At 41.5% G+C, this 56,141-nt stretch carries 60 protein-coding genes and 1 riboswitch (1 of these 61 cut by a window edge); of the genes, 25 read left to right on the forward strand and 35 right to left on the reverse strand.

Annotated features, from left to right (window positions below):
* From GSQ84_RS04155 to GSQ84_RS04165, 3 genes are all read right to left on the reverse strand, one after another.
* On the reverse strand, window positions 1–766 hold the 5' portion of the coding sequence (locus GSQ84_RS04155; protein WP_158795979.1) for an efflux RND transporter periplasmic adaptor subunit. It extends 287 nt beyond the left edge of the window; 766 of the gene's 1,053 nt are visible here — the first part of the coding sequence; its start codon is at window positions 764–766; its stop codon lies off the left edge, out of view.
* A 48-nt stretch (window positions 767–814) separates the two neighbouring features.
* Complete coding sequence (locus tag GSQ84_RS04160) at window positions 815–1,375, reverse strand: TetR/AcrR family transcriptional regulator (protein WP_216848860.1); 561 nt, start codon at window positions 1,373–1,375, stop codon at window positions 815–817.
* Window positions 1,376–1,513: 138 nt separating this feature from the next.
* Entirely contained in the window at window positions 1,514–1,729 is a 216-nt protein-coding gene (locus GSQ84_RS04165; protein ID WP_216848861.1) for a hypothetical protein, read from the reverse strand.
* Window positions 1,730–2,138: 409 nt separating this feature from the next.
* On the opposite strand from GSQ84_RS04165, the gene GSQ84_RS04170 reads away from it, so the two are divergent.
* Window positions 2,139–3,041 (forward strand): hypothetical protein, encoded by a 903-nt coding sequence (locus GSQ84_RS04170; protein WP_158795982.1) that lies wholly within the window; start codon window positions 2,139–2,141, stop codon window positions 3,039–3,041.
* A gap of 111 nt (window positions 3,042–3,152) precedes the next feature.
* Here GSQ84_RS04170 and GSQ84_RS04175 read toward each other — a convergent pair whose 3' ends face one another.
* Window positions 3,153–3,539, reverse strand: coding sequence for a (deoxy)nucleoside triphosphate pyrophosphohydrolase (locus GSQ84_RS04175; protein ID WP_158795983.1), 387 nt, complete (start codon window positions 3,537–3,539; stop codon window positions 3,153–3,155).
* A gap of 192 nt (window positions 3,540–3,731) precedes the next feature.
* Here GSQ84_RS04175 and GSQ84_RS04180 point away from each other — a divergent pair, with 192 nt between their 5' ends.
* Window positions 3,732–4,442, forward strand: a complete 711-nt coding sequence (locus GSQ84_RS04180; RefSeq protein ID WP_158795984.1) for a hypothetical protein — start codon at window positions 3,732–3,734, stop codon at window positions 4,440–4,442.
* A 117-nt stretch (window positions 4,443–4,559) separates the two neighbouring features.
* Window positions 4,560–5,345, forward strand: coding sequence for an SDR family oxidoreductase (locus tag GSQ84_RS04185; RefSeq protein WP_158795985.1), 786 nt, complete (start codon window positions 4,560–4,562; stop codon window positions 5,343–5,345).
* A 312-nt stretch (window positions 5,346–5,657) separates the two neighbouring features.
* Here GSQ84_RS04185 and GSQ84_RS04190 read toward each other — a convergent pair whose 3' ends face one another.
* Window positions 5,658–5,969: a hypothetical protein gene (locus tag GSQ84_RS04190; protein ID WP_158795986.1), complete on the reverse strand. Its 312-nt coding sequence runs from the start codon at window positions 5,967–5,969 to the stop codon at window positions 5,658–5,660.
* A 560-nt stretch (window positions 5,970–6,529) separates the two neighbouring features.
* On the opposite strand from GSQ84_RS04190, the gene GSQ84_RS04195 reads away from it, so the two are divergent.
* Window positions 6,530–7,165 carry a YceH family protein gene (locus tag GSQ84_RS04195; RefSeq protein WP_158795987.1) on the forward strand — a complete coding sequence of 212 codons (636 nt, stop codon included), beginning with the start codon at window positions 6,530–6,532 and terminating at the stop codon, window positions 7,163–7,165.
* Window positions 7,166–7,169: 4 nt separating this feature from the next.
* Here the strand turns inward: GSQ84_RS04195 and GSQ84_RS04200 are convergent, their stop codons facing one another.
* A complete protein-coding gene (locus GSQ84_RS04200; protein WP_158795988.1) occupies window positions 7,170–7,541 on the reverse strand; it encodes a DUF4440 domain-containing protein in 372 nt (123 codons plus the stop codon).
* A 135-nt stretch (window positions 7,542–7,676) separates the two neighbouring features.
* Here GSQ84_RS04200 and GSQ84_RS04205 point away from each other — a divergent pair, with 135 nt between their 5' ends.
* Window positions 7,677–8,936: a prephenate dehydrogenase gene (locus GSQ84_RS04205; protein WP_158795989.1), complete on the forward strand. Its 1,260-nt coding sequence runs from the start codon at window positions 7,677–7,679 to the stop codon at window positions 8,934–8,936.
* Between the two features lie 13 nt (window positions 8,937–8,949).
* Here the strand turns inward: GSQ84_RS04205 and GSQ84_RS04210 are convergent, their stop codons facing one another.
* Complete coding sequence (locus GSQ84_RS04210) at window positions 8,950–9,381, reverse strand: nuclear transport factor 2 family protein (RefSeq protein ID WP_158795990.1); 432 nt, start codon at window positions 9,379–9,381, stop codon at window positions 8,950–8,952.
* 176 nt (window positions 9,382–9,557) lie between these two features.
* On the opposite strand from GSQ84_RS04210, the gene GSQ84_RS04215 reads away from it, so the two are divergent.
* Window positions 9,558–10,763, forward strand: coding sequence for a GAF domain-containing sensor histidine kinase (locus tag GSQ84_RS04215; RefSeq protein ID WP_158795991.1), 1,206 nt, complete (start codon window positions 9,558–9,560; stop codon window positions 10,761–10,763).
* A gap of 8 nt (window positions 10,764–10,771) precedes the next feature.
* Here GSQ84_RS04215 and trxA read toward each other — a convergent pair whose 3' ends face one another.
* The 3 genes from trxA to GSQ84_RS04230 all read right to left on the reverse strand — a co-directional run bounded on the left by trxA (window position 10,772) and on the right by GSQ84_RS04230 (window position 12,976).
* On the reverse strand, window positions 10,772–11,068 hold the full coding sequence (trxA, locus tag GSQ84_RS04220; protein ID WP_158795992.1) for a thioredoxin: 297 nt from the start codon (window positions 11,066–11,068) through the stop codon (window positions 10,772–10,774).
* 199 nt (window positions 11,069–11,267) lie between these two features.
* The gene (locus GSQ84_RS04225) at window positions 11,268–12,365 is read right to left on the reverse strand and encodes an MFS transporter (RefSeq protein ID WP_254070775.1); all 1,098 of its coding nucleotides are present in this window, start codon (window positions 12,363–12,365) and stop codon (window positions 11,268–11,270) included.
* A 98-nt stretch (window positions 12,366–12,463) separates the two neighbouring features.
* On the reverse strand, window positions 12,464–12,976 hold the full coding sequence (locus GSQ84_RS04230; protein ID WP_158795994.1) for a DNA-deoxyinosine glycosylase: 513 nt from the start codon (window positions 12,974–12,976) through the stop codon (window positions 12,464–12,466).
* Window positions 12,977–13,093: 117 nt separating this feature from the next.
* Between GSQ84_RS04230 and GSQ84_RS04235 the strand changes: the two genes are divergently transcribed.
* Window positions 13,094–13,927 (forward strand): S1 RNA-binding domain-containing protein, encoded by an 834-nt coding sequence (locus tag GSQ84_RS04235; RefSeq protein ID WP_158795995.1) that lies wholly within the window; start codon window positions 13,094–13,096, stop codon window positions 13,925–13,927.
* 42 nt (window positions 13,928–13,969) lie between these two features.
* Here the strand turns inward: GSQ84_RS04235 and GSQ84_RS04240 are convergent, their stop codons facing one another.
* The 10 genes from GSQ84_RS04240 to GSQ84_RS04285 all read right to left on the reverse strand — a co-directional run bounded on the left by GSQ84_RS04240 (window position 13,970) and on the right by GSQ84_RS04285 (window position 23,828).
* Entirely contained in the window at window positions 13,970–14,467 is a 498-nt protein-coding gene (locus GSQ84_RS04240) for a GNAT family N-acetyltransferase (RefSeq protein ID WP_158795996.1), read from the reverse strand.
* Window positions 14,454–14,618: a hypothetical protein gene (locus tag GSQ84_RS04245; protein WP_158795997.1), complete on the reverse strand. Its 165-nt coding sequence runs from the start codon at window positions 14,616–14,618 to the stop codon at window positions 14,454–14,456. Before GSQ84_RS04245 ends, GSQ84_RS04240 begins: the two co-directional genes overlap by 14 nt.
* A gap of 161 nt (window positions 14,619–14,779) precedes the next feature.
* Window positions 14,780–15,565 (reverse strand): DUF3050 domain-containing protein, encoded by a 786-nt coding sequence (locus GSQ84_RS04250; protein ID WP_158795998.1) that lies wholly within the window; start codon window positions 15,563–15,565, stop codon window positions 14,780–14,782.
* Between the two features lie 165 nt (window positions 15,566–15,730).
* Window positions 15,731–16,489, reverse strand: coding sequence for an AcvB/VirJ family lysyl-phosphatidylglycerol hydrolase (locus tag GSQ84_RS04255; RefSeq protein ID WP_158795999.1), 759 nt, complete (start codon window positions 16,487–16,489; stop codon window positions 15,731–15,733).
* 135 nt (window positions 16,490–16,624) lie between these two features.
* Complete coding sequence (locus GSQ84_RS04260) at window positions 16,625–18,052, reverse strand: glycoside hydrolase family 30 protein (protein WP_158796000.1); 1,428 nt, start codon at window positions 18,050–18,052, stop codon at window positions 16,625–16,627.
* Between the two features lie 80 nt (window positions 18,053–18,132).
* Window positions 18,133–19,335 (reverse strand): DUF763 domain-containing protein, encoded by a 1,203-nt coding sequence (locus GSQ84_RS04265; RefSeq protein WP_158796001.1) that lies wholly within the window; start codon window positions 19,333–19,335, stop codon window positions 18,133–18,135.
* Window positions 19,336–19,390: 55 nt separating this feature from the next.
* Window positions 19,391–20,005, reverse strand: a complete 615-nt coding sequence (locus GSQ84_RS04270) for an HAD family phosphatase (protein WP_158796002.1) — start codon at window positions 20,003–20,005, stop codon at window positions 19,391–19,393.
* 104 nt (window positions 20,006–20,109) lie between these two features.
* Entirely contained in the window at window positions 20,110–21,129 is a 1,020-nt protein-coding gene (locus GSQ84_RS04275; RefSeq protein ID WP_158796003.1) for a cytochrome d ubiquinol oxidase subunit II, read from the reverse strand.
* Window positions 21,130–21,131: 2 nt separating this feature from the next.
* The gene (locus tag GSQ84_RS04280) at window positions 21,132–22,460 is read right to left on the reverse strand and encodes a cytochrome ubiquinol oxidase subunit I (protein WP_158796004.1); all 1,329 of its coding nucleotides are present in this window, start codon (window positions 22,458–22,460) and stop codon (window positions 21,132–21,134) included.
* A gap of 84 nt (window positions 22,461–22,544) precedes the next feature.
* The gene (locus GSQ84_RS04285; protein WP_158796005.1) at window positions 22,545–23,828 is read right to left on the reverse strand and encodes an NAD(P)/FAD-dependent oxidoreductase; all 1,284 of its coding nucleotides are present in this window, start codon (window positions 23,826–23,828) and stop codon (window positions 22,545–22,547) included.
* Window positions 23,829–23,985: 157 nt separating this feature from the next.
* On the opposite strand from GSQ84_RS04285, the gene GSQ84_RS04290 reads away from it, so the two are divergent.
* Entirely contained in the window at window positions 23,986–24,501 is a 516-nt protein-coding gene (locus tag GSQ84_RS04290) for a hypothetical protein (RefSeq protein WP_158796006.1), read from the forward strand.
* 2 nt (window positions 24,502–24,503) lie between these two features.
* On the opposite strand, the gene GSQ84_RS04295 is transcribed toward GSQ84_RS04290, so the two are convergent.
* From GSQ84_RS04295 to thiS, 8 genes are all read right to left on the reverse strand, one after another.
* Entirely contained in the window at window positions 24,504–27,194 is a 2,691-nt protein-coding gene (locus GSQ84_RS04295) for a trehalase family glycosidase (protein ID WP_158796007.1), read from the reverse strand.
* Window positions 27,195–27,265: 71 nt separating this feature from the next.
* Complete coding sequence (locus GSQ84_RS04300) at window positions 27,266–27,997, reverse strand: DUF481 domain-containing protein (RefSeq protein WP_158796008.1); 732 nt, start codon at window positions 27,995–27,997, stop codon at window positions 27,266–27,268.
* A 241-nt stretch (window positions 27,998–28,238) separates the two neighbouring features.
* Window positions 28,239–29,360 (reverse strand): 2-iminoacetate synthase ThiH, encoded by a 1,122-nt coding sequence (gene thiH, locus GSQ84_RS04305; protein ID WP_158796009.1) that lies wholly within the window; start codon window positions 29,358–29,360, stop codon window positions 28,239–28,241.
* On the reverse strand, window positions 29,353–30,117 hold the full coding sequence (locus GSQ84_RS04310) for a thiazole synthase (protein WP_158796010.1): 765 nt from the start codon (window positions 30,115–30,117) through the stop codon (window positions 29,353–29,355). The genes thiH and GSQ84_RS04310 overlap by 8 nt, the downstream gene beginning before the upstream one ends.
* Window positions 30,098–30,718 carry a thiamine phosphate synthase gene (locus GSQ84_RS04315; RefSeq protein WP_158796011.1) on the reverse strand — a complete coding sequence of 207 codons (621 nt, stop codon included), beginning with the start codon at window positions 30,716–30,718 and terminating at the stop codon, window positions 30,098–30,100. The genes GSQ84_RS04310 and GSQ84_RS04315 overlap by 20 nt, the downstream gene beginning before the upstream one ends.
* On the reverse strand, window positions 30,718–31,308 hold the full coding sequence (locus tag GSQ84_RS04320) for a thiamine phosphate synthase (protein ID WP_158796012.1): 591 nt from the start codon (window positions 31,306–31,308) through the stop codon (window positions 30,718–30,720). Before GSQ84_RS04320 ends, GSQ84_RS04315 begins: the two co-directional genes overlap by 1 nt.
* On the reverse strand, window positions 31,308–33,191 hold the full coding sequence (gene thiC, locus GSQ84_RS04325; protein ID WP_158796013.1) for a phosphomethylpyrimidine synthase ThiC: 1,884 nt from the start codon (window positions 33,189–33,191) through the stop codon (window positions 31,308–31,310). The genes GSQ84_RS04320 and thiC overlap by 1 nt, the downstream gene beginning before the upstream one ends.
* 44 nt (window positions 33,192–33,235) lie before the next feature.
* Window positions 33,236–33,439, reverse strand: coding sequence for a sulfur carrier protein ThiS (gene thiS, locus GSQ84_RS04330; protein WP_158796014.1), 204 nt, complete (start codon window positions 33,437–33,439; stop codon window positions 33,236–33,238).
* A gap of 57 nt (window positions 33,440–33,496) precedes the next feature.
* Window positions 33,497–33,584: riboswitch (TPP riboswitch) on the reverse strand.
* Between the two features lie 239 nt (window positions 33,585–33,823).
* Between thiS and GSQ84_RS04335 the strand changes: the two genes are divergently transcribed.
* The 3 genes from GSQ84_RS04335 to GSQ84_RS04345 are packed head-to-tail and all read left to right on the forward strand — an operon-like array spanning window position 33,824 to window position 35,706.
* The gene (locus GSQ84_RS04335; protein ID WP_158796015.1) at window positions 33,824–34,465 is read left to right on the forward strand and encodes a FadR/GntR family transcriptional regulator; all 642 of its coding nucleotides are present in this window, start codon (window positions 33,824–33,826) and stop codon (window positions 34,463–34,465) included.
* Window positions 34,466–34,471: 6 nt separating this feature from the next.
* Window positions 34,472–35,305 carry a sulfite exporter TauE/SafE family protein gene (locus GSQ84_RS04340; protein ID WP_158796016.1) on the forward strand — a complete coding sequence of 278 codons (834 nt, stop codon included), beginning with the start codon at window positions 34,472–34,474 and terminating at the stop codon, window positions 35,303–35,305.
* A 5-nt stretch (window positions 35,306–35,310) separates the two neighbouring features.
* Complete coding sequence (locus tag GSQ84_RS04345; RefSeq protein ID WP_158796017.1) at window positions 35,311–35,706, forward strand: DUF1634 domain-containing protein; 396 nt, start codon at window positions 35,311–35,313, stop codon at window positions 35,704–35,706.
* 2 nt (window positions 35,707–35,708) lie between these two features.
* On the opposite strand, the gene GSQ84_RS04350 is transcribed toward GSQ84_RS04345, so the two are convergent.
* Complete coding sequence (locus GSQ84_RS04350) at window positions 35,709–36,917, reverse strand: MFS transporter (RefSeq protein ID WP_158796018.1); 1,209 nt, start codon at window positions 36,915–36,917, stop codon at window positions 35,709–35,711.
* Between the two features lie 104 nt (window positions 36,918–37,021).
* On the opposite strand from GSQ84_RS04350, the gene GSQ84_RS04355 reads away from it, so the two are divergent.
* Window positions 37,022–37,894: a LysR substrate-binding domain-containing protein gene (locus GSQ84_RS04355; protein ID WP_158796019.1), complete on the forward strand. Its 873-nt coding sequence runs from the start codon at window positions 37,022–37,024 to the stop codon at window positions 37,892–37,894.
* On the opposite strand, the gene ribB is transcribed toward GSQ84_RS04355, so the two are convergent.
* Window positions 37,895–38,545, reverse strand: coding sequence for a 3,4-dihydroxy-2-butanone-4-phosphate synthase (gene ribB, locus GSQ84_RS04360; protein WP_158796020.1), 651 nt, complete (start codon window positions 38,543–38,545; stop codon window positions 37,895–37,897). It lies immediately after the preceding gene.
* 192 nt (window positions 38,546–38,737) lie between these two features.
* Between ribB and GSQ84_RS04365 the strand changes: the two genes are divergently transcribed.
* The 8 genes from GSQ84_RS04365 to GSQ84_RS04400 all read left to right on the forward strand — a co-directional run bounded on the left by GSQ84_RS04365 (window position 38,738) and on the right by GSQ84_RS04400 (window position 47,050).
* Window positions 38,738–41,128: a heavy metal translocating P-type ATPase metal-binding domain-containing protein gene (locus GSQ84_RS04365; protein WP_158796021.1), complete on the forward strand. Its 2,391-nt coding sequence runs from the start codon at window positions 38,738–38,740 to the stop codon at window positions 41,126–41,128.
* Window positions 41,125–41,340 (forward strand): cbb3-type cytochrome oxidase assembly protein CcoS, encoded by a 216-nt coding sequence (gene ccoS / locus GSQ84_RS04370; RefSeq protein WP_158796022.1) that lies wholly within the window; start codon window positions 41,125–41,127, stop codon window positions 41,338–41,340. Before GSQ84_RS04365 ends, ccoS begins: the two co-directional genes overlap by 4 nt.
* Before the next feature lie 69 nt (window positions 41,341–41,409).
* Entirely contained in the window at window positions 41,410–43,521 is a 2,112-nt protein-coding gene (ccoN, locus tag GSQ84_RS04375) for a cytochrome-c oxidase, cbb3-type subunit I (protein WP_158796023.1), read from the forward strand.
* A gap of 7 nt (window positions 43,522–43,528) precedes the next feature.
* Window positions 43,529–43,708 carry a hypothetical protein gene (locus GSQ84_RS04380; RefSeq protein ID WP_158796024.1) on the forward strand — a complete coding sequence of 60 codons (180 nt, stop codon included), beginning with the start codon at window positions 43,529–43,531 and terminating at the stop codon, window positions 43,706–43,708.
* Entirely contained in the window at window positions 43,692–44,531 is an 840-nt protein-coding gene (locus GSQ84_RS04385) for a cbb3-type cytochrome c oxidase N-terminal domain-containing protein (RefSeq protein ID WP_158796025.1), read from the forward strand. The genes GSQ84_RS04380 and GSQ84_RS04385 overlap by 17 nt, the downstream gene beginning before the upstream one ends.
* A gap of 1 nt (window position 44,532) precedes the next feature.
* Window positions 44,533–45,930 (forward strand): cytochrome c oxidase accessory protein CcoG, encoded by a 1,398-nt coding sequence (gene ccoG, locus GSQ84_RS04390; protein ID WP_158796026.1) that lies wholly within the window; start codon window positions 44,533–44,535, stop codon window positions 45,928–45,930.
* A 3-nt stretch (window positions 45,931–45,933) separates the two neighbouring features.
* Window positions 45,934–46,356, forward strand: a complete 423-nt coding sequence (locus GSQ84_RS04395; RefSeq protein ID WP_158796027.1) for a FixH family protein — start codon at window positions 45,934–45,936, stop codon at window positions 46,354–46,356.
* Window positions 46,357–46,366: 10 nt separating this feature from the next.
* A complete protein-coding gene (locus GSQ84_RS04400; RefSeq protein WP_158796028.1) occupies window positions 46,367–47,050 on the forward strand; it encodes a sulfite exporter TauE/SafE family protein in 684 nt (227 codons plus the stop codon).
* A gap of 12 nt (window positions 47,051–47,062) precedes the next feature.
* Here the strand turns inward: GSQ84_RS04400 and hemN are convergent, their stop codons facing one another.
* From hemN to GSQ84_RS04425, 5 genes are all read right to left on the reverse strand, one after another.
* A complete protein-coding gene (hemN, locus tag GSQ84_RS04405; protein WP_158796029.1) occupies window positions 47,063–48,427 on the reverse strand; it encodes an oxygen-independent coproporphyrinogen III oxidase in 1,365 nt (454 codons plus the stop codon).
* Window positions 48,420–48,875 carry a lactate dehydrogenase gene (locus GSQ84_RS04410; RefSeq protein WP_158796030.1) on the reverse strand — a complete coding sequence of 152 codons (456 nt, stop codon included), beginning with the start codon at window positions 48,873–48,875 and terminating at the stop codon, window positions 48,420–48,422. Before GSQ84_RS04410 ends, hemN begins: the two co-directional genes overlap by 8 nt.
* Window positions 48,876–48,955: 80 nt before the next feature.
* Window positions 48,956–50,014 (reverse strand): response regulator, encoded by a 1,059-nt coding sequence (locus tag GSQ84_RS04415; protein WP_158796031.1) that lies wholly within the window; start codon window positions 50,012–50,014, stop codon window positions 48,956–48,958.
* Between the two features lie 3 nt (window positions 50,015–50,017).
* A complete protein-coding gene (locus GSQ84_RS04420; RefSeq protein WP_158796032.1) occupies window positions 50,018–51,202 on the reverse strand; it encodes a PAS domain-containing sensor histidine kinase in 1,185 nt (394 codons plus the stop codon).
* Window positions 51,203–51,225: 23 nt separating this feature from the next.
* Window positions 51,226–51,564: a hypothetical protein gene (locus GSQ84_RS04425; RefSeq protein WP_158796033.1), complete on the reverse strand. Its 339-nt coding sequence runs from the start codon at window positions 51,562–51,564 to the stop codon at window positions 51,226–51,228.
* A 164-nt stretch (window positions 51,565–51,728) separates the two neighbouring features.
* Here GSQ84_RS04425 and GSQ84_RS04430 point away from each other — a divergent pair, with 164 nt between their 5' ends.
* The 5 genes from GSQ84_RS04430 to GSQ84_RS04450 all read left to right on the forward strand — a co-directional run bounded on the left by GSQ84_RS04430 (window position 51,729) and on the right by GSQ84_RS04450 (window position 55,914).
* Window positions 51,729–53,537 carry a hypothetical protein gene (locus tag GSQ84_RS04430; protein ID WP_158796034.1) on the forward strand — a complete coding sequence of 603 codons (1,809 nt, stop codon included), beginning with the start codon at window positions 51,729–51,731 and terminating at the stop codon, window positions 53,535–53,537.
* A 264-nt stretch (window positions 53,538–53,801) separates the two neighbouring features.
* Complete coding sequence (locus tag GSQ84_RS04435; RefSeq protein ID WP_158796035.1) at window positions 53,802–54,350, forward strand: hypothetical protein; 549 nt, start codon at window positions 53,802–53,804, stop codon at window positions 54,348–54,350.
* A 21-nt stretch (window positions 54,351–54,371) separates the two neighbouring features.
* Entirely contained in the window at window positions 54,372–54,896 is a 525-nt protein-coding gene (locus tag GSQ84_RS04440; RefSeq protein WP_158796036.1) for a hypothetical protein, read from the forward strand.
* Window positions 54,897–54,917: 21 nt separating this feature from the next.
* Window positions 54,918–55,436 carry a hypothetical protein gene (locus GSQ84_RS04445; protein ID WP_158796037.1) on the forward strand — a complete coding sequence of 173 codons (519 nt, stop codon included), beginning with the start codon at window positions 54,918–54,920 and terminating at the stop codon, window positions 55,434–55,436.
* A gap of 163 nt (window positions 55,437–55,599) precedes the next feature.
* Window positions 55,600–55,914 (forward strand): ORF6N domain-containing protein, encoded by a 315-nt coding sequence (locus GSQ84_RS04450; protein WP_158796038.1) that lies wholly within the window; start codon window positions 55,600–55,602, stop codon window positions 55,912–55,914.
* The last annotated feature ends 227 nt before the right edge of the window (window positions 55,915–56,141 follow it).

Below are 56,141 nucleotides of genomic sequence, written 5' to 3' on the forward strand. Positions count from 1 at the left end.
GCTTGAGTTGCTTATCCTTATTCGCAATCCTTACCTTAACAGTATAGTTATGGGAAGCATCTTCAGAAACAACAGACACTTCATCAATTACTCCATTGAATACCTTGTTATTCAGTGCATCAACTTTAATTGATGCATTTTGTCCTTTTTTGACCGCGTTGATCTCCGATTCAGGAACCGGTACCCAAACGTTCACTTCTTCCAGTTTCACGAGTTTAAAAACCGGAGATCCCGGAGCAGCAAGGTCGCCGGCTTCCGCATTTTTTTCTCCTATATATCCATCTGTGGGAGCAAAGAGTTTGGTATGTACAATATTTTGATAAGCTGCACGGGCCATAGAAAAAGCCTGGTCACGCTGTGATTTTGCTTCCACCAGCTTTACTTCAGCAATACTTCCTTTTTTAAATACTTCAGCAATACGGCTGTAATTATCCTCTGCGAGCTTCTGCTGTGCCAATTGTGCATTATACTGATCTCTATAGGTAGTTTCATCTACAGCTGCCAGCAGTTGTCCCCTTTTCACCATTTGCCCTTTATCGACATTGATGCTGGTAATATTACCTGAAACCTGGAAGGACAATGAAATTGACTTACTTTCTTTAACCGTTCCGCTGTAGCTGATCTGCTGATCAGTACCGTTTTTTCCTGTGAGAGATAAAACTTTAACATTTACAGGTTGGACAGCAACTTTTTCTTCTTTATGTCCGCAGCTAAACAACAGCATGACCGCTAACATAAAGAGCGTACAATAGCTTTTAAATTTCATAAAATTCAAATAAGGATAACGATGTATAGTATGATAATGTGTGATTAATTATTTAAGTCCCCTAACAAGTATGCCAATTAACCATTTTAACCTTTCTTCGATGTTAATGTTTTCAGCAGAAGAAAGAACTTCATGTTCAATGCCTCTCAGAGCGGTGGTAATCACAGAAATCAGGAAGTCCAGTTCAGAAGGCGCGATATAATTGATCTCCTTTTGATCAATACTTTCCTGGAATATTTTTTTCATGATTACCGCCTCGGCAATGGAAAGCTGTTGCTGACAAGAATTGCAAAGTGCTGCTTCTTCCATCATCTCCATGGCTGCAATAGGATAGGTATCGAACTTAAGACGCAAAAGCTCAAGCTTTTTAGCGTTGTAGTTATGTAACTTCGTTTCAAGGGAAGAGGCAGTGCCAATGGCTGCTATTGCGAGACTGATGATGTCTGTAATTTCTAAAAGAATAAAATCTTCAAAGATCTGATCTTTATTCTTATAGTATTTGTATAAAGTTGTCCTCGATTTGACGGCCTGTTTAGCGATATCATCTATAGAGGCTTTATTAAAACCATATTGCTGAAAAACTACCTTCGCAGCACTTATGATCTGCATTTTTTGTAGCAAATCTTTTCTTACCTGTGAATCTTTGATCAGTTCTGACAAAATAAAATATAATTAACATTAATAATGGACAAACATACGCATTTTGTTCACATGTCCAATATATCGGCTATAAATATATTTTATTTTTTATATTGATTTGGTTGCCAGGAATATTTCCTGATAAGCCAGAGTAATGTTGTCTCTAATCTCCTGAGGAAGATCGCTTTCTTTTTGGAAGCAAAATTCGAGTGTTTCTCCGTTGAGGTTAAAATGATCATAGATACTTTCTACACCATCCAATTTTTTCTGAATAGATCTGAGTCCAAAATATAATTGATATTCTTTTTCAACTTTGTTTATCATATTATAGAATAATTGCTCTAGCTTTTTCAATTCAGCAGGTTCCATGGTTCATTAAGTTTTATATTCGGAAAAATCTATCTCTGTGTGAGATTACATTACACAGACAAATATAACAACAGATTCAAACGCGCCAAAGAATTACAGGAATGAAGCTAAAAATAGCTTTCAGCTCAGCTGAAAACGACTTCAGGGTAAGATCTGACCAAATAAACACACCAGCCCGTAATTTATTCGTTAAATAATGTTAATTTATTAAAACACCAATCCTGATCAGATAAATTTGCAGCACAGGATGTTTATCTCCTGTACGAAATATAAATATGAAACCTGCATAACCGCCAAAACCGCCGCAGGCGGCTAGAAGACAATAAAAACAATAAAGTAATACTTCCAAAACAATTATATTCTAATGAAAAAATTATTTATTTTACTTTTTATCAGCGTAGCTGGTCTTTCCTATACCGGGGCATTTGCACAGGATCCGGACGAAGATGTAAACCTTTGGGTATCTCAGCCGGTTGTAGTGGATGGAAATTCATCAGAGTGGCATGAGCCTTTGAACAATTATAATACGCCAACCAAACTGGCCTTTGCCCTGGCCAATGATCAAAATAATCTATACCTGATTATTGAATCCCTAGACGAAATCACAACCGGAAAATTACTTCGGGCAGGATTGACCCTCAATATCAATACTGCAGGCAAAAAGAAAGATGGAATAAAACTTAAATTTCTGGGTATGCAGCAACCTCCTCCCCCACATCAGCCAGGCGATTCATTGAACCATGCCAGACCCGAAGCGAACGACTCACTAGCCCATCACTATCCAGACCGGGACCATGCAGACCGTGATCCAGGTGTACACGTGATACAGGTATCCGGCTTTGAAAAGATCCCTGACGGCAGTCTGGCAATTCCTAACAATAGCGGTATACAAGTGGCAGCAGCCTTCAACAAACAAAGAGATTATATCTGTGAACTGGCTATTCCGCTTGGCCTGCTGGATTTAAAAGATAAAAAAGTAAAAGGAATAGCCTATAATATTAAGATTAATGCACCCGACAAAGCCATGCACCACGATAAGGGCGCTGGTGATATGCCTGCCGGAGGTGGAGGTATGAGCGGAGGCGGTATGCACGGCGGTGGCGGCGGAGGTGGAATGGGTGGCGGCATGGGCGGTGGAAGACACGGCGGCGGCGGTGGTGGCGGAAAAGGGATGAGAGATACAGAAGGCTCGGGCAATACCGATAAACCTGATTTCTGGATCAAATATGAGCTCGCAAAGCCCGCTGATTCTTTCCGCGCAAATTAATTTTAAAAATTTATTTCGTTGGATATACTAAATTGCTGAACTAAGCGTCTTATATCCGAGAGCGTTAATTTAGATACGGGGAGCATCCGCCAGGATGTTCCCTGTTTCATTTTAAAGATTTTCCAGATAATGCCTCAATACAGGCACATCTGCATCCGCCCAATCCAACTGCAGCAATTCATAGGAAGAGCACCACAGATAAGCCGCATGCTCAGTAAGGTGAATCTCACCTTCCAAAATAAAACCCAAAAAAGGAATTAAACGAATTTTCTGCCGACCATCATCATGCACAAATGAAGGCATCCGCGCTGTAATTTTAATGATCACATTGAGCTCTTCGGCAATTTCCCTTATTAAACATGCTTCCTCAGTTTCTCCTGGTTCAATCTTACCTCCCGGAAATTCCCACTTCAATGGCAGGCGCATTTCAGCACTTCTTTGGGTAACCAGAATTTTACCGTTCTGACCTTTAATCAGTGCGCAGGAAACATCTATCATCGGGCTAAAATATTAAAATCAATACATAGATCAATATTAAGGCTTAAAATTGTAGTTAAAAAAATTCATCCTATAGCTATCAAGACCAGACTTTTTAATGGTAAAAAGCCATATTTCACAAATTAAAACAAAAAACAAATTGCTCTTGGCATATGATTTGGTTTAGTAAGGATAACTAGATACGCTAATAACATGAAAAAATTAATTTTAGCTGCCATCTTCGGAGTAGCCTCCCTAAGCAGTTTGAACACTAAAGCACAAATAAGTTTAAGCATAAATATCGGTTCCCAACCTGCATGGGGCCCTACTGGTTATGATCACGTAGATTATTATTATCTTCCTGATGTTGATGCTTATTATTATGTTCCCACCAGCCAATATATTTATCTGGTAAACGGACAATGGGCATGGAGAAGCAGTCTGCCATCACAATATAGCGGATATGATCCGTACAATTCTTATAAAGTAGTTGTAAACAGACCTAAACCTTATCTATCTCACCAGAGAGACATTCAGCAATATGCTAAATTCAAAAATTACCATGGTAAACAGGGAAGTATCAGGGACAGTAAAGATTCAAGATATAACCAGGCCAGAAATAACGACGGAAGACATAATAGTTTTAACGGCGGTCAGAACAGACCGGGCAATCAACCACAACAACACGGCGGTCAACCACAACAACACCAGCAAGGTCGTCCTCAGCAGCATCAAGGTGGACAACCTCAACAACATCAGCAAGGTGGACAACCTCAACAACATCAGCAAGGTGGACAACCTCAGCAGCATCAAGGCGGACAACCTCAGCAACATCAGCAAGGCGGTAAACCTCAGCAAGGCGGGCAACCCCAGCAACACCAACAAGGTGGACAGCCTCAGGAACACCGCGGCGGAAACAATTAAACCTTAGCCCTGCAAAAGAGAATAAAGATAAACAATCACACACCTTTGAAAACGCTGATCTCATCCGGGATCGGCGTTTTTATTTATATTGCTTTACCATTAATTATATACTATCAGATGAATTTATCGCTAACAAACAAAAACGCAGTAATTTGTGGAAGCACTCAAGGTATTGGCTTAGCTACTGCTATTGTACTTGCCGGTTTAGGGGCAAATTGCATTTTAATAGCCAGAAACGAAGAGTCACTTATTCTTGCCCTTCAACAATTACCAACGGACAAAGGCCAGCTGCACAATTATGCCGTAGCCGATTTTTCAAAACCAGATACAGTAAAAGGCGTAATAGAAAAAATTATAGCGGCAACAGCGGTACAAATCCTAATTAACAATAGCGGCGGACCAAAACCTGGTCCAATCGTTGATGCATCTGCCAGCGATTTTCAGGAAGCTTTTAGTCAGCATCTCATTTGCAATCAAATTCTAACTACAGCCGTGCTGCCAGGAATGAAAACTGCAAAATATGGCAGGATCATCAATGTGGTTTCAACTTCTATCAGAACTCCTTTAGCTAATCTTGGTGTATCCAACACAATCAGGGCAGCTGTGGCTTCCTGGGCAAAAACGTTAGCTAACGAAGTAGGAAAAGATCACATTACCGTAAATAATGTCTTACCAGGATTTATCAGGACTAAGCGTTATGAAAGTTTGCTAAAGGCTACTGCCGAAAAAGAGAACATACCACAGGAAGCAGTCGAAAATAACTTCGTCAATACTATTCCCCTGGCAAGAATAGGTGAAGCCGAAGATATTGGTAATATGATTGCGTTTCTTGCGTCTCCTGCTGCAGCTTATATTACAGGTACAAGTATACCTGTTGACGGAGGAAGAACGCCCGTTATATAACAATGTTTACTCACATCAATTAACAACAATTCACAATTATATTCACAATTGATGTGCATAACTAAGGTTTTTTCAAATTTACAGAGCAGTTATTAACAGTTATCCACAAGATATATAACAATTCAACAGGTTATCCACAAAAAATTGAGGCTTACTGCCTGGATGCTGCTATTATACACAGGCTTATTAACACTAAACAAAACTGTTAATCAGTTACATAACAATGTTATTAACATTTACATCAAAATTCACGTCATAAAAAAACCGGATAAATCCGGCTTTCTCTAGTGATATGAAATGGTTAGAATGAGGCTATTGTACTACCACGCCATCTTTATTGATTTTAATAAAAGCTGCTTCTGTACCTTTCTTTACATCAATACGATAGTACTGACTTTTATCTGCATTGGTCACTAAAAATGCTGTCGTAGGTGTCCAGTCTTTATAGGCATCTGCTTTTAGTGTGGTGGTCACCGGAGCAGGAAGATCTTCCAGTTTAACCGGAACTTTCTGTGTACTGTCTTGCTGTATTGAAATGGCTGGCAATGTTTTATTTTCTGATGCTTTTAATGTGGAAACCCCCGCAAATGCAAGTACCACCGCTGTTAAAATGAAATTTTTCATGCTGTTTAATTAATATGTTCGTTTAATCCGGTTAGTTGATTAAATAATAACACTTAATAATAGTGCCAACCGCGCTCGATATTATAAATAATTAAAAATCAAACAATTGAAAAAACAAACATAAACGTCACCTGTGGAAAACATCTACAACTTGCCGGAATAGGTAACAAAAACAAAATGCTGACATCCATCAGCATTTTTGTTTTATTAACTATCTATTATAAGCCTAAGCCTATTTCTTTCGCAGTTATTTGCTGCATATTTTTTGAACAGGACAATTACTGGATCAGTAATTCATATTCAATAAAAATATTAGCAATAATTTAACATTTGGAGCGCTAATTACTGTGTTTAAAATATTTTTATTGATTCTTTTAAAGAATACTAAAACAAAACTAGCGTTATTTATTAAAAAAATTGAAATTTATTACAATTATATGCTAAAAACATAAAATTAATTAAATAAAGAACTTGATTGAAATTCTCAATATAATGCCTTGTTCCAGCTAAAAATTTCAATTATTCGATGAAAACCATCATTTTTTATATATTTATCAACTATGGAAAATCAGCCTTTATCTATACTGAACGAAGCCGAGCAACGCGTCTTGGGTGTATTAATCGAAAAGAGTAAAACTACTCCCGACTATTACCCAATGACAATCTCGGCTTTAACAACTGCCTGCAACCAGAAAACATCCAGGAACCCAATAGTAAACTACGATGAAGAAACGGTTATCCTTACACTCAATACATTAAAAATTAAAGGCCTAACCAGTACAGCAACAGGGGGAAGCAGTCGCAGTACAAAGTATAAACACAATCTTGCTATCGTTCATCCTTTGGTTCCGGCCGAACTAACCATTATTTGCCTGCTGCTTTTACGCGGTGCTTTAACACCAGGAGAGATTAACACAAATTCTGCACGCCTGTATGAATTTGAAACCATCGAGGAAATTCAGGATATCTTAAATAAACTTGCTTCCGAAAGTCCTGCGTTTGTTAAACAGCTGGCAAAAAGACCCGGTCAAAAGGAATCCAGGTACATTCATTTACTGGGCCCTGTGGCCGAAGAACAAAGTACTACAGAAGCTGATAGCCCAAAACCAGTAAATACAGATTTGGAACAAAGAGTACTGAAACTGGAACAGGAGCTGGAAGAAGTCAAAGAAATGCTTAACCTGCTGATGAATTAATAGCTTAATCTAACGAAACAAAAAGTTCAGATTGCGTTAACCAATTTCCATTGACCTTACGCCACATAGCGGAATAATTCCCTCTGAATTTTTCCGTTTTGTAATGCCACACGCCTGTTTCCCAAGCCAGGATACCGCTTTCACCGATGGTAATGACCGAAGGAATACGTTCAAAAACCGGAGGGTCCGCCGCAAACATTTCTTTGAAAACTTTCAGCAATAATTTCTTCCCGATATATTGGCCACCTTCGCCCGATATGACAATGATATCGTCCATCCAGTATTGTGCAACACCCGCAGCACTGGCTTGAAGAATGGCTGTATTCGAATTTTTTCGAGCCAGCTGAATGCTTTCAATTTCTTTTTGTTGATCCATTCCGATTAATTGATATCCCACAAAACTAACAAGAAATTATTGTGCTGCCCAATAATAATATGCTATTATAATGACCCTACCTTTTGATTAATACCTGAATTTTTCCCTAATTTAATTGCAAAATATAATATTAAGATGCTTATAGGGATTATTGGGCTTGGAGACATGGGTAAACTTTACGCAAAACGCTTTACCAAAGCAGGATACCAGGTTTGCGGTTCAGATATACCCGCTAATTACGAAAAATTACAGGAAGAACTTCTTCCCTTAGGAATAGAAGTATTAGAAGATGGCAGTGCTGTTTCGCGTAAAAGTGACGTGATCTTTTATGCAGTAGAAGCCGAAAAAATAGGTGAAGTAGTACAAAGGTATGGACCTTCTACAAAACAGGGTGCCATTGTTGCCGGCCAAACTTCTGTAAAACACCCGGAAATCGAGGCTTTTGAAAAATTTCTGCCTTCGAATGTGCATATCATCACTTGCCATTCACTACATGGTCCCGGCTTTGATTCTAAAGGGCAAACATTAATTGTAATTCCTCATCGTTGTGATGCAGCGGCGTATCAAAGGATGACAGACCTCCTGGCTGTACTGGAATCTGAAATTGTTGAACTGAATTATCATGAACACGATAAGATTACTGCCGATACGCAGGCCGTTACCCATATGGGTTTTGAAAGTATGGGAACAGCATGGAAAGAAGCAGGTTTTTTCCCATGGGACAATACAGCTTACATAGGTGGAATAGACAATGTAAAAATCCTGACGATGTTAAGGATCTTTGGTTATAAAGCCCATATATATGCTGGACTAGCCATTTTGAACCCCTATGCCCGTCATCAGATTAAACGTTATGCACAGTCTGAATCAGATCTTTTCAAAATGATGATCACAGAAAATGAGACGGACTTCCGCACCCGGATAAGGAAAGTAAAAGATTTCCTTTTTCCGGATGATAAACAATTCCTGCTGCTAAATAACAAGGTGATGAAAGAGTTTTCCTTGTCTGGCCCCGGTGCTCCCCATACGCCTAATTCACATCTAAGCCTGCTCAGCATGGCCGATGCCTGGTATCATCTGAATATCAATCCTTATGATAACCTGATCTGCCAAACTCCACCCTTCCGCCTGCGTTTAGGCATTGTGGAATATCTTTTTAGAGATGAAGAATTGCTGGAAGAATCTGTTAACGCAGCGATATACAATAAACAGATCCGGGCCGATGATCTGGAATTTCATTCTGCAGTTAGGGAATGGTCGTCCATTATCGGTTATGGTGATATGAACGGCTATAAACAGCACTTTAATGAAGCCAAAGTGTTTTTTGAAGACAGGCTGGAACATGGCAGGTTGCAAAGCGCAGAGCTGATCAGCAGACTGAATAAGGGCCACTGATCAGCATAAGGACTTAGGCCGGAACTTTGAACGCCCTCCGGCCAATCAGTTTCCAATCGCCTTTGATTTTCTTCCATACCAGTACAATGCCCAGTCGGACAGTTCCAGGCTTACCTCCGTCGTTAGTATTGGCGGTTAACGTATGGTTTACAACAGCAATATCGCCTGTTACCTTAATCTGCTGTCCGGTTAACTGGATATCTAAAAAATCCGATTCCTTAGTAGAGATCGCTTTTACAAATTCTTCCTTGGTTTGTATTTTTCCGCTCGAATGACCATAAGTCAATTCATCAGAAAGTACGCTTTCCAAATCAGCCTTATTACCGCTGATCATGGCCAGTCTTAATTTCTCTACAGCCGAAGCTACGTTCGTTTCATCTTTGGATTGTGCATTTGCCAATAAACCTGTAATCAAAATCAGCAGCACGATGGATAGTTTCTTCATAATTTATACTTGATGTTTAAAGTTATACAATTAATTTTTAGTTCGTACCCTGGCCCTGATTAAAGTTACACCTAAAAATGAACAGACAATTCGGAAAATGAACAGAAAAATAAAAAAAAGAATAGTTTCTTTTGTTGAAAGCCCAAATTAGAAATTACATTCTTAAGCATATCACTATGTTGAAAAGCAATCCTCTGATTCCTGTAAATGAGCTGGAAAGAATAATCAGTCTGGCCGAACTCGACCTCGATTATACTGATCTGCAAGACCAGTTTAAAGACCTGACCCACTTAGCTGCAAAAATAGCAGGAACAGAAATTTCCCTGGTTAACCTGATCGATTCTTTTACACAATGGACAGTCTCCAGACATGGGTTAAATCTAAGCCAAATGCCACGGGAAGACTCTGTTTGTCAATATACCATCAATGAAAATCAAAGTTTTGAGGTTAGGGATCTTTCAGCGGATGAACGGTTTAAAGATAAGTTTTATGTGAATGGCCCGCTTAGCCTAAAATATTATTTCGGGATACCCTTAACTACCCATGATGGGCATAACATTGGTGCGCTTTGCGTAGCGGACAAAAAAGAGAAAAAAATAAGCCCCGAGCAGGCAGAACTGCTTAAAATTGTTGCCGATGAACTGGTAAACCGTCTGAACAGCTTAAGAGTTATATCCAACCTGAAGCAGCAATTAGCCGAAGCAAAAGAAACACAGAAAAAGATCGCTCATGATATCAGAGGTCCCATTGCAGGGATTATCGGATTGGCCAGCCTGGTCACTCAGCAGGGTACAAACAATCAGGTGGAAGAAATGCTCGAATTTATTTCTATGATCCATAAAAGTGGCAAATCAGTCTTAGAGCTTGCTGACGAAATCTTAAATGAGCATAAAAAAAGACCCCTGCTGGAAGACGAGTTTAACCTCCAGCTCTTTAAAGAAAAACTGGAAGATCTGTTTGAGCCTCAGGCACGTAACAAGCAGATCAATTTAAGTATCTGGATTAGCCAGAGAACACAATATATTCCATTTTCAAAAAACAAACTCCTTCAGATTACAGGAAACCTGATTTCCAATGCTTTAAAATTTACGCCAGCGGAGGGAAACGTGAAGATTGAACTTGATTTAAGCATTGAAACGAACTTTAACCTTCTAAAAATCAAGATAACAGATTCAGGAATAGGCATGAACAATCAAACTATAAACAGCATTTTACATGGACATGTACTTTCAAGTACGGGTACGGACGGAGAAATAGGTTACGGATTTGGACTATCTGTAGTGAAGGGCTTAGTAGAAGGCCTTGACGGACAATTGACGGTACAATCACAGGAAAACCGTGGAACAACTTTTGAAATCCTGATCAGACAAAAGCAACAATAATCTTGTACTTATAGATGTCTTTCAATAATACCTTGTAACTGATTGGCAGGGATTACACCAGATTGACGCCATTTGATCTCTCCATTTTTGAAAAGAATGAGTGTAGGCACACCCTGAATCTGATATTTACCCGAGACCGCAGGATTTTTATCTACATCAACTTTCAAAATGGTGGCACGTTCACCCAGCATACCTTTTAACTGCTGAAGGATTGGAGCCATCATTTTACAGGGGCCACACCATTCTGCTGAAAAATCTACCAATACTGGTTTTTCTGATTTAATAATCTCTGCGAAGTTTGACATATCCTTAGTTTTAGAGGATAACATTTGGTCATTACATATTGTTTGATACAGGCTATTTAAAAAAAGAGACGGGGATATCACTTTCGCAATATCCCCGCCATCTAAATTAACGCTCTCGTATATATAGACGCTAATAAATAGAGATTATTATATCAACCTCAAAATATTTTTAAGGTTACGCTTTTAAGCTGTTTAATATTTATGCTATTTCGTTTTTCTGGTACTTAAAGACCAGCTGTGAAATAGGAATCAGCATCAGCCCGCAAAATCCAAATACAATAAATGCAATCCGCAACCCGAAAGCATGCGATAGATAACCAATTAGCGGAGGGCCTAAAAATGTCCCTGTGATATAGTAGGTAGCAATAATAGAAATAGCCATTCCTGCAGAATACTTCCTGGAGTTGCCCGCCATCGAATACGACATCGGAATGACTGATGCGGTACCAAAGCCTACCAGTGAAAAACCAATCATGGCTGTCCAGAACTGCGGCACCAGTGTGGCCATGGCAATTCCTGAAACAATAAACAATGCACTCAAGATATAAGTACCCGCCATCCCTATTTTTCCAATCACGAAGTCGGAAAGGAATCTTGACGCCGCCATAAACAGCATAAAGATTAAATACCCATAAGTAAAGATCTTAATGTTCAGCACCTGCTGAAAATAAATCCCGCTCCAGTCGAACATCCCTCCCTCGCAAATAGCAGAAAGGAAAGCTACTATTCCCAAACATAGGATATAAGGATCAGGCTTGCCAAGAATAATCTTATTACCACTCGTCGACCTGTCATTTGCCAGTAGAAACTGAAAAGCATAACAGGTAATGAGTAAGGTGATACCACATACGATCAAAAAATGCACCTGTAAAGAAACATTAAGCGCAAGCATCGCTGTAGAAAAGGCTACTCCGATAATCCCCCCGGTGCTCCAGAAACCATGAAAAGATCCGTTGATCTTTTTATCAAACAGCTTCTGAACAGTGATAGCCTGGGTATTCATAGAAATATTGAAAATACGCGATGTAAAAGCAAAGAGTACCACAGCTACAATCAGTGCAACAGTACTATGCGTAAAACCAATTAAGGCCATCGCTACAGAATTCAGGCCATATCCAACAGCTAAGGGAACACGACTATTATATTTTGACACCAGCCACCCTGTAATGGGTAAGCCGATCAGAGACCCAATGGGCATGGCAAGCAGTATAGAACCCAATTCAGCATCATTAAAACCAAAAGCCATTTTGATGGTAGGGATCCTTGACGCCCAGGTTGCAAAACTGAACCCGGACATAAAAAAAAAGGTACTTAAAAATACCCTGTGCTTATTTTTTGAGATAATAGCATTCATTCAGGGCAAAGATAAGCATCCTGAATGATACCTTATACGATTTACTGCCCAACATAAAGCAGTAATTCCTTCCATGCTTCAAGCTTTTGCTCAAAAGTTTTTGACGCATTGGCCCTGCTTGGCGAAGGCAATAAATGATAGATCTTATCCTCACTTTTTTTCACATGACGCAGGTAAAATTCCTCCGCTTTTTTACTGTCGAAAAAGACATGGCTAATCTTTGGGTATTGCTGATAAAAAGCTGTAAAATCATTGACCACTTCATTTTTGATGTTACTGTCCAGACTTCCTTCACAGGTACAGGATTCCAGCACATCCCATAAAGCAATTTCATGCTGTAATAAAAAATCCTTTCTGGATTCATAATCTGCAGCCAGCGGCTCATTAAAAAGCGTATAAATGAGTTTCCAGAAATGATTACCGGCATGTCCGTAATATTGCTGGAGGCTCAAAGAGCGGTCTCCAGGCATCGTGCCCAAAAGAAGTACCCTGCAATTTTCATCTGCTATCGGCTGGAAAGCAGTTTTTACAGGAATAAGTTCAGATTTATCCATGATATACAATTATAAGTATTTAACAACTAGCCTATATATAAGTTCTAATAATTTCTAAGATGACCATAGCCATCTTAAATATGCTACCTTTGCAGATTGAATAACAGTAAACACTAAATGATACAGATAGGACAATACAACGAGCTGCGGATTATAAACAAAACGGAAACAGGCCTTATCCTTTCTGATGGCGATAAAGAAGCGCTGCTGGCTTATAACCACGTTCCAAAAGATGCAGAAATAGGCCATAACATAAATGTTTTTGTGTACATGAACAAAGATGGTAAACTACATGCCACTACACAGAAACCCTTAGCTTGCGTAGGTGATTTCGCTTACCTGACCGTTGTAGAAGATGGTGAAAACGGTGTTTTTATGGATATTGGTATTGATAAAGATATCTATGTTCCTGAAAAAGAACAAAAACGCCCCATGTTTAAAGGTGATAAACATGTGGTATATGTTTTCCTGGACGATAGTAATGACCGTATGGTAGCTTCTTCCAGATTAACCAATTATGTTGAAGAGGAAGAGATAAATTTTGAAGAAGGAGATGAAGTAAGCTTACTAATTGCAGACCGGAGCGATTTAGGCTACAATGCCATCATTGATAATAAATACATAGGTTTATTGTATACCAACGAATTATTTGATCAGCTGAACCCTGGTGAAATAAGAAAAGGATGGATTAAAAAAGTACGTATAGGCGGAAAGATCGATTTGAGCCTACAACCTATGGGTTATGGCCATATCCTGGACACAAAAGAAGTACTGATTAAACTTTTAGAAGAGAATAAAGGCGTGTTAGCCTTAGGCGATAAAAGTTCACCTGAAGACATTTATGAGATCTTAAAGATCAGCAAGAAAGCATTTAAAAAGACTACAGGAGCGCTATATAAAGAGCGTTTGATCATGATCGGCGACCACGAGATCACATTGATATCTGAATAATATTAACCGGTTCTCTCACCTTAGTCAGAGAACCGGCTGATTCTATCCCGTTATCGTATACAACATCCAGATCGTACAGGAAAAATGACCTGTATTCCCAACGGGCTGATCCAGTAACTCAAAGCCCAATTTTTTATAAGCCGAAACGGCATCCTTCAATTCAGGCATCGATTCAAGATATATTTTTTTATACCCCATCGTTCCTGCCAGGTCAATACATTTACGCATCAGTGTTTTCCCCAGCCCTTTTCCTCGATATGAAGGAGCCAGGTACATTTTCACCAGCTCTACAGTATCATCGGGCAATCCATCTGAAGGATATAAACCAACACCGCCAATAACTTCTTCACCTGAAAGGGCTATGAAATATTTGCTGCCCTCTACCCGGAAAGACTCATACAAACGATCTGTACTTTCATCAAAATAGGCTGTTCCTGGAATAGCTAATCCAAATTCTTCTAAACTCTGCCTCAGTATTAAAGCCATTGCAGCATTATCCCTGGGCTGTATTTCTCTTATAATTAGATTATTTTCTGGCATCAAGATATTTTGGAAAACCATGTTCCTCCAGAAACTTCTGGGAAGCATCAGCTTTTTTTACAAAATAAGGATCATTGGTATAATCCCTTACTATACTGGTAACTACATCTTTCTTATATTCTTTTTTTTGTTTTACAGATTGATCAGACATTTCAGCATCCTTCTTTTAACCATATAAAATTAATAATTTATTCAACTCTTCAAACACTACCTTAAAGATAAATAATTAATATTTGAATTAAAGATTGTTTTAAAAAGAATTTATTGAACAAATAAGGTAGTTGTATCTATTATCTTATTAACGATTAAAATCTATGCTATGATCTTTGACCGCATAATCTTATTATATACTCCGTTCCAAAGATTAATTCGCTGCTGCAATGACGCTACAGTAACTTCTTCGGCGGCTTTCCATTTATCTTCATCATCGCCGCACAATTCAGCAGTCATTTCCAAAGCCAGATTGCTGTGATGATCTCCATCAACTTCGATATGACGGTCGAGATAATATTTGATCAGGGACAGCTGATCAGGAAATTTTCTATTCAGGTCACCCACAATAGAGATGAACATATTAGGAATCAGATCCTCCCTGCCGAATGTAAAAGCAGCCGACTGTAGATACGATGTTTTGCTATTGATCACTTTAAACGTAAAATCTACAAATTCCCTCGCTTCCTTTGGAACTCCCGCGATAATATAAGCTTGCTCAAGGTTACCTGTCTCTTTTAATGTATGAATGAATTGATGAATTGCTGTGGCATCTGCTCCGCATTGCTCCATCGCTTCCAGGTACATCTCATAATGACTCTTACGTACACCTTCACCATCCACATCAGATTCTTCACCGGTTACAATCTCATTGATCAGGTATCTCGTATTTGCCGTACCAACGGGAAACCATGGCGTAGTAGTACAGGTTAATCCAATTTGCAGTGATTTAAGCAAGGACATAAAATCCCATACTGCATATACATGATATTGCATAAATATCTTAAGGTCATCCAGATGAGTGATAACTGAATATACCTTATGATTAATAATTTCCTGTCTTAACGGCTCAATTACCGATTGTATTTTGGTGATCTGGTGATTCATTAGAAAATGCTCTTTTATATAATGGTCGCAAATGTATTAGTATTTGATTTTTATTCCTGCCTGTCAAATCCTTTTTTGACTTGCTGCACCATAAAATTACTTTTCAAAGAGGAATCCATGATCCATATACTGTCTAGTTTTTAAGATGATTTAATAAGTTTTGTCCTATGGCCGCCATAAACGATACCTGAACAACTGGCTCCTTCTTAAACCTCGCATCGCAGCTAAAATATCAGGATAACATGAAGGATCATAATGATGGTCGCCAGGTAAATCCTTCAGCGTAAAATTCCTCCGCTGTATAAACTCCATGGGTTTAGGATCTTCCTTTTCACCGTAAAAGCAAAAAACAGGAATCTTAACCTGCTCTATTTCAGGTAATACTTTATAGGGCTTATCATCGCCCGCTATATTCAGCAGATCGGAAGTGTGTACCATAAAATCTGAAGTGGCAAATGGAGACAGCAGTTCAAGGGCTACTACCTTATTTTTCATGTTGGTAGGCAGCCGGTTATAGATAAAAGGTACCACATCGGCACCAAAGGAGTAACCGCAGAGATAAATTCTGTTCGTTTTGTAAAGGGCAGCGTATTTATTGATCAGCAGCACTACATCATCTGCCGTTTGCTGCGGCGTTCTCCCTGTCCAGAAATAACTCCTGGAATTAAAACCAATAGTTTCAAAGCCCTGAGCGGCAAAACCGGTAGAAAGCTGATCTTCAAAATCAAGCCATCCCCCGTCACCAGAAAAAAGTATCAGCAATTTTTTAGTGGTGGAATCATTACTGGGATAAGTAATTACCGGTAGGTTATAGTCATGCGTTTCCACACCATGATGGTTGGTTTGTCTGTTCCGCATTAAAACACCGCAACCTGAAAGAAGAAAAATATTAATAAGGCATAACCCCAGTTGCCAGCGCTTCATGAAAATCGGTATTGAATGCCGAATTTATTCATAATCTATGCCAATAACTAAAAAAAACCGGCAAACTGTGGCATTAAACGCAAATACTTCCGCAGGTTCAATACTTTGACCAAACCTGCGGAAAGTATTAACTTTTTATTCAATAATAATCGTAGAAATGGAGTGTGGCAAACTTACCGTTTCGGCCGCTTTGCCAGCTATCCAGATATAATATGGCAGTTTATCATTTGATTTATTCATCACCACTACGGCCGTTTTGCCATCAGGGTTGATGAAGGCTGTAGTGATCAGTTTATCGCGGTTTGAAGAACTTACAATCCTTTTTGCACCGGGATGGATAAACTTAGAAAACTGCCCCATATAATAATAAGAATTAGTATAAGTCAGCTTCCCCGTTTTCGTATCTGCATGAACGGGTGCAAAACAGAAATTCCCCACATGGTTTGGTCCGCCTTTTTCATCTAGCAGCATGTTCCAGTCTGTCCATGCAGCTGTACCACTGTTAAAATCATTGATCATTGAATAACCATATCTTTCTCCTAATGCCCAGCTGCCAATACTGTCAATGTTGAACTTTTCAACACATCCCTCTGTAAAAATCAGCTGTTTGTCTGGGAAAGCCTCTTTAACCAGTTTCACATTATCGAACAGCATGCCGCTTCCTGTCCATGTTTCATACCAGTGATAACCAATGCCCCAAACATATTTTGCTGCCTCCGGATCGCTAAGGATGGTATTGGCACGCTGATAAACCTGGTCGCGGTTATGGTCCCATGCAATCAGTTTTTTATCAGAAAGTCCCTCTTTCTGTAAAGTCGGACCTAAATATTGTTTAATAAAATCACGTTCTTCTTCAGCCGTAAAATTACAGGATTCCCAGGTCTGACTGGCCATAGGTTCATTCTGAACGGTTAATCCCCAGATAGGCATACCTTTGGCCTCATAGGTTTTAATAAATTTCACATAATAATTAGCCCAGTTCTGTCTAAACTCAGGTTTCAATTTCCCTCCATGTAACATACTGTTGTTATCTTTCATCCATGCCGGCGGGCTCCATGGGCTCACAAACATAGTCAGTTTACCTCCTGCGGCCTGAATAGCCTGTTTGATCAGGGGAATACGGTATTTCTCATCATGCTTCACATCAAAAGTTTTCAGTTCGGCATCATTATCTTTTACATAGGTGTAACTTTCACTTGAAAAATCAGAACTGTGAATACTTGTTCTGGCCAGTGTAAAGCCAATTCCTTTTTCTTTATCATAATAGGCAGTCAGCAATTCCTGCTGTTCTTTCTTAGGCAATTTTGCAAAGGTTTCTGCAGTAGCGTCAGTAATGGCACCGCCAATTCCTACCAGCGTTTGAAAAGTATGGGTGGGATCTACAAATATGCATACCTGCGTTTCTTTAGGCTGGCTGAGATCAGTAAAGCTAAGGGTTCCTGTCTTTGACAGGCGCAGGTCTGAACCTTCAGCAGTAGTATATATTGTGGCTGAGGGTAGTTTTTGTGCCATCACTCCTGTTCCTAAAGGAAAGAGTAATGCGAGAAGGTAAATTTTGTTCATTTTGGCTGTTTAATTAATCTGTTTTCCTTTGGTTGCAAGAAAACAGTCAGGTTCAATTCTTTAAATATAAAAAATAAACCCTAAAATAGGTTGAGCTGTCCGTCTTTTGGTGGTTTTGCATCGCCAAAAATCGTTTTACCACCGTACTTCCACGACTCATCACGCTCTTTTTCAATCAATTGATCAAAGTTGTCGTTCGGTGTAAAATCTTTTTCCGCCTGACGTGAAAGTTCACTTAGTTGATGAATCGCGTGGATTTTATCGCTCTGCCCTATTTTGGCCATTTCAATGGCTTTGGATAAAACGCTGAGTGTCTCATCATATACTTTAATGGGTACCGGAAAAGGGTGACCGTCTTTTCCGCCATGGGCGAAGGAAAACCGTGCCGGGTCGCTAAAGCGGGAAGGCGTTCCATAGATCACTTCACTCACCAGGGCCATAGACTGAAGCGTTCGGGGACCCATTCCCTGCAATAAAAGTAGTTCTTCAAAATCAGCGGGCTGCTTTTCATGTGTGAGCCACAGCATTGCCCCAAGGCGCTTAAGATCGATATCCTTTGATTTCACCTCATGATGACGTGGCATAATCAGTTGCTGTACCTCGGCGATCATTCTTGAAGGACTCTCCGTAGTCATGGACAAAATAGCTTCACGGGAAGGTAAAGCCTCTTTAGCTACCATGTTCAGAATAGGCCCCTGGTTTAACCCGCAGATAGCGGTATGTGGGGCATCTACAAACGACTGCATAGCAGAAGAATGCCAGTGGTAACGCCTTGCAGTAGAACTCCCGTCCTGCATTCCCTGCTGCACCACTGTCCACAAACCTTCTGTATTAACAATAAAACTATGCATATACAGCTGGAAACCATCCTGCAGTGCGGTGTTATCTACTTTGGCACTCAGCTTACTGCAGCGCACCAGTTCAGTACCATTTAAACCGTTCCGGTCACTGTAATACAGCAGTTCCTGAGGGGTGTTTTTAGAAGATTTACCTTTACCCCCACAAATATATAAGCCTAATTCTTTTGAAAGCGGGTTAACGGCACTTTTTAAAGCACCCATTACCGAAGTGGTAATACCGGAGGAATGCCAGTCCATTCCCATTACCGCTCCCATACTTTGAAACCAGAAAGGATCACTTAACCGTCGCAGTACTTCAGCGGTACCATACTCTGTAATAATAGCTTCAGTAATCGCTAATCCTAAACGGGACATACGTTCGGCCAGCCATTTTGGAATATGGCCATAATGAAGCGGCATATCTGCTGTCCCGGATCTTTTCATTACAAAAATGTTTTAGCTTTTGAAGGCCTTTTATAGTAAGTGATGAAGCAATTACTTATCCAAATTTAAACTGGTCAATCCTCACCCAGTGCATGCCTGCTGCTTCAGCAGCCTTTACACCAGGAACCCCATCTTCAAAAACCAGGCACTTCTTAGGATCAACACCCAGCAATTCTGCAGCTTTCAAAAACGGATCTGCAAAAGGTTTTCCTCTTAGTGTTTCGCCTGCACAAACCAATACCTCTACATATTCACTTACGCCAATCAGTTCGAGTGTATGCTGCACGGCAATACGATCGCCTCCCGATACTACCGCTATACGTACCTTCTTCGAGTTCACCTTTAAATGTTCTACCACATAAGGAATGGGTAATACCTTACTGATATATTTATCGGCAAAAACCTGGGCCTTCCGCGATCTGAATTCTGTAGGGTCCATTGTAGCACCATAACGCAGGTTTAACTCTTCCACTACATTGGCTATTGGCCAGCCGGCCAGTTCGTCGATAATAGCAGGGTCCATGTCAACATTATAACCTTTCGCTACTTCTACATAAGTTGCGGCATGGGCAGGCATGTTATCGGCCAGTGTACCATCGCAGTCGTATAAAAATGCTTCGTAATCTCCTTCTGTCAGTTTACTGAGTCTCAAAAAATTGGAATCTTCCATAAAAATATATAGCGCTATTGATAAAATACAAACGTAATTAATTCCGCACGATTAACAGAAGCCGATTAGTAGAGCACCATTTTTGTGATGCTGGGCTGATATTTCTAATGCTCTGCAGTTGCACTCCCTTTTTTCTGAAAACTATAGATCAGGTAGCCCAGCGCAGGCAGGATAAAAATACTGCCAATCAACAGTGCGTAACCCAAAGCCTGGATTGTTTTAAACTCTCCCTGGTGGGTAAGCAGGGAAAGGTTCTGTCCACCTTTCAGCAGGATAATGTCAGGAAAGTGGCTGTAGGTAGCTGCAAAAAGGATCATTGCTACCTGGAAACCTGCCAGCAGTCGTAAGAGCACCGGAGCATTCCTGTTCAGGTAATAAAACATGATCACCAGGGAAATGGTAGCCAATATAATGGCAATGGTACCCGGCACATCACTAAAAATCCAGTGCAGCAAAGGGATATGTTCAAAATGGGCAGCAAGAAAAACCAACGCCCCTGCCCCCATTACAATAAAGATCAGATAACGGGCTTTCCTGGTGAACAGCTTACGGTCGGCCTCATCTTCCGCCTGCCCGATAATAAAAACAGCAGCCAGGTAAGCACAGATCGTCACTGTAAATATGCCTACCGCTATAGAAAACCAGCTTAGCCAGCTATAGATATAAGCAGAAACAAAATCCTGCGCTCGCAGATCGATCTGCGAAGAAACTGCACTTGCGGCAATGATTCCAAGAAAAAAAGGGGTTAATACGCTGGAAACGATAAATATTCGCGTATACACCCTCTGCATATCATCTTTTACGGCATCGTAATTTCTGAAAACAAAAGCGGTTCCCCTGGCAATAATACCCATCAGCATGCAAACCAGCGGAATATGAAGATAAATGGAAACGGTGGTATAAATTTTGGGAAAACCAACAAAAAGAATTACGATCACAATGATCAGCCACATATGGTTCGCTTCCCACACCGGCCCGATCGCTTCATACATATTTTTGCGCGTCCGGTGTCGGTTGCCTTTTGAAGTAAACAGTTCAATAATCCCGGCACCATAATCAGCACCTCCAAGCAGGATATATAAAAGAATGGCTGTCCACAGAAAAATTATTACTACGTATACCATATTTATCGTGTTTTATGATCTGCGGATGAATCGTATAATTTGCCTACCATAGTAATTTGCCGAAATAGCAGCAAACTTACGATGATGGCCAGCGAAATATATACCGCTGTAAAAAGGTAAAAGGAATAAGCGATGCCTGGCATTGGCGTAACTGCTTCAGAGGTACGCATCACGCCATAGATAATCCAGGGCTGCCGTCCAACCTCTGTCACTGTCCAGCCGGCTTCCAGGGCTAGATAACCCATAGGCGTAGCGAGAACAAATAATTTCAGCAGCCATTGGCTGCCAGACCAGCTTCTCTTTTTTATCAGGGCGATGAAATAGATCACCGAAATAGCCATCATGGCCATTCCCAGTCCCACCATGATCTGAAAAGCGATATGGGGAACAACTACTGGCGGCTGATCTTTTTTAGGCACACGGTCCAGCCCCTTTACTTCAGCATTAAAATCATGTGTAGCCATAAAGCTTAACAGTTTCGGCACCTTAATCGCGTAATTAACGGTTTTCGTAGCCGTATCGGGGATTCCTCCGATAACCAGGGGAGCACCTTTTTCTGTATGGAACAGTGCTTCCATTGCAGCTAGTTTTGCCGGCTGTCTGTGGGCAACGTCCCTTGCAGAAATATCCCCGCTCAGCGGTTGAAGGCAAGCTGCAACGGTGGCAAAAATCGCTGCTATACGAAAAGCCTTACTGTGAAAATCTGTATTTTTCCCCTTTAAAATCATCAGGGCATGTACACCTGCAACGGCAAAACCTGTAGATACAAATGCGGCAATACACATATGCAACGCTTGTGAAAACCAGGCTGCATTAAACATGGCTTTCATCGGGTCTATGTCCAGGTACTGGCCATTAACAAAATCAAAGCCCGAAGGGCTGTTCATCCAAGAATTGGCAGCAACCACCAGGATGCCCGATAACAAACCGGTGATACCTACCACTACACCTGTAAACCAATGGAACCAAGGATGAAAACGGTTCCACCCGTACAAATAAAACCCTAAGGCTATCGCTTCAATAAAAAAGGCCGTTCCTTCTAAAGAAAAGGGCATTCCAAAAATGGGTCCTGCATGCTCCATAAACTTGGGCCATAACAGTCCCAGCTCAAAAGACAAAACGGTACCCGAAACGGCGCCCGTTGCAAAAAAGATAGCCACTCCTTTGCTCCATGCTTTGGTAACGTCAAGAAATACTGGTTTTTTCTTCTTTAGCCAGTAATAATGGGCAGTACACATAAAGAAGGGCATGACCATTCCTATACAGGAGAAAACGATGTGGAAGCCTAAAGAAAAGGCCATTTGAAGCCTGGCAGCGAAGAAATCATCCATAAGGGCAAAAGTAATAGCTAATGCAATACAGTGTGTATGAAAAGCCGTTACTTTTGCCTGATGAATGTAATATTAGCTGGAGATTTAGTGTAAAGTTTTCTTGGTGGCCGGCCTTACAATCATACGCAGCGACTGGTCATTAGTCAGGTAAGCCACAGCCCAGTTGTAGAGTGTTCTGATCCTGTTCCTGTAATTCACCAGGGACAGTAAATGGATAAATAACCACATCATCAAGGCAATGAAACCACTGAAAAACAATTTAGGTTTTGGCAGGTCGGCAACAGCTTTATTTTTACCAATAATGGCCATCGACCCTTTATCGTGATAAGCAAATGGCTTCAACTCTTCATTTTTAACGCCTTTAATCATGTTTTTCCCCAACAGATCGCCCTGCTGGATGGCCACTTGTGCCACTTGCGGATGTCCCTGAGGAAAGTTTTTATCGGTCAGTTGTATACAGGTATCTCCAATGGCATATACATCTTCCATTCCCAATACCTTATTGTAGGCATCTACGGTCATTCTTTTACCCCTGCCATAAGAACTCTCTGGAATACCTTTAAAAACAATAGCTGTAACGCCGGCTGCCCAGATCAGGTTTTTAGTCTGTATCGTATCTCCATTAGCAAAATGAACGGTATCATCAGTAAAGTCTTTCACCATTGCATTCAGCCTGATCTGTACACCATTTTTAGACAGCGTATCATAAGCATATTTTTGTGATTTCTCACTCATGGGTGTCAATAATGCTTTTAGACCATCAACCAGGTAAATATCTCCGTTGGAACCTGCCAGTTCGGGATAATCTTTAGCAACAATGGTTCTTTTCATTTCGGCAAACATTCCGGAAATCTCTACCCCTGTAGGTCCGCCGCCGGCAACAACTACGGTCAATAGTTTTTTCCTTACCTCAGGATCAGTTTCACGGGAAGCCTGTTCTAATCTTTCCAATAGTGTATTCTTCAATTGAAGCGCATCGGAAATGGTCTTCATCGGAATAGAATTTTTTTCTACGCCTTCCATTCCAAAATAATTGGTGATGCAGCCTGTTGCAAAAACCAGGTAATCATAACTGATTTCCCCGGTAGAAAGCACCAGTTTTTTCTGGTCAGGAAGCACCTCTTCCAGTTCTCCCAATCTAAACGAAAAATTCTTTACACCCCTGAACAATTTACGGAACGGATAGCTGATATTCGAAGTTTCAAGGTAACCTGTAGCTACCTGATAGATTAAAGGAGGAAAGAAGTTATAATTGTTTTTATCAACAAGAACAACATCGAAGGCGTCGTGATCAGATAACTTTTTCGCCAGGTTTACACCGGCAAAACCTCCGCCTACGATGACTATTTTTTTTGGATTAGGGCTCATGCTTAAAGCTGTTAATGGATTAACTTGATGTCTAAACAACAAAAAATGTGCAAAGTTTCACCGAAAACATCATTATTATGCAATGTTTGACACCTAAATTTCACCTGCACAATGATATTAATCACTATTTAAGTAATTTCACAAAAAACACAATTATATGTCTGATTCTAGCCAGGAATTTACCGCACAAAAGCCCCTCACACTTCAGAAAGGCAGATATGTATGCATTGATGACCTAAAAGAAGAACAAAACGCAGGTAGCACAATTCCTTATTTCAGTGCAAAAGCTATCCTGATCGTGGAAAAAGAAAGATCATTGACAGGGGATATTAAGACCGTCAATCTCAGCGATCTCATCTTAAAACAATCTACCTATATGGATGAAGGTGGAAAGGCCATAGAAGCCCATAAGTTATATACCTGGCCACGTAACCTGGGCAGCACTGCAGCATGGACCGCTGCCAAACAGGAGTTCCTCAATCAATTTGTGCTTAATTTCCCCATCGAGGTGCTCTCCCTGCAAGAGGAGCGCGGTGTAACCTGGAGATACATTACACCAGAGAACTTTAAAACATTCCCTGATGATATCATTGCAACCCCTGCTTTTATGGAGTTTGCAACCCATCGCAGCGAATATTTTTTTCTGCGCCGTCCTTTATATTCCCCGAAATAAGATTAGTTAATCCTGATTACCCTTAGCTCATCCAGCATAGCCTGGTTAATTTCTCCGTTCATATTTTCATTCCAGTCTTCAAAAGAAAGGGTGAACTGATGAGATCCGCTGGTAAGTTCCACAATGTTCGTATTGCTGTAACCCCAGTCAGACCACTCATCCTTTCCGCGCTGCGGAAAAACAAAAGTGCCCGCAAAAACATCATCTACACTAAATGTCCTTATAGCACATTTGTTATCAGTATTGGTAGGCCCGTTTCCATTGGAATACCGGAAATCAAGCGCATAAGTACCTCGCTCGGGAACATTAACCTCTATGGTAACCTTCCTGTTTTTTGTTTTGCTGATCTCGATGAAACCCCTACCAGAAAAGCCTTTGTAAGGAAGCTCTGATTTTTCCGCTACCAATGCCAGATCGATGAGCTTTATTTTTTCAGGCGCATAGATCAATACCGGCTCGCTGGCAAATGATGGTACGCCTTCCGCATCTTCAGCAACTACCTGATATTCTCCGCTATTAGGTGCCACATAATCTAAACCATTTATTTTATCCGTTTCTTTTCCATTACGAATAATGCGGTAAGCCACAGCACCTTCTACCTTATTCCAGCTGATCATCTCTCCCCCAAGCTTGATTAGTGGTGCAGCAACAGAAAATTTATTCTTCACCAGACCTATTTTACCTTTTTGAACCTGATTATTGGCAAGTGCAATTACAATTTGATGCGTACCCGTTAAATTTGAAGGAACAGTGGCAGCCGGCAAAACCTCCCCGTCGAGGGTAATAGATTTAATGATATTGCCAAAACCGCTCAGGGTGATGTCGAGTACAGCATTTCGGTATTTAAAGTTATTCAGCGTACGTTTTCCTTTTAGGATTTCAGGCACAAAAGGTTTAAATACCAAAGAATTTTCATGGATATCCATACCAAATAGTACCTTATAGATTATACTGATATTTCCAGATAAACTCCATAACATGTTGCTGGAGTTGATCACCGTCCCCGCAAAATCTCCTGTAGAAGAAACAAAATTTTCTTTGTTAGTGAGAAACAGTGCTGCCGGCCGGTAAATCGCACTCATACTTCGCATCAAAGCGTCTGCATTCCCGGTTTTCGCGACTGCAAGAGACCAATAGGATTGTACAAAAGGCCATACTGCATCGTTGTGGTACGGAGGAATGTTTGGGATCTGCGGATAGATACAGGGAATACCAAAATTAGTTACCGGTGTGTTGGCTATTACCGACTTTTGTCTTTCCGGGTCGGCAATACCAAATAAAACAGTCAAGGCTTCACCCAGCGCTTCTGAACGGGGAGATAAGAGCTGAAACTGGCGTCCATATAAGTACTGGCCATAATAGCCTTTTCCCTCCATCCAAAGATGGTTGTTGATACCGGCTTTAATCTGTTCTGCTATCTCCGAATATTTCGCAGCAGCATGATCGTCTTTCATCAATACTGCCATTTGCGATAGCACCCGGTTGGTCTGGTAATGAACAGCATTGGTACCCAGGTTTTCAGATGCGTAAATATCAGCAGGTTCCATCCACTTCGGATAGGTCTGCTCTCTCCAGTCCAAAAAAGAAGACTCACCTTTAACCAGCCCGGTCTTAGGATCGTATATATTTTTCAGGTCGTCCTCTACCGAATTTTTAATCACCTGATAAGCTTTCGCCAGCCATTCCTTATCTCCCGTGGTTTTGTAAACCTCCCAGGCAGCAACCGCCCAGATCATCCTGTCTGACGAAACCGGCCATGAACCTCCCGATCCTGTATCCTGGATAATCCTGTCATTTTTTACTTTTCTCAGCAGGCTGTATTCAGCTACTTTAGGCTGCAGCGTAGCCATGGAAAGGATAATACTGTAACTGATGTCCCTGGTCCAAACGCCTGCCCATTCTTTTCCAGTCCTAAAAGTGCTGTCTGGTTCTACCGCATTCTGCATCTCTTCCAGAGAGAGGTTGTACAGCGCATCCATCATTGGAACATCAGATTTATATTGAGGAAAAGCAGTGATGTCTTTAGATAATGTCCAGGAAGAAGCTGTTGTCTTTTTTGCCTGTGGTTTATTCATTTCAAGGCTGAGCGTAAAAATGCCATCACCATCGGTGTCATGTAATTCAAGTTCCTTATGGTTCCACAGATTATCAAAATCCCAGGTCAGGGGAATAATACTTCCGGCAACAAAAACACCTTTAAAATCTGCCTTGTAAATTTTAGTACCGTCATAGGTGGTATAAAATCCTTTGTCTCTGAAGTCAGCCAGTACATCACGCATATCCAGGCGGATCGTAAGTTTTGTATCCGGTTTAAGAAAAACACCTTTCCCAACTGTACTTCCATCTGCGGAAGGATGGCCAAAACGGATCACTGGTGTTTCAAATACACCATTAGACGATATGATATTGATCAGGTGGTTTTTTCCGGGCGCCATTTCATTGTCCTTGCCATTTAAACTGAATTTAAAGGCTAAAGCAGGACTGATCTCCAGGTTAACAGGACTTTCATAATTAGAGGTTAATGAAGTCTCCGACAAGGCCGTAGCCTCAAATTTACCCTGGTTAACTTTATTTGCTGATATACTATAAAAGTCAGACTGATAGATTTTATCCATAGGTTTTCGCGACTTACATCCTGTTAAGGAAAATAATAAAAGAGAAGGAATGATGATACTGGAATATACTGACTTCATTGTTCGTAGGCGTAGATAATACAAACATATCTGAATACAGCCGTCCTTTCAAACTAATCCTCTATAATTTACTAAAAAAACTTTTCAAAAGCGAGTCCGTAAGTAAACAGCAGATTGTCCCGGTCGGTTCTCGACGCACGGTTATAACTAAATGCAGTAGTTAAATTCAGATATTTATTGAGTTTAAAAGCCAGGTTGGAATCAGACTTCAGGTTATAATCATCTTTTCTGCTTAGCGAAGGCTGATAATAGGAAGAACTATTTAGCACGATAGACTTTATGATCGTAAATTTAAAAGCCAGTCGAAGAGAGTTTCTATAAGTCTGGTAAACATCCCTGACGTTATCCGTCAGTATTAAATCACTGCTATCGAACAAAAGGCCATCGCTGATATTCAGATAAGCATCTTTTTTGTCAATGATATTATAAGCTACCCCTGCCCCTGCCAGCAACTGGTTATTGATCTTTAATGAAGCACTGGTATTATAATTGGCCAATCCCCAGTAAAAAAAGTGAGGTATGTTACTGTATAAATTAAAATATAGCGTAGAAGAAAAATCATTATTTGTCAATGCCTCATTTGATTTACCATATACCCAGGTATTAGTAAAATTAAGGTCGAACGTTTTCTCCTTAATGCCAAATTTGGCCGCATTGTTAATCAGATAGGTATTCCCGTCATTCGTCTTGTTGATCGAACCCGTTGCAGCATAATTAACCGAGTAATGGGTACTGTCAGTGAATTGTGCGTAACAATTGGCTGAGAACAGGAATAGTGCTGAAATAAGTAAGTATCTGAACATAAATAATCAAAATAACCCTAACACGGCCACCTTAAGTTTTGTTTGAATTTGTAACTGATGACTTTCGTTTGAGCGATGGTCAATTCACCAAAGACCCACTCAAATTGACACTTATTATTAATAAATTAATTTTAAAAAATATTTTAAATACAAATACTTTATTTTATATTTGTATCGATATTAGAGACAGGAGAAAAAGCTAGACAGCCTTAGGGCAGGATTTGACATCAAGATCAATGCCCTAAAGCCCAATCAAACTACTATCCCAATCCTTCCATACCGTTTCATACCCCTGTTTTCTTAACATATCGGCAATTTCCGCAGGGCTCCTTTCATCAGAAATTTCAAACTGCTCCAGCGATTCAGGTTCCACAGCGTAACCTCCGGGATTAGTCTTTGAACCCGCACTAATAGCGGTAATCCCAAGATTCACAATATGATCACGGAAAACAGTCGACTCCCTGGTAGAAATAGACAACTCCACTTCCTCATTCAGCAATCGATAAGCACAGATCAGCTGCACCAGCTCTCTGTCGGTCATCTCCACTTTTGGTTCCAGTCCCCCGCTAAAAGGGCGAAGCCGCGGAAATGATAAACTGTATTTGCTCTTCCAGTATTTCTTCTCCAGATAGCCCAGATGTAAAGCCGTAAAAAAACAATCTGTACGCCAGTCTTCAAGCCCTATCAATACCCCCAAACCCATTTTGTGAATACCGGCCTTACCCAGCCTGTCCGGTGTTTCCAGCCGGTATTCAAAATTCGACTTCTTACCCTTCGGGTGATGTTTCTTATAATCTTCCCTATGATATGTTTCCTGATAAACCAATACGGTGTTTAAGCCAAAAGGGATCAGCTCCTGATAATCCTCCAGGTCTAACGGCTGCACTTCCATAGAAATATGAGAAAAATGTGGGCTAATCAGCTCCAATACCTTTTTAAAATAATCTGTATGTACTGACTGGTTAGACTCGCCTGTTACCAGCAACACATGGTCGTAGCCCATCTCCTTAATCACAGCTACTTCCTGCATGATTTCCATTGGAGACAGCGTTTTACGCCTCACCTTATTGTCATAACTAAACCCGCAGTACGTACAGATATTATTACATTCATTGGAGAGATAAAGCGGAACATACAGCTGCATCACCTTTCCAAACCTTTTCAGGGTAAGCGCGCGGCTCAGTTGTGCCATTTGTTCCAGGTAAGGGGCTGCAGCCGGGGATATCAGTGCTTTAAAATCTTCCAGGTTCCTAACCGTTTTCCCCATTGCCTGCTCTACATCCGCAGCTGTCTTCGCGTAAATGCTTTTACTGGTCTCTTCCCAGCTATAGGTATCAAAAAGTTCGCTGAAAGTATTAATCATTTAAAAAAGAAGTTAAAGGACTGCTGGCAACAGCCTGTGAATTGATCATACCCAATCTGGCTTCAAAAGCCATTCTTCCTGCCACAACTGCCAGCTTAAAAGCTTCGGCCATCGCTACCGGATCTCTGGAAACTGCAATTGCGGTGTTCACCAATACCGCATCTGCTCCTATTTCCATGGCTTTAGCTGCATCAGAGGGAGCGCCTATCCCGGCATCAATGATCACGGGCACATTACTCTGGCTAATGATCATCTCCAGGAAATCAATCGTTTTTAACCCTTTATTACTGCCAATGGCAGAACCTAAAGGCATTACAGCAGCCGTTCCGGCATCTTCAAGCCGCCTGCATAACACAGGATCGGCATGAATATAAGGCAAAACGATAAAGCCCAGCTTCGCCAGCTCTTCCGTAGCTTTTAATGTCTCAATCGGATCTGGCATCAGGTACTTGGGATCGGGATGTATCTCCAGTTTTATCCAGTTCGTTTCCAGCCCTTCCCTAGCCATCTGGGCTGCAAAAACTGCTTCTTTAGCATTTCTTACACCCGATGTATTAGGTAATAAACTGATATGTGAATGCCTCAGGTGACTCACAATATCATCATCCTGATCATTCAGGTCCACCCTTTTTAGGGCTACAGTAACCAGCTCAGAACCGGAAGCCAGCAACGACTTTTCCATTTGAGCTGCCGAACTGAACTTGCCTGTCCCGGTAAATAAACGTGAACTGAATATCTTATTTGCTATAGTTAACATAAAAATCTTTTTTTAAATCGTTTTCACGGGTTAATAATCCGGAAACGGCGATACCGTAAATTCCGGTTTTTAATATCGGATCAATGTCAGCCTGCTCAATCCCGCCTATGGCGATCACAGGAATGGTAATACCGGCCTCCCTCATTTGTTCCATAATGCGGATGTATCCTTCCATCCCCAAAACAGGACTCAGGTTTTTCTTCGTAGATGTAAACCGGAAGGGGCCCAGCCCGATATAATCAACACCTTCTGCTGTGCGTTGCAAAACATCTTCAAAAGTATTTGCTGTACCGCCGATGCAGCTGTCCTTTCCTAAAATAATCCTTGCTTCAGGAACAGGAATATCATCCAGCCCAAGATGTACCCCATAAGCCCCGCATAACAAAGCGATCTCCGGGTAATCATTAACAATTAATTTCGCCCCGTATTCCAGGCATAAACGGTTGGCTTCAAGAGCCAGCTCCAGGATCGCCGATTGTGGCTGTTCTTTTACCCGCAGTTGTATCCATTTACCTCCTGATCGCAATACTTTTTCTATGGCTGTCAGGTGCGACCCTTGAGCAGGGGCCTGCGATATATAATGTAGTTTACTAATATCCATTATTGTAAATCAGTTAATGCCTGTTTGATTTTTTTAAACTCTGCTACAGGAGAACCTTCCTGGTGCCATAGCGCCCCTAATACTGCAGCGCCATCAAAATTCATGGCGCTCAGCTGCTTTAGGCGCCCTGCGTTTACCCCGCCTATTGCAAAGATCTTCTCCGCGTGCGGCGGCAGTACAAAACCGGACTCCAGCACAGTGTTATAACCAGCTTTCGAAATACTATTGAACACCGGTCCGTAAAAAACATAATCCAGATCGGGCAGCTCTTCTAAATGATGCACAGAACTGCTCAGGCAGAATCCCTGTCCCCGAAGTTCATCCAGCTTGGCAATGCTCATGAGTTTCCGGTGCTGCTCAGTAAAATGTAGGCGCCTTAATGAAAACTCTTCGGCCAGTTCATGGTGCTGATGGATAGCAATAGCCGGATGATATTCCGGCTGTATATCCATCAGCAGTTTCCTGAATTGCTCTTCATCATTATCCGGTTTCCTGAGATGAAGCAGATGCAGGCCCGCTGTAAAAAGTTCATTGATCAGCGGGCCTTCTCCTTCAAAATACTCAGGCAGTGTAACTACGATGAGTTCCATTACAAATAAATTTCACTTCCCTTTTCTGTAAACTCTTTCGATTTTTCTTCCATGCCTTTCGCTAAAGCAGCAGCTTCATCTACCCCCTGTTTGGCAGCATATTCCCGAACATCCTGCGTGATCTTCATCGAACAGAAATTCGGCCCGCACATAGAACAGAAATGGGCAATCTTTGCGCCATCAGCCGGAAGCGTTTCATCATGAAATTCTTTTGCCGTATCCGGATCAAGGGAAAGATTAAACTGATCTTCCCACCTAAATTCAAACCGGGCTTTGCTCAGGGCATTATCTCGATACTGCGCTCCAGGATGCCCTTTAGCCAGATCCGCGGCATGGGCCGCGATCTTATAGGTGATCACTCCATCCTTCACATCTTTTTTATTCGGCAAGCCCAAATGCTCTTTAGGTGTCACATAACATAACATTGCTGTTCCGTACCAGCCAATCATTGCTGCTCCGATAGCCGAAGTAATATGATCATATCCCGGAGCGATATCCGTAGTCAGAGGGCCTAAAGTATAAAAAGGGGCTTCACCGCAATGTTCCAGCTGTTTTTCCATATTAGCCTTGATCATGTGCATCGGCACATGCCCCGGTCCTTCAATAATCGTCTGCACATCATGTTTCCAGGCGATCTTTGTCAGTTCTCCCAGGGTTTCCAGTTCTGCAAATTGGGCAGCATCATTTGCATCTGCCAGGCAGCCCGGCCTTAAACCATCACCCAGTGAAAAGGCAACATCATAAGCTTTCATGATCTCACAGATCTCCTCAAAATGGGTATATAAAAAGCTTTCCTGGTGATGTGCAAGGCACCATTTCGCCATAATTGAACCGCCTCTGGAAACAATGCCCGTAATCCTTTTGGCAGTTAGCGGTATATAACGCAGCAGAACACCTGCATGAATGGTAAAATAATCTACCCCTTGTTCTGCCTGTTCAATTAAGGTATCCCTGAACAATTCCCAGGTAAGGTCTTCCGCTTTACCGTTCACCTTTTCCAGTGCCTGATAAATAGGTACCGTACCAATCGGCACTGGTGAATTTCTGATGATCCACTCCCGCGTTTCATGGATATTTTTGCCGGTAGACAAATCCATGATCGTATCTGCACCCCAGCGGCAGGCCCATACAGCCTTCTCTACTTCTTCCTCAATACTGGAAGTAACCGCAGAATTACCAATATTAGCATTGATCTTAACCAGAAAATTACGGCCAATGATCATGGGCTCCGACTCCGGATGATTAATATTGGAAGGAATTACCGCTCTTCCGCTGGCTACTTCCTGCCGCACAAACTCAGGGGTAATATATCCCTGTGGGGTATTGGCACCAAAACTATTGCCGGCATGCTGGTGGTTCATGATCCCCGCCTGCTCACCCAGCTGTTCGTTCACCAGGTCTATCCGCTGATTTTCCCTGATGGCGATATATTCCATTTCGGCTGTAATGATCCCTTTCTTTGCATAATGCATCTGGCTCACATTGCTGCCTGCTGTAGCCCGGTAGGGCTGATGCTGAAAAGCAAACCTCAGCGAATCCAAAGTGGTATCTGCCAAACGTTCTGTTCCATAAGCGGAAGAGATCTGTTCCAGTTTTTCTACATCGCCCCTGCCGGTAATCCATCGCTCCCTGAGCCTGGGTAAACCGGCTTTGACATCGATCACCTCATCAGGATCGGTATAAGGTCCGCTGGTATCATAAATAGTAACAGGCGGGTTTTTCTCCGTTAAGCCAAAACCATTATGGATCTTGGTTTCACTCAAACTAATTTCACGCATGGCAACCTCAATATCATGAAGTTCACCTTTGACAAAGATTTTTTTTGATGCAGGGAAGGGTGTCCTGCTGATGACCTGCTCATCCGGGGTTTTTTCTACTTTCATGGCTTTAGTAAGTTTTTTATTTGAAATTTCAGAAGGAAAAAATACTATCCGCCCTGGGTAGCTTTAATGAGCACAACCTGGTCTCCGGGTTGCAGTACATAAGCCGGCCATTCAGATTTGGATACGATGGTCTGGTTCACAGCTACAGCAATTCCTGTCCCGGGAACGTTCAAAACAGCAGACAACAGCTGAGTTACAGACGATGGACCGCTAAGCGTAAAGAGTTGATTGTTTACAGTAATTTCCATTCTTTTAGTTTTTTCAACGATAGGAATGGCCTGTATCAGGAATGAAAAACAACAGAATATGTTGCTCTTACTTTTCCCTTCGGCAGTACTAACTGCATCAGGTTCAAAGGGTATTTCTCAGCACAAGGCACCCCTAAAGTTTTTTGTAAACCTATAACATTTTCCATAGCAAAAGAAATTATTCACAAGAATTTTGCATTAAATTGTCATATTGACAATCTGTTACTCCGGATTTAAATTAAACCAATACCTTTGAAACATCAGATGTTTATCTAATTGAAAGCAGGTTCCTGTTAAATCTTACCTGATTCATTACCTTTGGTCGCCAAAGACAGCCTGAAGACTCAAACAAATGTGCATTACTGAAAAAACAATTCATACCTCATGAAACTTTCCGACAAAGTGATCATCGCTATAAAAAATGATATAGCTACAGGGAAACTAAAAAAGGGCGAAAAGATCCCTGCAGAACCAGAATTAATGGAACAATATGAAGTAGGCCGTTCCACGATCAGGGAAGCGATCAAAACATTGGCTATCTCAGGCATATTAAAAGTACAGCAGGGTTCTGGTACTTTCGTTACTTCAACGATAAAAGACGAATCCCTTACCCAGCGCTTGCGCCGTGCCGATTTTGATGAGGTCAATACTGTCAGGTTCTTACTTGAAAAAGAAATTGCACGACTGGCCTGTGTAAACAGAACACCGGCCGACCTGGAGCAGATGCGGGAATTGCTGGAACAACGGCAAAATGCAATTGATATCAATCAGCAGAAAAAATGTGCTGAAGCGGATATTAAATTCCACATTAGCGTGGCCAAAGCTTCGGGTAACAGCATTCTGTTTGATCTTTACCAAAACTTTACTTCCGTGATGCGGGATTTTTTCTCCAAAAGGGATGAAGAAAATATCGCTTCTTTTGCGGCTAACCAGCAGCTGCATGAAGAGCTGGCCACCGCCATAGCCAACAGGGAACAGGATGCCGCAGAACAAGTTATAAAAAGTATATTACACAACAATTATTAATACAGCATGACTATTTTAACCTTTACCCTAATCCTGTTACTTGGAGCTTATCTGGCAGGATTAGCGGGTTCGCTCACCGGTCTTGGGGGCGGCGTAGTGATCATTCCATTGCTTACCCTGTTTTTCCACGTAGACATCCGTTATGCAATTGGTGCCGCCCTGGTAGCTTCCATTGCTACGTCATCAGGTTCCGCAAGTGCCTATGTAAAAGAAGGTATCACCAATATCCGCCTGGGGATGTTCCTCGAAATTGCCACTACTGCCGGAGCTGTACTGGGAGCTATCTTAGCTATCTACACCCCGGTTAATCTGGTAGCTATCCTTTTTGGCTGCACGCTGATTTTCTCGGCAGCCATGACCTTAAGAAAAAAACATGAAGGGGCACTGCAGGAAGGAAGTAAACTCTCCTACAAATTGAAACTGAACAGCAGCTACCCTACTAAAGAAGGCGAAGTAGAATATAAATTAACAAACATTGGCGCAGGATTTTCTATCATGACCGTTGCCGGTTTACTCTCCGGTTTACTAGGTATTGGTTCCGGCGCACTCAAAGTACTGGCCATGGATAGCGCCATGAAGATCCCCTTCAGGGTAAGTACCACTACCAGTAATTTTATGGTTGGTGTAACTGCCGCTGCCAGCGCAGTGGTCTATTTACAGCGTGGATATATTGACCCCGGAATTGCTTTTCCCGTAATTGTGGGTGTATTGGCAGGTGCTTTTACAGGTTCAAAACTGCTGATGAAAATCGATGTAAAAAAACTGAAGCTCATCTTCAGTATCGCCATTACATTAATTGCCATCAATATGATCTACAATGGTTTTAACCATAAATTTTAAGTCAGATGGATACAAAAGAAAATAAAAAAATGACCGACTATGATGTAGAACAACTGATCGGTCAGGTGTTAAGATATGGGGTATTAATTTCAGGCATCATCGCCATCATCGGAGGAATACTTTACCTGGTTCAGCAGGGAATGGGTATTCCGGATTATGGAACCTTCCATGGAGAAACAGCAGGTTTTACCAGTCTTACCGGAATCATTGAAGGCCTGAAAAATGGAAATGCAACTGAAATCATACAGCTTGGCGTAGTGGTAATGATTGCCACGCCTATACTGCGGATTATCTTTTCCCTGGTATCATTTGTTGTAGAAAAAGATAAACTCTACATCTTCATCACACTGATCGTTCTGGCCATCATCACCTTCAGTATGTTTGGCGGACTAAAAGTATAAACCTATACTACTTTAACTGCTGCCTGTCTGCTTCTGTAATAAACAAAGCCGGCGGTAGCAGTTAAACCAATCAGCCCTTCAATCAAAACCGCAGGTCTTGGGCCAACCACATGGGCTAACCAGCCAATCAATAAACTTCCTACAGGAATCATTCCCTGATAAGCCATTACAAAATAACTGATCGCCCTGCCGCGCATTTCAGGAAGTGCATGTGTTTGGATATAAGTATTGATCCCTGAAGTTTGTCCCATCATCCCTACTCCGGATAACACCATAAAGAATAAAGCCAGCGGCAATTGAGGCGCATAGGCCATCAGTATCAAGCTGGTTCCGAATATCCCTCCGGCAATAATAATCAGTTTAACCAGGATATCACTGTTTTTTAAATTAGCCAGGTATACGGCACTAACAATGGCACCCAGTCCAACGGCACTCTCAAACCAGCTGAAGGTTTTGGCATCGCCGTTAAAAATATCCTTGGCAAAAATTGGCATCAGTGTATTAAAAGGAATAACGAAAAGACTGGTCAGGGCAAGCACCATGATGATGCTGCTCAGTTCTTTATCGCCAGAGACATATTTAAAACCTTCATTAAGTTCAGTCCAGATGCTCTTTAACGGTTTAGCGATAACCGGAGTTTTTATATTCATCATAAACAAACAGATCAGCACAGGGATATAACTCAAAAAGTTACCGATAAAACAAACGTCTGTACCAAAAGTACTCAGGATAATACCAGCAATAGCAGGCCCTCCGATACGGGCAAAATTGGTCATCGTAGCATTTAAAGCAATCGCATTGGGAAGGTCATTCTTATCGTCTACCATTTCCACCATCAGCGACTGCCTGCAGGTCACATCAAACGCATTAATAATTCCCTGAACCAAACTCAAAGCGATGATGGCAAGGATATTTTTATAACCAAAGAAAATAATTCCTGCCAGTGCACCAGCCTGCAGCATAGATACCAACTGTGTAATCACCATGATGCGGTAACGGTCATGTCTGTCAACCAGGCTCCCTGCGTAAGGTGATAATACCAGCGATGGAATCAGGCTCACAAAGCCAACTACCCCAAGCAGCACCGCAGATCCGGTTAGCTGATACACCAGCCAGCTTACCGCTGTTTTTTGCATCCATGTACCGATGAGGGAAATAGACTGGCCATAAAAGAAAAGTTTAAAATTACGCGATTTAAGGGAACGGAACATTGTCATTGCGATAGTGTATATTTTACACCAGCAAATTTCAGCATTCTGAATCTATTTATAAAATTGATAGTTTTAATGATTTTGATTAGTTTTAACGATCGATTATGGAAGTCAGACAACTCAATTATTTTATTAAGGCAGCCGAAATGCTGCACTTTACAGATGCCGCAGCGGCATCGTTTGTCACCCAGTCTACCCTATCCCAGCAGATCAAACAGCTGGAAGAAGAATTGGGCATGCTGCTGTTTGACAGAATAGGTAAACAGGTGCAACTCACTGAGGCAGGAAATGTGTTTTTAATTCATGCCCGCCAGATTATCCTGGATATTAAAAAATCCAAACAGGCGATCTTTGAACTGGAAAACATGGTTAACGGAGAACTGAGGATTGGGGTAACTTATGCTTTTAGCTCGCTTATCCTTCCTGCACTTGGCCCCTTTTCAGAAAAATACCCCGGCATTACAATTCATATCGAATATGGAACCCCGGGCGAATTAGATAATAAACTCAAAATGGCCGACTTGGATATTGTTTTTGCCTTTCATGAACAGGCCGATAGTGAAGGGCTGGAAATGCAGCCCTTATTCTCCTCCAGGATCATGATGGTGGTGTCAAAAAATAATCCGCTGGCAAAACTGAATAAAATTACCCTCAAAGAATTGGGAAAAACGGAATTGATCCTGCCCAGCCAGGGATTTAGTTCCAGGGATATCATCAATGAGATTTTCAGAAAAAACCACATCATCCCGAATATTAAAATTGAACTCAACGATGTTCACTCGCTCCTCTCTATGGTAGAATCCGGTCACTGGGCTACCATCATCAATGAAAAAGCCATCATCACCTGGGATACACTGATCGCTGTTCCTATATCCGGAAAAGAATTATACAAACAGGCCTTTATCCTATGGCAGCAGGGTGCCTACCGTAAAAAATCGGCGGTATTGTTTATGGAAGAAATGTTAAAAATAGTATAACTATTTTTGCTGACAGAGCCTGTACTGGAAGATATCTTCTATAGAAACCACAACTGTTTGCTGCTCTTCTGCAAAAACTGCAATTTCCGGCAATCGCGCCATAGTTCCGTTTACGTTAGTCAGTTCGCACAATACGGCTGCAGGTTTTAATCCCGCCAGTACCATCAGGTCGATACTGCCTTCGGTATGTCCGCGGCGCCCAAATACGCCTTCTGCATTCGCCCTTAACGGAAATACATGTCCGGGCCTGGATAAATGCTCAGCCTTTGCCCCTGGTGCAACAGCTGCTCTGATGGTATGGATGCGGTCGGCCGCAGAAACACCAGTGGTTACCCCCTCTTTAGCTTCAATGGTAACCGTGAACGGCGTATGGTATTTGCTGGTATTCACATGCACCATAGGATGAAGCTCCAGCAGATCTGCCCTTTCAGGCGTAAGACAAAGACAAACGATACCGCTGCAGGTCCTGATCATTAAAGCCATATCCTCAGCCGTCATACTCTCAGCAGGAAAAATCAGGTCGCCCTCATTCTCGCGGCTCTCATCATCTACAACCAATACCCCTTTACCTTTCTGGAGACAGTACAGCGCATTTTCAACTCTTTCTTTAAAATCTTTTCCAAAACGCGACAGTTCATTCTGTTCTTCCATATTACATCAATTTTGATTGCTGCAAAAGTGACTATTTAAAAGCTGAATTCAAATGTTAATTTACACTTATGCGTTACAACACACACATAGGTGAAATGAAAAGATAAAATGACCTTTATCACTTTTTAAGCTTATGGCTATCATTTTAATACCAGAGCTTAACCTTCATTTTTGAGAATTAATAATTCCGGAATGAAAGAAAACATAAGCCTCTCCGTTCAAACACAATGTTATCATTGTGGAGACGATCTTCCTGCCGCTCCGTATGTATCAGATGACAAACAGTTTTGCTGCCTCGGCTGCAAAGGAGTGTACCAGATCTTATCCAGACACAACCTTTCCAGTTACTATGCTTATAACGAAGTCCCAGGTGCTTCACAAAAGAAAGCCGCGCAGCACTTTGATTACCTGGACGATGCCGGGATAGCCGCAGAACTGGCCGATTATACCGACGACAGCACAACTGTAATTACGCTTTTCATTCCGGCCATCCATTGCAGCTCCTGCATCTGGCTACTGGAAAACCTGTATAAGATTAACCCTTCTATCGTCCAGTCGCGTACAGATTTCTTGAAAAAGCAGGTCAGCCTTACCTTCAGGAACCAGCAGATCTCTCTGCGTAAAGCCGTAGAACTACTCACCGCTGTAGGTTATGAACCCCTGATCAGCTTACAGGATGTGGTAAAAAAACAACAGTCAGACCATTCAGAACGGAACCTGCTTACTAAAATTGCAGTGGCCGGTTTCTGTTTTGGCAACGTCATGTTATTCAGCTTTCCCGAGTATTTTGGCCTCAGCAGATTTGAAAATACCTTCCAGTCTTTCTTTGGGTGGATCAATTTAGCTTTCGCTATCCCGGTACTGCTTTACAGTGCGAGGGACTACTTTATATCTGCATGGACCAACCTTAAAAACGGGATCTTAAATCTGGACTTCCCATTGGCTTTAGGTATTGCAGTGATGTTTATCCGCTCTGCGGCAGAGATCATCACCCATTCGGGCGTGGGATTTATTGACACCCTATGCTCACTCGTATTTTTCCTGCTGATCGGTAAATGGATGCAGCAGCGCACCTACCATTATCTCTCCTTTGAACGCGACTACCGTTCTTATTTCCCTGTAGCCGTAACCCTGATCAAAGACGGCAAAGAACAGCCGCTGCCACTGAATGAACTGAAAACAGGCGACCGTATACTGATCCGCAGCAATGAAATCATTCCGGCAGATGCGATCCTCCTAAAGGGAGAAGCAAAACTTGATTTCAGTTTTGTAACAGGTGAAGCCTTAGCGGTAGAAAAAGTATTGGGAGAAGTGATCTATGCAGGCGGCAGGCAGTTAAACGGCGCCATAGAACTGGAAGTGGTGAAACCTGTTTCGCAGAGTTACCTGACCAAATTATGGAACAATGAAACCTTTGGGGCACGAAAAGACAACATCAAAACTTTCAGCAACACGGCGAGTAAATATTTCAGTATGGTGCTACTGGCAATTGCCATTGGCGCAGGTCTTTTTTGGGTATCAACGGATCTGAATAAAGCAGTAGCCTCTTTCACAGCGGTGCTGATCATCGCCTGCCCCTGTGCACTGGCATTGAGTTCTCCATTTACCCTGGCGGCGGTACTCAGCATATTTGACAAGAATAAATTCTATTTAAAAAACACTGCCATCATAGAAGAACTGGCCAGGATCAATACCATAGTATTTGATAAAACCGGAACGATCACCAATCCGGAATCTAAAGGGTTTGAATTTACTGGCCAGCTAAACCAGGAAGAAAAACAATGGCTGAGCGACCTGGCAAGAAACTCAGGTCACCCGCTGAGCCGCGAATTGGTAAAATGGCTGAACCTCAGCCCCTCATATCCTGTAGATCAGTACAGGGAAAAAGTTGGCCGGGGAATTAGCGGCAGGGTTAATGGTCATCAAATTCAATTGGGAAGTGCCACCTTTCTGGGTTTAACACAGCAGGATAAAGGAAGTGTAGTCCATATTTTAATAGACGGCAATTACCATGGTTTTTTCTTATCCACACAACGCTGGAGAACAGGCTTCAGACAGCTGGCGCAGAAATTAGGGCAACAGGCAGATCTGCACCTGCTGTCCGGCGATCAGGATCACGACCGCAGCCTGCTGGCCCCATTTTTCCAAAGGGCAGACCAGCTGCATTTTAAACAAAGCCCGCAGAACAAATTGGACTACATCCTCAAGCTGCAAAACAGCGGGGCCAAAGTGATGATGTTGGGCGATGGACTAAATGATGCCGGTGCGCTGAAACAAAGTAACCTGGGGATAGCCGTAACAGACAATATCAATAACTTTTCACCCGGCTGTGATGCCATACTGGATGGGGCGGCTTTTGAGAAAATACCGCAATTTATCAGGCTGGCCAAAGGTGCCGTCAGGGTGATCCATATGAGTTTTGTGATTTCACTGACCTACAATGCAGCAGGCTTGTTCTTCGCCGTACAGGGATTACTTTCTCCCCTCATGGCTGCTATCCTGATGCCTTTAAGCACCATTACCATTATCCTTTTTACTACCCTCGCTGCCCGTTTTTATGCAGTTAAAAACAAACTTTTATGAACATGATCTATATGCTGATCGGTTTCAGCATCCTGCTGGCACTGATTTTTTTAATCGCTTTTTTCTGGGCTAGTAAATCAGGACAAAACGATGATCTCTTTACACCAGCAGTGAGGATACTCTTCGACGACGAACCTGAAAAAGAAATTACCAAGGGCATACAGTTCACTCACAAAGATGAAAAAAGTGACAAAGATCATCCTAAGTCATAACAGCTATCATGGATAGGTCTTACCCTGCAAACTAATTTTACCCGCATAAACCACTACAACATTTTTCTCATGACTGAAAAATTTTATTACGACAACAAAACCGTCAGAAACTTCGCTATTGCCACCATCGTCTGGGGAATAGTGGGCATGACGGTAGGCCTTCTTATCGCCATGCAGCTGATTAAACCAGCCATGAACATGGGCAATCAATACACTACATTTGGCCGCATCAGACCCTTGCACACCAACGCGGTAATTTTTGCTTTTGTGTGTAACGCCATCTTTATGGGCGTTTATTATTCCCTTCAGCGCCTGCTTAAAACCAGGATGTTCAGTGATGTGCTCAGTAACATTCACTTCTGGGGCTGGCAGTTAATCATTGTAGCCACGGCAATCACCTTACCTCTTGGAATGACCACCGGGCATGAATATGCCGAGATGGAATGGCCGATAGATATTGCGATCACGCTGATCTGGGTCACTTTTGGGATCAATATGTTTGGTACGATCATCAAAAGACGTGAAAAACATATGTATGTAGCCATCTGGTTTTACATTGCCACCTTCGTGACAGTAGCGGTGCTGCATATTGTGAACTCCATTGAGCTGCCTATCTCCATGTTCAAAAGTTATTACGTATATGCCGGTGTACAGGATGCACTGGTACAATGGTGGTACGGACATAACGCTGTAGCCTTTGTTTTAACCACCCCATACCTGGGAATGATGTACTATTACTTGCCTAAAATGGCCGGCCGCCCAATCTATTCCTATAAACTAAGTATCCTCCATTTCTGGTCGCTGATATTTATCTATATCTGGGCAGGCCCTCACCATTTACTCTATACCGCCCTGCCGTCATGGGTACAATCTTTAGGAATCGCTTTTTCTGTCATGCTGATCGCACCAAGCTGGGGCGGGATGATCAACGGATTGCTTACCCTGCGCGGCGCCTGGGATAAAGTAAGGGAAGAACCTATCCTCAAATTTATGGTGGTAGGTATCACCTGTTACGGTATGGCCACCTTTGAAGGTCCTATGCTGGCCCTAAAACAGGTAAATGCAATTGCACACTATACCGACTGGGTAATTGCACACGTTCACCTTGGTGCCTTGGGATGGAATGGATTTTTAACCTTTGGTATCTTATACTGGTTAATCCCAAGAATCTACAATACCAACTTATACTCTAAAAAACTTGCTGCCTTCCACTTCTGGATTGGTACGCTGGGAATTATATTCTATGTAGTGCCCCTATATTTTGCAGGTTTCACACAAGGGTTAATGTGGAAAGAATTCACTCCTGAAGGTGTACTAAAATACCCAAGTTTCCTGGAAACGCTGAGACAGATTATCCCAATGTATATTCTGCGTGCCATTGGCGGTGCCTTATACCTGACAGGAGTTATTGTAATGACCTACAACCTGGTTAAAACAATGGCAGCAGGTAGCTTAGTAGCTAACGAAGCTGCAGAAGCACAGGCCTTAACTAAAGTATTTGTAGCGCAGGGAACAGACAAAGCATTACACAGAATGCTGGAACGTAAACCAATGGTGTTTATGGTTCTGGCACTGATCGTGATCCTGATTGGGGGAATGATAGAGATGATGCCAACCTTTACCATCAAATCAAATATTCCAACCATTGCCAGTGTTAAACCTTATTCACCACTGGAATTACAGGGAAGGGATATTTATCTGCGCGAAGGTTGTATGAACTGCCACTCCCAGATGATCCGCGCCCTGCGTTCTGAAACCGAACGTTATGGAGAATACAGTAAAGCAGGAGAGTTTGTTTATGACCACCCTTTCTTATGGGGATCAAAACGTATCGGACCGGATTTACAGCGCGAAGGCGGAAAATATCCAAATGCATGGCACTACAATCACCTGTTCGATCCGCAAACCATGTCGCCGGGAAGTATTATGCCTCCTTATGAATGGATCATCAACCAGAAACTGGACACCACAACTACAAGGTCAAAAATAAATGCCATGCGCACACTTGGGGTTCCATATGCAGTAGGTTTTGAAAACGAGGCCAATGCGAAACTGGACGAACAGGCAAAATCGATCGCTGCAGACCTGAAACAGAATAACATTAAAGTAAAAAGCGACAGGGAGATCATTGCACTGATCGCCTATATACAACGCCTGGGTACAGATATTAAAGCTAAATAATCAGAATATGTTTAAGCAATTTATAACTAGTGTTGACGGAAGCCTGGGGTATTTCGTTAGCTCATTTGGAATCTTTGCCGTGTTTTTTATACTCGTAACCGTGTTGATCCTCATGATGAAAAAAGAAGATGTTGAATATATGAAAGAACTGCCACTAAAAGAAGATCAGCATGAAACCACTAACTAGCACCAACTGGTCTACCGGAAATACATCTACAGATATCATGATCATCCTCATGCTGGTTACCGCATTGATGATCCTGGGAGTAGCTATACTCCTGCTCAAAGTGATCAGGTTTTATGTAGAGGAAACAAAAAACCCTACTGTTTTCGCTACGCCCGAAGAAAAGGAAAAACGCCGACTGGAAGAGGAAGCTTTAAGGGTGATGGAAAAACAGAAACCTACCCTCTGGACAAGGATCATGGAATTAAAACCCCTTGCACAAGAGAAAGACCTGGTAATGGACCATCAGTTTGATGGCATTGAGGAACTCGATAATCCTATTCCTGCCTGGTTCAAAGTCCTCTTTTACGCAACGATAGTTTTTGCGATCTGTTACCTGCTCAATTATCATGTGTACAATCAGGGTAACCCGCAGGAAATAGAATATGCAGCTTCCGTAGAACAGGCAGCCGTAGACAAAGAAGCTTTTCTGGCCAACCCGGCCAACGCAACTGCCAATAAAATCAACGAAAGTAATATTGTACAAAGTAAAGACCCTGCGGTATTAAAAAGCGGTGCCACACTATTTTCAACACATTGTCCTCCCTGCCACGGAGAACATGCCCAGGGAATTGTTGGGCCTAACTTAACAGATAAATACTGGCTGCACGGTGGGACGATAAAAGATGTATTCAGAACCATTAAACTGGGAGTACCTGAAAAAGGAATGATCTCCTGGGAGAAAACAATGAATGCCCAGCAGATCTCCGATATCGCCAATTACGTGTTATCGCTGCAGGGAACAAATCCTGCCGGTGCCAAAGCACCGCAGGGAACAAAATTATAACATGTCACAGGAACCCTTATATTTCAGAAGCCAGGTAAGTACGCTGACGGATGACGGAAAAAAAAGAAAATGGCTTTACCCTTCAGTAGTAAAAGGGACCTTATACCGTAACCGTTCTATCGTTAGTTATTTCTTTCTGACGCTGTTATTTGCTGCTCCCTTTCTTAAATTGAATGGGGAGCAACTGATATTACTGAATGTACTGGAACGTAAATTTGTGTTTTTCGGGGTGATCTTCTGGCCACAGGATTTCTATCTGTTTGTACTGGCCCTTCTTACTTTCATTGTCTTCGTGGTCTTATTTACCGTCGTATTTGGAAGAGTATTCTGCGGATGGGTATGTCCCCAAACTATTTTCCTGGAAATGGTTTTCAGAAAAATCGAGCACTGGATAGAAGGCGATCCTGTTAAACAAAAAAAGCTGGATGCAGCACCATTGAGTATGGAAAAATTCTGGAAGAAAACTGCCAAACATGGCTTGTTCCTTCTGGTCTCTTTCCTGATTGCCAATATCTTTCTCTCCTACCTGATTGGCAGCACAATGCTGATAAAAATCATTACTGAACCTGTTGCCCTTCACTTATCAGGATTTATTTCCATCTGTGTGTTTACGATAGTTTTCTACCTGGTATTTTCCAGAATGAGAGAACTGGTTTGTACAGTAGCCTGCCCTTATGGAAGGCTCCAGGGCGTTTTGCTAGACAATCAGAGTATAGTTGTAGCCTATGATTACCTGCGTGGCGAACCACGGGGAAAAAGAGTAAAAAACGAAGCGCAATCCATTGGCGACTGTATAGACTGCAAATTATGTGTTCAGGTTTGCCCTACAGGAATTGATATCCGTAACGGCACACAAATGGAATGTGTAAACTGTACAGCCTGTATTGACGCCTGTGATATGGTGATGGAGAAAATCAACCGCCCCGCCAGACTGATCGGGTTTAAATCAGAAGACGAAATTTCGGCCGGCAAATCCTTTACCCTCAGCAAACGGATCTATGGTTACGCAATAATCCTGCTTCTGCTGATGTGTACACTGGGATACTTATTGATCAGCCGCTCTGCCGTAGAAACCACCATCCTCAGGGCTGGCGGAACTTTATATCAATTGCGCAATGAAGACCATACCGTAAGTAATTTATACAATACTGAACTGATCAATAAAACTACCCATCCTATTCAATTTGAAATTGTACCGGATGACAAAAATGCAAAGATCCAGTTTATTCAAAAAGAAAACAGTGTCAATGTGGGCAGCAGCGTTAAAATTACCTTCTTCGTCATTCTTCCGCAGCGGTCTATTCAGAAATACAAAACAGACATTAGCTTCAAACTGATCTCAAAAGGTAAAGAAATAGATCATTTTGAAACCACATTTATTGCACCACCTAATGATTAAGATATGAACTGGGGAACAAAAATAGTCATCGGACTGGCCATATTTATGATTTCAATCGTAGCCCTCGGCATCATCATGACCAGCGGAAAAAAAGACGCACTGGTAGAGAACGACTACTATGAAAAGGGTATCAATTACGATAAGGATTACAACCGGGAAGAGCAGATGAAACACGACCATGCCCAACCAGAACTCCTAGTCAGCAAAGATAAAATCACCATCACCTTTAAAGATGAAGCAACAGGGACAGCAAAGCTGATCCGCATGGCGGATAAAAACCTGGACAGGAAACTCACTTTCAGTAGTGATGCCGGCAATCAGGTGGTTATTCCTTCAGCGGCTTTACAAAAAGGCTCCTGGAAGCTGAGCATCGAATGGATAAGTAAAGAAAAAAGTTACTTATACGAACAGGAAATCACGATATAATCCTCACACCATGAGTTATCAGAACCTTGCTTTTATGATCGGATTACTGGGCAGCGTACATTGTGTAGGGATGTGCGGCCCGCTGGCATTTGCCGTACCTTCCCATCATCCCGGATTTGGATATGCCATACTAAACAAACTGATCTACCAGGCAGGAAGGATTATCTCTTACTGCCTGCTGGGTGTTTTAATTGGCTTACTGGGCAGACAGATCTGGCTGGCCGGCATACAGCAGGGGGTAAGTATCCTTAGCGGGATACTGATCCTGATAGCGGCTTCTTCAAGATTATTTAAAATTTCTATCGGCAACTCCAGCTCAATACTGCTCAAACCCTTTAACAAACTATTTGGCTATGCTTTAAAACACAAAGCTAATCACCTGATCATTGGGCTCATCAACGGGTTTCTTCCCTGCGGTTTTGTTTACCTGGCCATGGCGGGTGCACTAAACACAGGCAGTGTAAGTTCGGCTGTAAGTTATATGTTTTGGTTTGGGCTGGGCACAGCACCCCTTATGTTTATTGCAGGGATCAGCGTTAGTCTGAGCAGTACCCTCTTTAGAAAAAAGATCAACCGCGTTATCCCCTATTTTATGCTTTGTCTGGGTATCTGGTTCATTTTCCGCGGACTGGAATTGAACATTCCTTATTTAAGTCCTGCTAAGGCCGGTGCTTCAGTGACGGAATGCAGGTAAATGAATTAACATTTACCCTGCCATACTAAACAATTGTGTTTGCGGCTGATTGGCCCAAAGCCTTGCATCCAGTGCCATACAGATATTGCGCAGGAATCTTTTCCCTAACACAGTTACTTTCAAATGTGAACCATTGATGGTCACCAGGCCATCATCGGCAATCAATAACATTCTTTCCATTCCTTCAAAAAAAGATGGATGCTGCTCTTCTGGTAATGCCCAGCTGGTTTCTCCTTTACACATGATATTCAGGATGTGTTTCCTGATCACCAGGTCTTCTTCAGTCAGGATATGACCTTTAAAAACCGGTATTTCCCCCGCATTGGCCAACGCAATGTAGTCCTCTACCTTTTTAACGTTCTGTGCAAAAGCTGTCCAGCTGTCGCTGATAGAAGACACGCCCAATCCAATCATTAAGCGGCTGTACTGATGGGTATATCCCATAAAATTACGGTGTAACCTACCCTCTTTTTCTGCGGTGTATAAACTATCTGAGGTAAGGGTAAAGTGGTCCATGCCTATTTCTGTGTAACCTCCTTCTTTCAGCATCTCCCTGCCCAGTTCATACAATTCTTGCTTTAAGGCTGCCGAAGGAAGATCAAGCTCAGTATACCTGCGCTGCCCCGGTTTTACCCATGGCACATGCGCATAACTGTAAAAGGCAATGCGATCAGGGCGTAAAGCCAGCACTGACTGTATCGTATCAGTCAAACCTGCTATGCTTTGCAGAGGCAGGCCATAGATGAGGTCGTAGTTAACAGAATTGTAACCTATCACACGTGCTTCTTCTGTAATCAGGGCAACCTCTGCTTCGCTTTGTATCCTATTGATGACTAATTGTACCTTAGGATCAAAATCCTGTATACCCAGGCTAATACGCTTAAAACCCAAGCGGTATAAAGTTACAAGATGATCTACAGTTGTATTTGCGGGATGGGCCTCAAAGCTAAATTCAGCTTCCGGGTGGATAACTGCTAAGGACAGTATCCCATTGATCAGCAGGCCGAGGTTTTCCGCACTAAAAAATGTCGGCGTACCACCACCCAAATGCAGTTCCCTGATCACAGGTTTTGTACCGAAGAGTTTAAGATAGGTTTCCCACTCCCGGAGCACAGCGCTAATGTAAGGTTCCTCTACTTTATGGTTACGGGTAATCCTTGTATTGCAGCCGCAATAGGTACATAAGCTTTCACAAAAAGGAAGATGAATGTATAAACTGATTCCATCTTCGGTATTGCTATGATTAAACGAATCTCGCACTGCTTTTTTCCATTTTTCCTGATCAAATTTCTCATTTACCCAGTAAGGGACAGTTGGATAACTGGTATACCTGGGGGCAGCAACGTGATATTTGGTAACCAGTTCTTCGTTATTCATGATCAGGAATTTTAGGGAAGATCTGGTCACAGGATCTGGAACATACACAAGCATCACCTAAACAGCGTTTCTGCTGCCATTTATCCAGGTTAAGTATGGTCTCACGGGCCAGGGCCAGCGGCATTCCATCATCTGAAATGGCCACCAGTGAAATTGCCGGAACGTTTGCAATCTTGATATTGCGTTTAGCGGCGGCTTCCTGGTCAATATGCTGGGTAACCGTAGACCTTGTTGCGATATATTTAACCCCAAGATCTGCCAGGCTGTCGATTACCGCAGCAGAAACCTGATCATCTGTAAAGACAATCACAGCTTCTTTGCCTTCGGCATAACTCACCGTTTCCGCGCTTAGCGAATTGGATATTAAGGTAATATCGTGTTTTTTATGATTGGCTATTGCCAGTGGCTCTTTTTCAAAAGACTTTATACTGTAAGCTACTACTCTCATTCAAAATTGATTTATGAGTAAAATTAACAGGATAATGCCCCTTAGAGAATGAGTTCAGTCAGCCATAAATATGATACTGATCAGTTTTTCATTTGCTGCAGTTTCAAATAGTCAAGAATACCTATCTGGCTGCCTTTTCTTTCAATGATCCCTTCATCTTTAAAATCGCTTAAAATACGGCTTACTGTTTCTGTAGCCATTCCGGCCATCGCAGCAAGGTTATCTCTGGATATCCTTAGATTTACCTGTCCGTGCTGTTTTTCCAGTTTAGAGAGGCGGATGAGCACCTCCGAGAGGCGTTTACGCACTGAATGATAGGCCAGTTGCAGCAGCTGTTCTTCCTTCTCCAGCAAATTGTTGGAAAGCAAGTGGATAAACTGTCTCGCTATATCGGGATATTTGTTTAGTAATTCCTCCAGCACCTCTTTAGGCAACTGGCATACCGTTGTATCTTCCAGTGCTTCTGCCGTTTCCATATAAGGGGCATTCAACAAAAGGGCAGGAATACCAAAATACTCTTCAGGTCCGTACATACCGGTTAGGAGTTCCCTGCCATCCTCGCTCAATTTTATAGTTTTTACTTTTCCACTGATCACCAGGTAAATTCCCGATACCGTATCACCTTCATAGTAAATTACCTGTTTCTTTTTAATGGTTCGCACCTTACGGTCCTGCATCATTTTATCCAGTTCCTTCATTCCCGAATTTCCGGCAACAAGGCTGCTCAGCTGAGCCATAGATTTACTGTAAAACGATTCCTGTTTTTCCTTTTTATGCAACCTGCTTTCTATTGCACTCAGCAGTTCTACATCATCAAAAGGTTTTACAAGATAATCATCTGCGCCCATCTCCATTCCTTTTCTCATATCCATCCTTTCTGCCTTGGCAGTCAGGAAAATAAAAGGCGTAGCAGAAGTCTGCGGATTTTTATTCAGCAGGTACAGTACACCGTAACCATCCAGCTCCGGCATCATAATATCGCAGAGGATTAAGTCGGGCAGCTCTGTGTTCGCTAATTCTACCCCTGTTTTGCCGTTATCGGCCTGAAAAACTTCATAACTGGCCAGCTCCAGTATTTCCGCTGTGCTTTCCCTGATATCGTCATTATCTTCAATAATCAGTATGCGCTGTTTCTTCATGTGTTATTTATTAAAAGAAAGAATAAATGTAGTGCCCTGGTTAATCTGGCTTTCAAACTGTACTTCACCATTCATCAGGCCGGCATAACGCAGCACAATATTCAGGCCTAAGCCCGTACCCGGTATACTTCCGGTATTATGCGCCCTGAAAAAGGGCTGGAACAAATGTTTCTGATCAGTGTCTGGGATTCCGATACCATTGTCCCTTATCGTTACGATACACTGACGGTCATTGATCTCCGTGTTAAATTCTATAAACGTGTTCTCTCCCGAATATTTAATGGCATTATTGATCAGATTGATCATACAATTCTTCAGCAGGTTCTGATCCAGCTGCACCACACTTTCCAGTCCGGTATGCTGATAAATAATATGCTGGTCCTGCTTGGCTATCATCTGCATTTCTTCAGTGATCTCTTCAGCCAGTTTAACCAGGTCGAAGGAATGAAATGCAGGCTCTACCTTTCCCGCTTCCAGTCTTTCCAGAGACAGGAAATCATTCAGGATAGTAGTGAGGTTGCCAACCGCATTTTTTATTTTATGGACGTGCTTACTGATATTTGTATTTTCATAAGGTAGTGCGTACTTCTCGATCAGGGAAGAGGAAAGCTGTATGGAACTGAGGGGTGTACGAAACTCATGGGATGCCATCGATACAAAGCGGCTTTTCATCTGGTTCAGTTCTTTTTCCTTCTCCAGGGATAAACTCACTTCCTCTTTAGCTTCCCTTAAAGCTACCACGGTTTTTTTAAGGGATTTGGTCCGCTCTTCTACCAGGCTCTCCAGCTCAGCAGCATATTCCTGCAGCCGTTCTTCAGCTTCCTTTTCTTTGGAAAGATCGTGGATAAAACCGGTATAAATCTTCCGGTTTTCATACTGCACTTCACTTACAGCCAGGCGGAAAGGAAAGGTAGAGCCATCTTTTCTCAGGCCCTTTACTTCCCTGCCAATGCCAATAATGTGTTTTTCATGTGTTTGCTTATAATTTTCCAGATAGCCGTCATGCGCCGTTTTATCCGGTTCCGGCATCAGCATAGAGATGTTCTTTCCCAGTATTTCATCCAGGTCATAACCAAACAACTTCAGTGCCGCAGGATTAAGGCTTTCTATTTTACCTCTTTGATCAATGGTAATAATACCGTCAATCGCCGTTTCAATAATCGCCTCCAGTAACATTGCATTTTCCATTCTCGCCTTTTTCACAAATATAGCTAAATGCCAGCTACTGTGATGATCAGTATTAAGGAATGAATGAATAAACTTAATCCAAAAAGAAAAATAGTAACCCTTGTGTTTGCACCGCTCATATTTGCTACGATATTAGAAAAGAATAAAACCATACTTACTGCCAGGCAGGGAACCACATATCCGCCCAATGAATAAACAATCATAAAGGTGAGTGGCACCAATAAGGTAGAGTGTAAAATAATAGAAACTAAAAACCAACCCAGTCGGTTTTCTGTCTGGCCGTCAGCAAAAGTTAAATATTTAGTCCATAAAGAGTTTGACTGATTACTTGCTGAGCCTTTTGATAATGTTAAAGTTGCCATGATATGTTGCTTTTAATACCACAAATATCTGTGTCGTATCATCGCTTCGCTATGATTTACATCATGTTGTGAGCCGATATAGATCATTAAAAAAAATGACCGGCATCATATTTTCAGCTGTAATTTCTCTGCTATTTTGCTAACCTACAGATCAAAGAAACCGTATGCAACACACCTTCCACATTCCCGTTTTAGGATTAGCTTATTCCATAGATACCCCTCTAAAAGTGGCCAGATATGGTATTTCTTCCGTGCTCTCCATTGTAGATGACGAACTCACCGAACGCATGAGAAAGTTCCATTGCGAGGCAAATCACTTCGCCTATTCCCCAATCGCTAAAGAAGCAGAAGACAGCAGAGCGAAAAGGATCACAGCCTATCTTAACCTGCTTCATGTTTTAGTGAACGAACAATTTACACAGCTCAAGCAGGAAAGTTTTGCTGCAGGAAACGATATCCACAATTATTTTGAACTGCTTCCTGAAAATTCAAAGTTAAAAGCAATATATCACCATATGCTTGGGCTCGAAGAAGGTGAAGAAAAAGAAGGCCTGCAAAAGGAATTGCGCTGGCAGATGAAACCGGGAGATATCGATGTGAACATCATGACTAAAGTAGACAAAGCAAATTATAACACTGCCGGAGAAAACCTGGGTAACGATTTCACCGATGCACTGGCTGCCATGAGAGGATTTGCCAACAGTTCCCTGCATTCTGCCGTAGTAATCTCTGCAGGACTCAACCCCAGGCTGTATACCTATATGGAAACCTGCGAATCCTTCTATCCCAATACAGCAGGGCTGATTACCAAAAAGATCATCCTTAAAGTGAGTGACTTCAGATCTGCTTTGATACAAGCAAAAATGCTGGCCAAAAAAGGACTTTGGGTAGATGAGTTCAGGGTAGAATCAGGTTTAAACTGTGGCGGCCATGCCTTCGCTACTGAAGGTTTGCTGCTGGGTCCCATCCTTGAAGAATTTAAGCAAAAAAGGAATGAACTCATGGAAGAGTTATTTCATATTTACCGCCATGCATTGGAGACAAAAGGTATCCTGCTCAATGCAAGACCTGTTTTAAAGATCACCGCACAGGGAGGAATTGGCACTGCTGAAGAACATAATTTCCTGATCAACTATTACGCACTTGATGCCGCCGGCTGGGGAAGTCCGTTTTTACTGGTACCGGAAGTGACCAACGTAGACAGCGATACCCTGCATGCACTTGAAAATGCGACAACAGATGATTTTTATGTAAGTAATTCTTCCCCTTTGGGCGTACTCTTTAATAATTTCAAAAAGAGCAGTATGGAAACGCAGCGTTTGCAGCGTATTGAAAAAGGCCGTCCGGGAAGTCCCTGCATCAAAAAATTCCTGTCTACCAATACTGAATTTACGGAATTGCCTATTTGTACCGCTTCGCGGGAGTACCAGCACTTGAAGATCAAGGAACTGCGTAAGATGGAACTCGAGCCCGCAGCTTTCCAGGAAAAATTTGATGCTATCACAGAGAAGATCTGTTTATGCGAAGGGCTTTGCGCCTCGGCATACATCAAGAATGACATGATCAAACCCAGGGAAAGTAAAGCGGTAAGTATTTGCCCCGGCCCTAACCTCAGTTATTTTTCATCAACCTATTCGCTGAAAGAAATGGTGAGCCATATCTATGGAAGGGAAATCATTCCTTTTAAGATCAGCCGCCCAAATTTGTTCATCAATGAGCTAAACCTATATGTAGATTACCTGAAGAAAGACCTGGCCGCACAGCTGCATGATCTGAATGCAAAAAAGACAAAATACTTCGAGAAATTTACTGCTCAATTATATACTGGTATCAATTATTACAGAGACCTGATTCCTGAGCTGAAACTGAATACCAGCAATGCCGTTCAGGATTTACAGGAGCAATTACGTAATGCAGAGGAAAAACTGCAATTGATCACCAAAGATCTGAACCGGTCTATTGTACAGGCCTAATTATCGGGTTCAATACGTATAAAAACAAGGGGTCGCATTTTGCGACCCCTTTGAAATAAGAACGTGAGGGCCATTTTCTGATTCTTTTTGCAGGATTCATATCCTTTAGCTAAAAAACTCCCTACTATAAAATTGAGGTATCACAAAATGTGATACCTCAATTTTATAGTACAACAAGATGTTTCTTCTAACGCTTTACTTTAAAAAGCACATAACAACTAATAATAAGGATATTATTAATTATATTCAACAAATAAAATATTTATGGAAGAATATGGAAATAATCGAATGAAAACACTTTTTGGGATATTAATAGGAATTCTAAGCTTATTTTCTGTTAAAGGACAACAAATATATCAGAGTAAGGTAGTTAAAGTACACCTACCAAATTCAGCGGTAAAGACTAGCATATCAGAAGATACAATCACTACCGGAACTGAAGAATCTAAAATTGCTGCCATAGCAATAGCGAACAGAAAAAACTATTACAAAATAAATAGAATTACACTCGGTTTTTGGGATTTGAGTATAACTGAAGTTTCCAGAAAATCACTTGAACGGAAAAAGTTAGAACTTGTAGGTTTGTTAAAAATGGGAAGTGCTACTAACATTATGGCTTTTATTAAAACTTTTAATCATATGCAATTTATAATTATAAATTATGATGAAAATGATTCTCAATTTTATAGATTTTATTCAGAATACCACAATGATCAAAATATTGCAGGTTATATCCAGTTTAAGCCAGAAGATATAAACAAGGCAACTGATTTACTAACCCAGTTTTTAAATAGCATGGAATTTAAAAGTTAAACGACTTGATTTAGCAATAAAATGAAAGCATTTTTTGGAATATTCATAACCATTTTATTTTGCTCCTCTGTTAATGGACAGCAAGTATATCAAAGCAGGATCCTTACCTTAAAGTTACCTAGCTCCGCGGTAAAAATCAGTCTGTCAGAAAAAACTCCAGATATTGGAACAGAACAATATAAAGTAGCTGCAGCAAAATTAGCTAAGAAAAAAAATTATTACAACATAAATGGAATGATTCTTGGGTTCTGGGATCAAAGCATTACTGGAATTTCTACACAACCATTAGAACAGAAAAAAGAAGAGCTTATCGGAATGAACAGGAGAAGAAATGCTACGAATGTTTCCGGAGTAATTAAAACATCCAATCATATTCAATTTATCATTTTAAGGTATGACCAAAATGATTTTAGTTTCTATAAATTTATCTCAGAAAATCATAATAATCAAAATATTTTAGGTTTTATACAGTTTAGACCAGCAGATAAAAACAGGGCAACTGATTTACTTACACAGGTTTTAAATAGTATAGAATTTAAAAATTAACCTCTTAAGACTGATCATAAAATGAAAACAATCTTTGGAATATTCATAACGGCATTATGTTGTTTCTCTGTTAAAGGTCAACAAGCTAATCTCAGTAATACTGTTACGCTAATTCTGCCGAGTGGTGCAGTAAAAATTATGCCGCGAATACGGACAAATGGAACAGAAGAATATAGATCGAGTGCCAAAGCGATGGCGAAAAGAAAAAATTATTACAACATAAATGGAATGACACTTGGGTTCTGGGATTTAGGCATTGTTGACTCTTCGGTTAAAACATTGGAGCAGAAAAAGGAAGAAGCCATCGCAATAGCTAAGATTGGAGGTTTTATCAATGCGAACGCAATCATTCAAACTTTCAATCACATTCAATTTATAATTCTAAGTTATCATCAAAACGAATGGAGTTTTTATAGATTCAGTTCAGAATACCACAATGATAAAATGATCAATGGAATTATCCAGTTTAAACCAGAAGACAAAAACAGGGCAGCTGATTTGCTAAGCCGGTTTTTAAATAGCATGGAATTTAAAAATTAAAATAAGCCATTTACCAAATGATTCGTTTTTGAGGATAGGCAGAAGGGAACATAGATTGGTTTCCTGATAATTTTACGATCCAGTTAAATGAATATGAATCGGAAAACATATTTTTCTTTATATTCACTACCTATTTAACCTGTAATTGAAATAAATTTGTAACATGGAAGAAACACATGTTACAATTACACCAGATGAGCTATTGATGCGGAAAATCTATCTGATCCGGGACCAAAAAGTAATGCTGGACAGAGATCTGGCAGAACTTTATGAAGTAAAGGCAAAACGTCTAAGGGAACAGGTAAAACGCAATAAAGAAAGGTTTCCAGACAATTTTATGATCCAGTTAACTGAAGAGGAGGTTCAAAACATGGTATCGCAAAATGCGATACCTTCGAAACAAGCACTTGGAGGTACATTACCCTACGCATTTACTGATTTATGTAAAGCTTTACATAATTCTGTTTATGTAAGCTAAAAGATTATGTAAAGTACTGCCTGGATACAGCGATAAGTTATTGATTTTTAGCTTAGTTTACCAGGAATACTTTACATAATTCTTGTGTTATTTCACTTAAGCCCTTTTAACCATTCCAGTAGTTCTGCATTTTTCAACCATGCAGCATCTTCAGCTGATTTCTGGTTAACATCCACGTATGCCCTTTCTAGTGCTTCACGCTTCATTCTTGAGTCAGCCCGGGCGTA

Origin of the sequence: Pedobacter sp. L105 (genome assembly GCF_009765875.1) — a bacterium.
Classification (GTDB): Bacteria; Bacteroidota; Bacteroidia; order Sphingobacteriales; family Sphingobacteriaceae; genus Pedobacter.

Bases quoted from the DNA above. Each gene is read 5' to 3' on its own strand.
- GSQ84_RS04195 (WP_158795987.1), top strand. From the start codon at position 6,530: ATGGAAAATCAGCCTTTATCTATACTGAACGAAGCCGAGCAACGCGTC.
- GSQ84_RS04160 (WP_216848860.1), bottom strand. From the start codon at position 1,375: ATGCAGATCATAAGTGCTGCGAAGGTAGTTTTTCAGCAATATGGTTTT.
- GSQ84_RS04180 (WP_158795984.1), top strand. From the start codon at position 3,732: ATGAAAAAATTAATTTTAGCTGCCATCTTCGGAGTAGCCTCCCTAAGC.
- GSQ84_RS04420 (WP_158796032.1), bottom strand. From the start codon at position 51,202: ATGGAAAATGCAATGTTACTGGAGGCGATTATTGAAACGGCGATTGAC.
- GSQ84_RS04435 (WP_158796035.1), top strand. From the start codon at position 53,802: ATGGAAGAATATGGAAATAATCGAATGAAAACACTTTTTGGGATATTA.
- GSQ84_RS04265 (WP_158796001.1), bottom strand. From the start codon at position 19,335: ATGAAAAGATCCGGGACAGCAGATATGCCGCTTCATTATGGCCATATT.
- GSQ84_RS04430 (WP_158796034.1), top strand. From the start codon at position 51,729: ATGCAACACACCTTCCACATTCCCGTTTTAGGATTAGCTTATTCCATA.
- GSQ84_RS04395 (WP_158796027.1), top strand. From the start codon at position 45,934: ATGAACTGGGGAACAAAAATAGTCATCGGACTGGCCATATTTATGATT.
- GSQ84_RS04410 (WP_158796030.1), bottom strand. From the start codon at position 48,875: ATGAGAGTAGTAGCTTACAGTATAAAGTCTTTTGAAAAAGAGCCACTG.
- GSQ84_RS04230 (WP_158795994.1), bottom strand. From the start codon at position 12,976: ATGGATAAATCTGAACTTATTCCTGTAAAAACTGCTTTCCAGCCGATA.
- GSQ84_RS04315 (WP_158796011.1), bottom strand. From the start codon at position 30,718: ATGGATATTAGTAAACTACATTATATATCGCAGGCCCCTGCTCAAGGG.
- GSQ84_RS04350 (WP_158796018.1), bottom strand. From the start codon at position 36,917: ATGTTCCGTTCCCTTAAATCGCGTAATTTTAAACTTTTCTTTTATGGC.
- GSQ84_RS04385 (WP_158796025.1), top strand. From the start codon at position 43,692: ATGAAACCACTAACTAGCACCAACTGGTCTACCGGAAATACATCTACA.
- GSQ84_RS04290 (WP_158796006.1), top strand. From the start codon at position 23,986: ATGTCTGATTCTAGCCAGGAATTTACCGCACAAAAGCCCCTCACACTT.
- GSQ84_RS04165 (WP_216848861.1), bottom strand. From the start codon at position 1,729: ATGATAAACAAAGTTGAAAAAGAATATCAATTATATTTTGGACTCAGA.
- GSQ84_RS04300 (WP_158796008.1), bottom strand. From the start codon at position 27,997: ATGTTCAGATACTTACTTATTTCAGCACTATTCCTGTTCTCAGCCAAT.
- GSQ84_RS04415 (WP_158796031.1), bottom strand. From the start codon at position 50,014: ATGAAGAAACAGCGCATACTGATTATTGAAGATAATGACGATATCAGG.
- GSQ84_RS04185 (WP_158795985.1), top strand. From the start codon at position 4,560: ATGAATTTATCGCTAACAAACAAAAACGCAGTAATTTGTGGAAGCACT.
- thiH (WP_158796009.1), bottom strand. From the start codon at position 29,360: ATGATTAATACTTTCAGCGAACTTTTTGATACCTATAGCTGGGAAGAG.
- GSQ84_RS04355 (WP_158796019.1), top strand. From the start codon at position 37,022: ATGGAAGTCAGACAACTCAATTATTTTATTAAGGCAGCCGAAATGCTG.
- GSQ84_RS04235 (WP_158795995.1), top strand. From the start codon at position 13,094: ATGATACAGATAGGACAATACAACGAGCTGCGGATTATAAACAAAACG.
- GSQ84_RS04260 (WP_158796000.1), bottom strand. From the start codon at position 18,052: ATGAACAAAATTTACCTTCTCGCATTACTCTTTCCTTTAGGAACAGGA.
- GSQ84_RS04345 (WP_158796017.1), top strand. From the start codon at position 35,311: ATGGATACAAAAGAAAATAAAAAAATGACCGACTATGATGTAGAACAA.
- hemN (WP_158796029.1), bottom strand. From the start codon at position 48,427: ATGAATAACGAAGAACTGGTTACCAAATATCACGTTGCTGCCCCCAGG.
- GSQ84_RS04445 (WP_158796037.1), top strand. From the start codon at position 54,918: ATGAAAACAATCTTTGGAATATTCATAACGGCATTATGTTGTTTCTCT.
- ccoG (WP_158796026.1), top strand. From the start codon at position 44,533: ATGTCACAGGAACCCTTATATTTCAGAAGCCAGGTAAGTACGCTGACG.
- GSQ84_RS04425 (WP_158796033.1), bottom strand. From the start codon at position 51,564: ATGGCAACTTTAACATTATCAAAAGGCTCAGCAAGTAATCAGTCAAAC.
- GSQ84_RS04285 (WP_158796005.1), bottom strand. From the start codon at position 23,828: ATGAGCCCTAATCCAAAAAAAATAGTCATCGTAGGCGGAGGTTTTGCC.
- GSQ84_RS04335 (WP_158796015.1), top strand. From the start codon at position 33,824: ATGAAACTTTCCGACAAAGTGATCATCGCTATAAAAAATGATATAGCT.
- GSQ84_RS04175 (WP_158795983.1), bottom strand. From the start codon at position 3,539: ATGATAGATGTTTCCTGCGCACTGATTAAAGGTCAGAACGGTAAAATT.
- GSQ84_RS04450 (WP_158796038.1), top strand. From the start codon at position 55,600: ATGGAAGAAACACATGTTACAATTACACCAGATGAGCTATTGATGCGG.
- thiS (WP_158796014.1), bottom strand. From the start codon at position 33,439: ATGGAAATTACTGTAAACAATCAACTCTTTACGCTTAGCGGTCCATCG.
- GSQ84_RS04270 (WP_158796002.1), bottom strand. From the start codon at position 20,005: ATGGAAGATTCCAATTTTTTGAGACTCAGTAAACTGACAGAAGGAGAT.
- ccoN (WP_158796023.1), top strand. From the start codon at position 41,410: ATGACTGAAAAATTTTATTACGACAACAAAACCGTCAGAAACTTCGCT.
- GSQ84_RS04295 (WP_158796007.1), bottom strand. From the start codon at position 27,194: ATGAAGTCAGTATATTCCAGTATCATCATTCCTTCTCTTTTATTATTT.
- GSQ84_RS04340 (WP_158796016.1), top strand. From the start codon at position 34,472: ATGACTATTTTAACCTTTACCCTAATCCTGTTACTTGGAGCTTATCTG.
- GSQ84_RS04320 (WP_158796012.1), bottom strand. From the start codon at position 31,308: ATGGAACTCATCGTAGTTACACTGCCTGAGTATTTTGAAGGAGAAGGC.
- GSQ84_RS04250 (WP_158795998.1), bottom strand. From the start codon at position 15,565: ATGAATCACCAGATCACCAAAATACAATCGGTAATTGAGCCGTTAAGA.
- GSQ84_RS04365 (WP_158796021.1), top strand. From the start codon at position 38,738: ATGAAAGAAAACATAAGCCTCTCCGTTCAAACACAATGTTATCATTGT.
- GSQ84_RS04275 (WP_158796003.1), bottom strand. From the start codon at position 21,129: ATGGTATACGTAGTAATAATTTTTCTGTGGACAGCCATTCTTTTATAT.
- GSQ84_RS04310 (WP_158796010.1), bottom strand. From the start codon at position 30,117: ATGTTAACTATAGCAAATAAGATATTCAGTTCACGTTTATTTACCGGG.
- GSQ84_RS04400 (WP_158796028.1), top strand. From the start codon at position 46,367: ATGAGTTATCAGAACCTTGCTTTTATGATCGGATTACTGGGCAGCGTA.
- GSQ84_RS04205 (WP_158795989.1), top strand. From the start codon at position 7,677: ATGCTTATAGGGATTATTGGGCTTGGAGACATGGGTAAACTTTACGCA.
- GSQ84_RS04210 (WP_158795990.1), bottom strand. From the start codon at position 9,381: ATGAAGAAACTATCCATCGTGCTGCTGATTTTGATTACAGGTTTATTG.
- GSQ84_RS04215 (WP_158795991.1), top strand. From the start codon at position 9,558: ATGTTGAAAAGCAATCCTCTGATTCCTGTAAATGAGCTGGAAAGAATA.
- thiC (WP_158796013.1), bottom strand. From the start codon at position 33,191: ATGAAAGTAGAAAAAACCCCGGATGAGCAGGTCATCAGCAGGACACCC.
- GSQ84_RS04190 (WP_158795986.1), bottom strand. From the start codon at position 5,969: ATGAAAAATTTCATTTTAACAGCGGTGGTACTTGCATTTGCGGGGGTT.
- GSQ84_RS04200 (WP_158795988.1), bottom strand. From the start codon at position 7,541: ATGGATCAACAAAAAGAAATTGAAAGCATTCAGCTGGCTCGAAAAAAT.
- trxA (WP_158795992.1), bottom strand. From the start codon at position 11,068: ATGTCAAACTTCGCAGAGATTATTAAATCAGAAAAACCAGTATTGGTA.
- GSQ84_RS04170 (WP_158795982.1), top strand. From the start codon at position 2,139: ATGAAAAAATTATTTATTTTACTTTTTATCAGCGTAGCTGGTCTTTCC.
- GSQ84_RS04280 (WP_158796004.1), bottom strand. From the start codon at position 22,460: ATGGATGATTTCTTCGCTGCCAGGCTTCAAATGGCCTTTTCTTTAGGC.
- GSQ84_RS04225 (WP_254070775.1), bottom strand. From the start codon at position 12,365: ATGTCCGGGTTCAGTTTTGCAACCTGGGCGTCAAGGATCCCTACCATC.
- ccoS (WP_158796022.1), top strand. From the start codon at position 41,125: ATGAACATGATCTATATGCTGATCGGTTTCAGCATCCTGCTGGCACTG.
- GSQ84_RS04380 (WP_158796024.1), top strand. From the start codon at position 43,529: ATGTTTAAGCAATTTATAACTAGTGTTGACGGAAGCCTGGGGTATTTC.
- GSQ84_RS04255 (WP_158795999.1), bottom strand. From the start codon at position 16,489: ATGAAGCGCTGGCAACTGGGGTTATGCCTTATTAATATTTTTCTTCTT.
- GSQ84_RS04440 (WP_158796036.1), top strand. From the start codon at position 54,372: ATGAAAGCATTTTTTGGAATATTCATAACCATTTTATTTTGCTCCTCT.
- ribB (WP_158796020.1), bottom strand. From the start codon at position 38,545: ATGGAAGAACAGAATGAACTGTCGCGTTTTGGAAAAGATTTTAAAGAA.
- GSQ84_RS04240 (WP_158795996.1), bottom strand. From the start codon at position 14,467: ATGCCAGAAAATAATCTAATTATAAGAGAAATACAGCCCAGGGATAAT.
- GSQ84_RS04245 (WP_158795997.1), bottom strand. From the start codon at position 14,618: ATGTCTGATCAATCTGTAAAACAAAAAAAAGAATATAAGAAAGATGTA.